51 protein-coding genes (2 of these 51 cut by a window edge) are annotated in these 56,991 nt (G+C 62.6%); 22 read left to right on the top strand and 29 right to left on the bottom strand.

Features of this window, described 5'->3' with window-relative positions; translation table 11 throughout:
* Window positions 1–132: the 5' end (the start) of a 30S ribosomal protein S2 gene (rpsB, locus tag PSH78_RS05890; RefSeq protein WP_003198231.1), read on the bottom strand. The gene continues 606 nt to the left of window position 1, outside the view; 132 of the gene's 738 nt are visible here — the first part of the coding sequence; it begins with the start codon at window positions 130–132; its stop codon lies off the left edge, out of view.
* A 373-nt stretch (window positions 133–505) separates the two neighbouring features.
* Between rpsB and map the strand changes: the two genes are divergently transcribed.
* The 3 genes from map (at window position 506) to dapC (ending at window position 5,382) form a co-directional block, all read left to right on the top strand.
* On the top strand, window positions 506–1,288 hold the full coding sequence (gene map / locus PSH78_RS05885) for a type I methionyl aminopeptidase (RefSeq protein WP_030139491.1): 783 nt from the start codon (window positions 506–508) through the stop codon (window positions 1,286–1,288).
* Window positions 1,289–1,342: 54 nt separating this feature from the next.
* Entirely contained in the window at window positions 1,343–4,045 is a 2,703-nt protein-coding gene (locus PSH78_RS05880; RefSeq protein WP_305499088.1) for a [protein-PII] uridylyltransferase, read from the top strand.
* A 137-nt stretch (window positions 4,046–4,182) separates the two neighbouring features.
* Window positions 4,183–5,382: a succinyldiaminopimelate transaminase gene (gene dapC / locus PSH78_RS05875; protein WP_305499087.1), complete on the top strand. Its 1,200-nt coding sequence runs from the start codon at window positions 4,183–4,185 to the stop codon at window positions 5,380–5,382.
* 229 nt (window positions 5,383–5,611) lie between these two features.
* Here the strand turns inward: dapC and PSH78_RS05870 are convergent, their stop codons facing one another.
* A complete protein-coding gene (locus tag PSH78_RS05870) occupies window positions 5,612–7,255 on the bottom strand; it encodes a Na+/H+ antiporter (protein ID WP_305499086.1) in 1,644 nt (547 codons plus the stop codon).
* Between the two features lie 267 nt (window positions 7,256–7,522).
* Between PSH78_RS05870 and PSH78_RS05865 the strand changes: the two genes are divergently transcribed.
* From PSH78_RS05865 to PSH78_RS05850, 4 genes are all read left to right on the top strand, one after another.
* Complete coding sequence (locus PSH78_RS05865; RefSeq protein ID WP_235195312.1) at window positions 7,523–7,831, top strand: arsenate reductase; 309 nt, start codon at window positions 7,523–7,525, stop codon at window positions 7,829–7,831.
* A 33-nt stretch (window positions 7,832–7,864) separates the two neighbouring features.
* Complete coding sequence (gene dapD, locus PSH78_RS05860; RefSeq protein WP_305499085.1) at window positions 7,865–8,899, top strand: 2,3,4,5-tetrahydropyridine-2,6-dicarboxylate N-succinyltransferase; 1,035 nt, start codon at window positions 7,865–7,867, stop codon at window positions 8,897–8,899.
* Window positions 8,900–8,974: 75 nt separating this feature from the next.
* On the top strand, window positions 8,975–10,180 hold the full coding sequence (locus PSH78_RS05855; RefSeq protein WP_305499084.1) for an aminotransferase class V-fold PLP-dependent enzyme: 1,206 nt from the start codon (window positions 8,975–8,977) through the stop codon (window positions 10,178–10,180).
* Window positions 10,177–10,581 carry a SufE family protein gene (locus tag PSH78_RS05850; RefSeq protein WP_305499083.1) on the top strand — a complete coding sequence of 135 codons (405 nt, stop codon included), beginning with the start codon at window positions 10,177–10,179 and terminating at the stop codon, window positions 10,579–10,581. The genes PSH78_RS05855 and PSH78_RS05850 overlap by 4 nt, the downstream gene beginning before the upstream one ends.
* Before the next feature lie 121 nt (window positions 10,582–10,702).
* On the opposite strand, the gene tcdA is transcribed toward PSH78_RS05850, so the two are convergent.
* The gene (gene tcdA / locus PSH78_RS05845) at window positions 10,703–11,515 is read right to left on the bottom strand and encodes a tRNA cyclic N6-threonylcarbamoyladenosine(37) synthase TcdA (protein ID WP_370871066.1); all 813 of its coding nucleotides are present in this window, start codon (window positions 11,513–11,515) and stop codon (window positions 10,703–10,705) included.
* A gap of 302 nt (window positions 11,516–11,817) precedes the next feature.
* Between tcdA and dapE the strand changes: the two genes are divergently transcribed.
* From dapE to PSH78_RS05830, 3 genes are all read left to right on the top strand, one after another.
* The gene (gene dapE, locus PSH78_RS05840) at window positions 11,818–12,969 is read left to right on the top strand and encodes a succinyl-diaminopimelate desuccinylase (protein ID WP_305499081.1); all 1,152 of its coding nucleotides are present in this window, start codon (window positions 11,818–11,820) and stop codon (window positions 12,967–12,969) included.
* Entirely contained in the window at window positions 12,969–13,778 is an 810-nt protein-coding gene (locus tag PSH78_RS05835) for a putative RNA methyltransferase (protein ID WP_305499080.1), read from the top strand. The genes dapE and PSH78_RS05835 overlap by 1 nt, the downstream gene beginning before the upstream one ends.
* An 83-nt stretch (window positions 13,779–13,861) precedes the next feature.
* Window positions 13,862–14,239, top strand: coding sequence for a hypothetical protein (locus tag PSH78_RS05830; RefSeq protein ID WP_305499079.1), 378 nt, complete (start codon window positions 13,862–13,864; stop codon window positions 14,237–14,239).
* Window positions 14,240–14,418: 179 nt separating this feature from the next.
* On the opposite strand, the gene PSH78_RS05825 is transcribed toward PSH78_RS05830, so the two are convergent.
* Window positions 14,419–14,628, bottom strand: a complete 210-nt coding sequence (locus tag PSH78_RS05825; RefSeq protein ID WP_186611178.1) for a cold shock domain-containing protein — start codon at window positions 14,626–14,628, stop codon at window positions 14,419–14,421.
* 223 nt (window positions 14,629–14,851) lie between these two features.
* Here PSH78_RS05825 and plsB point away from each other — a divergent pair, with 223 nt between their 5' ends.
* A complete protein-coding gene (gene plsB, locus PSH78_RS05820) occupies window positions 14,852–17,353 on the top strand; it encodes a glycerol-3-phosphate 1-O-acyltransferase PlsB (protein ID WP_305499078.1) in 2,502 nt (833 codons plus the stop codon).
* Between the two features lie 96 nt (window positions 17,354–17,449).
* Window positions 17,450–18,139, top strand: coding sequence for a DUF4197 domain-containing protein (locus PSH78_RS05815; RefSeq protein WP_305499077.1), 690 nt, complete (start codon window positions 17,450–17,452; stop codon window positions 18,137–18,139).
* Between the two features lie 140 nt (window positions 18,140–18,279).
* On the opposite strand, the gene PSH78_RS05810 is transcribed toward PSH78_RS05815, so the two are convergent.
* Entirely contained in the window at window positions 18,280–21,345 is a 3,066-nt protein-coding gene (locus PSH78_RS05810; protein WP_305499076.1) for an efflux RND transporter permease subunit, read from the bottom strand.
* A 6-nt stretch (window positions 21,346–21,351) separates the two neighbouring features.
* Window positions 21,352–22,452: an efflux RND transporter periplasmic adaptor subunit gene (locus PSH78_RS05805; protein WP_305499075.1), complete on the bottom strand. Its 1,101-nt coding sequence runs from the start codon at window positions 22,450–22,452 to the stop codon at window positions 21,352–21,354.
* Window positions 22,453–22,546: 94 nt separating this feature from the next.
* On the opposite strand from PSH78_RS05805, the gene PSH78_RS05800 reads away from it, so the two are divergent.
* Window positions 22,547–23,182 carry a TetR/AcrR family transcriptional regulator gene (locus tag PSH78_RS05800; RefSeq protein ID WP_305499073.1) on the top strand — a complete coding sequence of 212 codons (636 nt, stop codon included), beginning with the start codon at window positions 22,547–22,549 and terminating at the stop codon, window positions 23,180–23,182.
* Window positions 23,183–23,350: 168 nt separating this feature from the next.
* Here the strand turns inward: PSH78_RS05800 and PSH78_RS05795 are convergent, their stop codons facing one another.
* Window positions 23,351–24,133 (bottom strand): class I SAM-dependent methyltransferase, encoded by a 783-nt coding sequence (locus PSH78_RS05795; RefSeq protein ID WP_370871065.1) that lies wholly within the window; start codon window positions 24,131–24,133, stop codon window positions 23,351–23,353.
* 91 nt (window positions 24,134–24,224) lie between these two features.
* Between PSH78_RS05795 and PSH78_RS05790 the strand changes: the two genes are divergently transcribed.
* Entirely contained in the window at window positions 24,225–24,845 is a 621-nt protein-coding gene (locus PSH78_RS05790) for an energy transducer TonB (RefSeq protein ID WP_305499072.1), read from the top strand.
* Window positions 24,846–24,849: 4 nt separating this feature from the next.
* Here the strand turns inward: PSH78_RS05790 and PSH78_RS05785 are convergent, their stop codons facing one another.
* The 7 genes from PSH78_RS05785 to ppc all read right to left on the bottom strand — a co-directional run bounded on the left by PSH78_RS05785 (window position 24,850) and on the right by ppc (window position 32,187).
* Window positions 24,850–25,527: an extensin family protein gene (locus PSH78_RS05785; RefSeq protein ID WP_370871111.1), complete on the bottom strand. Its 678-nt coding sequence runs from the start codon at window positions 25,525–25,527 to the stop codon at window positions 24,850–24,852.
* A 37-nt stretch (window positions 25,528–25,564) separates the two neighbouring features.
* On the bottom strand, window positions 25,565–26,386 hold the full coding sequence (locus PSH78_RS05780) for an oxaloacetate decarboxylase (RefSeq protein WP_305499069.1): 822 nt from the start codon (window positions 26,384–26,386) through the stop codon (window positions 25,565–25,567).
* Window positions 26,387–26,421: 35 nt separating this feature from the next.
* A complete protein-coding gene (locus tag PSH78_RS05775) occupies window positions 26,422–27,282 on the bottom strand; it encodes a DUF72 domain-containing protein (protein ID WP_305499068.1) in 861 nt (286 codons plus the stop codon).
* The gene (locus tag PSH78_RS05770) at window positions 27,282–27,590 is read right to left on the bottom strand and encodes a hypothetical protein (RefSeq protein WP_305499067.1); all 309 of its coding nucleotides are present in this window, start codon (window positions 27,588–27,590) and stop codon (window positions 27,282–27,284) included. The genes PSH78_RS05775 and PSH78_RS05770 overlap by 1 nt, the downstream gene beginning before the upstream one ends.
* Window positions 27,591–27,847: 257 nt before the next feature.
* Entirely contained in the window at window positions 27,848–28,525 is a 678-nt protein-coding gene (gene tsaB / locus PSH78_RS05765; protein WP_305499066.1) for a tRNA (adenosine(37)-N6)-threonylcarbamoyltransferase complex dimerization subunit type 1 TsaB, read from the bottom strand.
* 92 nt (window positions 28,526–28,617) lie between these two features.
* Complete coding sequence (gene adk, locus PSH78_RS05760) at window positions 28,618–29,265, bottom strand: adenylate kinase (RefSeq protein ID WP_305499065.1); 648 nt, start codon at window positions 29,263–29,265, stop codon at window positions 28,618–28,620.
* 291 nt (window positions 29,266–29,556) lie between these two features.
* Window positions 29,557–32,187 (bottom strand): phosphoenolpyruvate carboxylase, encoded by a 2,631-nt coding sequence (gene ppc / locus PSH78_RS05755; protein WP_305499064.1) that lies wholly within the window; start codon window positions 32,185–32,187, stop codon window positions 29,557–29,559.
* Window positions 32,188–32,367: 180 nt separating this feature from the next.
* Here ppc and PSH78_RS05750 point away from each other — a divergent pair, with 180 nt between their 5' ends.
* The 3 genes from PSH78_RS05750 to PSH78_RS05740 all read left to right on the top strand — a co-directional run bounded on the left by PSH78_RS05750 (window position 32,368) and on the right by PSH78_RS05740 (window position 34,250).
* Window positions 32,368–32,712 (top strand): pilin assembly protein, encoded by a 345-nt coding sequence (locus PSH78_RS05750; protein WP_305499062.1) that lies wholly within the window; start codon window positions 32,368–32,370, stop codon window positions 32,710–32,712.
* Window positions 32,713–32,995: 283 nt separating this feature from the next.
* Complete coding sequence (locus PSH78_RS05745; RefSeq protein WP_014336761.1) at window positions 32,996–33,409, top strand: DUF4398 domain-containing protein; 414 nt, start codon at window positions 32,996–32,998, stop codon at window positions 33,407–33,409.
* A 49-nt stretch (window positions 33,410–33,458) separates the two neighbouring features.
* Window positions 33,459–34,250, top strand: coding sequence for an OmpA family protein (locus PSH78_RS05740; RefSeq protein WP_305499061.1), 792 nt, complete (start codon window positions 33,459–33,461; stop codon window positions 34,248–34,250).
* Window positions 34,251–34,452: 202 nt separating this feature from the next.
* Here the strand turns inward: PSH78_RS05740 and PSH78_RS05735 are convergent, their stop codons facing one another.
* The 15 genes from PSH78_RS05735 to PSH78_RS05665 all read right to left on the bottom strand — a co-directional run bounded on the left by PSH78_RS05735 (window position 34,453) and on the right by PSH78_RS05665 (window position 51,057).
* On the bottom strand, window positions 34,453–34,782 hold the full coding sequence (locus tag PSH78_RS05735) for a hypothetical protein (protein ID WP_305499060.1): 330 nt from the start codon (window positions 34,780–34,782) through the stop codon (window positions 34,453–34,455).
* On the bottom strand, window positions 34,779–35,684 hold the full coding sequence (locus PSH78_RS05730; protein ID WP_305499059.1) for an alpha/beta hydrolase: 906 nt from the start codon (window positions 35,682–35,684) through the stop codon (window positions 34,779–34,781). The genes PSH78_RS05735 and PSH78_RS05730 overlap by 4 nt, the downstream gene beginning before the upstream one ends.
* A gap of 145 nt (window positions 35,685–35,829) precedes the next feature.
* The gene (locus PSH78_RS05725; RefSeq protein ID WP_014336757.1) at window positions 35,830–37,107 is read right to left on the bottom strand and encodes a flavohemoglobin expression-modulating QEGLA motif protein; all 1,278 of its coding nucleotides are present in this window, start codon (window positions 37,105–37,107) and stop codon (window positions 35,830–35,832) included.
* A gap of 36 nt (window positions 37,108–37,143) precedes the next feature.
* Window positions 37,144–37,698, bottom strand: a complete 555-nt coding sequence (locus PSH78_RS05720) for a hypothetical protein (RefSeq protein ID WP_305499058.1) — start codon at window positions 37,696–37,698, stop codon at window positions 37,144–37,146.
* Between the two features lie 190 nt (window positions 37,699–37,888).
* On the bottom strand, window positions 37,889–38,605 hold the full coding sequence (locus tag PSH78_RS05715; protein ID WP_305499057.1) for a TetR/AcrR family transcriptional regulator: 717 nt from the start codon (window positions 38,603–38,605) through the stop codon (window positions 37,889–37,891).
* 101 nt (window positions 38,606–38,706) lie between these two features.
* The gene (gene lysS / locus PSH78_RS05710; RefSeq protein WP_305499056.1) at window positions 38,707–40,209 is read right to left on the bottom strand and encodes a lysine--tRNA ligase; all 1,503 of its coding nucleotides are present in this window, start codon (window positions 40,207–40,209) and stop codon (window positions 38,707–38,709) included.
* Window positions 40,210–40,313: 104 nt separating this feature from the next.
* Window positions 40,314–41,409 (bottom strand): peptide chain release factor 2 gene (gene prfB, locus PSH78_RS05705; RefSeq protein WP_095963568.1). Its coding sequence is split into 2 segments (ribosomal slippage): window positions 40,314–41,336 and window positions 41,338–41,409, totalling 1,095 coding nucleotides; the frame shifts between segments, so codons are not numbered across the junction.
* Between the two features lie 268 nt (window positions 41,410–41,677).
* Window positions 41,678–42,679 (bottom strand): diguanylate cyclase domain-containing protein, encoded by a 1,002-nt coding sequence (locus tag PSH78_RS05700; RefSeq protein ID WP_305499055.1) that lies wholly within the window; start codon window positions 42,677–42,679, stop codon window positions 41,678–41,680.
* 37 nt (window positions 42,680–42,716) lie between these two features.
* The gene (locus PSH78_RS05695) at window positions 42,717–43,727 is read right to left on the bottom strand and encodes a chemotaxis response regulator protein-glutamate methylesterase (protein WP_305499054.1); all 1,011 of its coding nucleotides are present in this window, start codon (window positions 43,725–43,727) and stop codon (window positions 42,717–42,719) included.
* Window positions 43,724–45,994: a hybrid sensor histidine kinase/response regulator gene (locus PSH78_RS05690; protein ID WP_305499053.1), complete on the bottom strand. Its 2,271-nt coding sequence runs from the start codon at window positions 45,992–45,994 to the stop codon at window positions 43,724–43,726. Before PSH78_RS05690 ends, PSH78_RS05695 begins: the two co-directional genes overlap by 4 nt.
* Window positions 45,991–46,662 (bottom strand): chemotaxis protein CheW, encoded by a 672-nt coding sequence (locus PSH78_RS05685; RefSeq protein WP_305499052.1) that lies wholly within the window; start codon window positions 46,660–46,662, stop codon window positions 45,991–45,993. The genes PSH78_RS05690 and PSH78_RS05685 overlap by 4 nt, the downstream gene beginning before the upstream one ends.
* Window positions 46,659–47,924, bottom strand: a complete 1,266-nt coding sequence (locus PSH78_RS05680; protein WP_305499051.1) for a protein-glutamate O-methyltransferase CheR — start codon at window positions 47,922–47,924, stop codon at window positions 46,659–46,661. Before PSH78_RS05680 ends, PSH78_RS05685 begins: the two co-directional genes overlap by 4 nt.
* Window positions 47,921–48,457, bottom strand: coding sequence for a chemotaxis protein CheW (locus PSH78_RS05675; protein ID WP_305499050.1), 537 nt, complete (start codon window positions 48,455–48,457; stop codon window positions 47,921–47,923). Before PSH78_RS05675 ends, PSH78_RS05680 begins: the two co-directional genes overlap by 4 nt.
* The gene (locus PSH78_RS05670) at window positions 48,457–50,079 is read right to left on the bottom strand and encodes a methyl-accepting chemotaxis protein (protein ID WP_305499049.1); all 1,623 of its coding nucleotides are present in this window, start codon (window positions 50,077–50,079) and stop codon (window positions 48,457–48,459) included. The genes PSH78_RS05675 and PSH78_RS05670 overlap by 1 nt, the downstream gene beginning before the upstream one ends.
* A gap of 267 nt (window positions 50,080–50,346) precedes the next feature.
* A complete protein-coding gene (locus PSH78_RS05665; RefSeq protein ID WP_305499048.1) occupies window positions 50,347–51,057 on the bottom strand; it encodes a tellurite resistance TerB family protein in 711 nt (236 codons plus the stop codon).
* A 196-nt stretch (window positions 51,058–51,253) separates the two neighbouring features.
* Between PSH78_RS05665 and PSH78_RS05660 the strand changes: the two genes are divergently transcribed.
* The 5 genes from PSH78_RS05660 to PSH78_RS05640 form a co-directional block, all read left to right on the top strand.
* Complete coding sequence (locus tag PSH78_RS05660) at window positions 51,254–52,165, top strand: LysR family transcriptional regulator (protein WP_305499047.1); 912 nt, start codon at window positions 51,254–51,256, stop codon at window positions 52,163–52,165.
* 210 nt (window positions 52,166–52,375) lie between these two features.
* Window positions 52,376–53,833, top strand: a complete 1,458-nt coding sequence (locus PSH78_RS05655) for a gamma-aminobutyraldehyde dehydrogenase (protein ID WP_305499046.1) — start codon at window positions 52,376–52,378, stop codon at window positions 53,831–53,833.
* 90 nt (window positions 53,834–53,923) lie between these two features.
* A complete protein-coding gene (gene ydcS, locus PSH78_RS05650) occupies window positions 53,924–55,075 on the top strand; it encodes a putative ABC transporter substrate-binding protein YdcS (RefSeq protein ID WP_305499045.1) in 1,152 nt (383 codons plus the stop codon).
* A gap of 213 nt (window positions 55,076–55,288) precedes the next feature.
* The gene (locus PSH78_RS05645) at window positions 55,289–56,326 is read left to right on the top strand and encodes an ABC transporter ATP-binding protein (protein WP_305499044.1); all 1,038 of its coding nucleotides are present in this window, start codon (window positions 55,289–55,291) and stop codon (window positions 56,324–56,326) included.
* Between the two features lies 1 nt (window position 56,327).
* Window positions 56,328–56,991: the 5' portion of an ABC transporter permease gene (locus PSH78_RS05640; protein WP_305499043.1), read on the top strand. Its footprint extends 284 nt past the window's final position; only the first 664 of its 948 coding nucleotides appear in the window; its start codon is at window positions 56,328–56,330; its stop codon lies beyond the right edge, outside the window.

Here is a 56,991-nt window from a genome sequence, read left to right as displayed (position 1 = left end):
TTCAAGGTTGATGATGTGGATCTTGTTGCGCGCGCCGAAAATGTACTTGCCCATTTTCGGGTTCCAGTAACGGGTCTGGTGGCCGAAGTGCACACCGGCCTTCAGCATATCGCGCATATTGACTTGGGACATGATAGTTCCTTGGTAAGTCGGGTTTGGCCTCCACGTATCCCAATGACCAACCAGCGACTGTAAAAGCCGAAGGCACCCAGGTCATCGTGTCGACACGTGTGTGGATTTAAGCTTACGGGGTCATCCCCGGAAAGCGGCGCATTTTATACCACAGCAAGGATGAAAACGAAACCCGGATTCTGAAAACCTGGCGAAGCGCTTGCACGCCGCCCGCTCACTGCCTGGAAATAGGCACCCTTATAGAGAGAAGCGATGCACGCAGGCGCGGATTTGCGCTGATCGTCTGGTAGAATCGCCTTTTTCAGGGCCGCGACGACATCATCCGCCGCCCATTCCGTTTTGAACAGCGCCGTCGGGCGCAGAGAGAGCCTGTATGACCGTCACCCTCAAGACTCCCGAGGACATCGCCAAAATGCGTGTCGCCGGCAAACTTGCCGCCGAAGTGCTGGAAATGATTGCCGACTACGTCAAGCCGGGCGTCACCACCGAAGAGCTGGACCGCATCTGCCACGATTACATCGTCAACGAGCAGAAGGCCATCCCGGCTCCGCTCAACTATAAAGGCTTCCCGAAGTCGATCTGCACCTCGATCAACCACGTGGTCTGCCACGGCATCCCCAACGAGAAACCGTTGAAGGATGGCGACACCCTGAACATCGACGTCACCGTCATCAAGGACGGCTACCACGGCGATACCAGCCGCATGTTCCACGTCGGCAACGTACCGGAGTGGGCCGAGCGCCTGTCCAAGGTCACCCAGGAATGCATGTACATGGCCATCGAACTGGTGAAGCCGGGCTGCCGCCTGGGTGACATCGGCGAAGTGATCCAGAAGCACGCGCAGAAGAACGGTTTTTCGGTGGTGCGGGAGTTCTGCGGCCACGGCATCGGCAAGGTGTTCCACGAAGAACCGCAGATCCTCCACTACGGCCGCGCCGGTACCGGCATGGAACTGCAGGCGGGCATGACCTTCACCATCGAGCCGATGATCAACCAGGGCCGCGCCGACACCAAGGTATTGGGCGACGGCTGGACCGCCATCACCAAGGACCGCAAGCTGTCGGCGCAGTGGGAGCACACGCTGCTGGTCACCGAGACTGGCTACGAGATCTTCACCCTGCGCAGCGATGACACCATTCCCCGTGTTTCCGCCTGATCAGAACCCAGCCTGACCGATCCGATAGATATAGATAGAAAGGAAAGCCATTCAATGCCGCAGGTGGATCCCGAACTCTTCGACCGCGGCCAGTTCCAGGCTGAACTGGCCCTGAAGGCAAGCCCCATCTCGGCATTCAAGAAGGCGATCCGCCAGGCCCACGAAGTGCTCGACCAGCGCTTTCGCAGTGGCCGCGATATTCGCCGGCTGATCGAGGACCGCGCCTGGTTCGTCGACAACATCCTGCAAAAGGCCTGGGAGCAGTTCAACTGGAGCGAAGACGCCGACATCGCCCTGGTCGCCGTGGGCGGCTACGGGCGGGGCGAACTGCACCCCTACTCCGATATCGATCTGCTGATCCTGCTGGAGAGCGCCGACCACGAGATTTTTCGTGATTCCATCGAGCGGTTCCTCACGCTGCTGTGGGACATCGGCCTGGAAGTCGGCCAGAGCGTGCGCTCGGTGCAGGAATGCGCCGACGAGGCCCGCGCCGACCTCACGGTGATCACCAACCTGATGGAAAGCCGCACCATTGCCGGCCCCGAGCGCTTGCGCCAGCGCATGCTCGACGTTACCAGCACGGCGCACATGTGGCCGAGCAAGGACTTCTTCCTCGCCAAGCGCGCCGAGCAGAAGGCTCGCCATCACAAGTACAACGATACCGAGTACAACCTGGAACCCAACGTCAAAGGCTCGCCGGGCGGGCTGCGGGACATCCAGACCATCCTGTGGGTCGCCCGTCGCCAGTACGGCACGCTGAACCTGCGCGCCCTGGCCGGCGAAGGTTTCCTGGTGGAAAGCGAGAACGCCCTGCTGGCCTCCTCCCAGGAATTCCTCTGGAAGGTCCGCTACGCGTTGCACATGCTCGCCGGGCGCTCCGAGGACCGCCTGCTGTTCGATCACCAGCGCTCCATCGCCGGCCTGCTGGGTTTCGAAGGCCAGGACGCCAAGCAGTCCATTGAAAACTTCATGCAGCAGTACTACCGCGTGGTGATGAGCATCGCCCAGCTCAGCGAACTGATCATCCAGCACTTCGAGGAAGTCATCCTCGCGCCGGAAGACGAGGCGCCGCCGCAGCCGATCAACTCCCGGTTCCAGTTGCACGACGGCTACATCGAGGCGCGCCACGCCAACGTGTTTCGCCGCACGCCGTTTGCCATGCTCGAGATTTTCGTGCTCATGGCCCAGCAGCCGGAAATCAAGGGCGTGCGCGCCGACACGATCCGCCTGCTGCGGGAAAACCGTCACCTGATCGATGACGACTTTCGCCACGATATCCGCAACACCAGCCTGTTCATCGAGCTGTTCAAGTGCAAGATCGGCGTGCACCGCAACCTGCGGCGCATGAACCGCTACGGCATCCTCGGGCGGTATCTGCCGGAGTTCGGCTACATCGTCGGGCAAATGCAGCACGACCTGTTCCACATCTATACGGTCGATGCGCACACGCTGAACCTGATCAAACACCTGCGCAAGTTGCAGTACACCCAGGTGTCGGAGAAATTCCCGCTGGCCAGCAAGCTCATGGCCAAGCTGCCCAAGCCCGAGCTGATCTACATGGCGGGGCTGTATCACGACATCGGCAAGGGCCGCCAAGGCGACCATTCGGAGATTGGCGCGGTGGATGCCGAGGCGTTCTGCCAGCGGCACCAGTTGCCGGTGTGGGACAGCCGGCTGATCGTCTGGCTGGTGCAAAACCACCTGGTGATGTCGACCACCGCCCAGCGCAAGGACTTGTCCGACCCGCAGGTGATCCACGATTTCGCCCAGGCGGTTGGCGATGAAACCCGCCTGGATTATCTCTACGTGCTGACCGTGGCCGACATCAACGCCACCAACCCGACCCTTTGGAATTCCTGGCGCGCGAGCCTGTTGCGCCAGTTGTACACCGAGACCAAGCGGGCCCTGCGCCGTGGCCTGGAAAACCCGGTGGACCGCGAAGAACAGATCCGCCGCACCCAGAGCGCGGCCCTGGACATCCTGGTACGCGGCGGCACCGATCCGGATGATGTCGAGCAACTCTGGTCGCAACTGGGCGATGACTACTTCCTGCGCCATACCGCCGGCGATGTGGCCTGGCACACCGATGCGATTCTCCAGCAGCCGGCCGATGGCGGGCCGCTGGTATTGATCAAGGAAACCACCCAGCGCGAATTCGAGGGCGGTACGCAGATCTTCATCTACGCCCCGGACCAGCACGATTTCTTTGCCGTGACCGTGGCGGCGATGGACCAGCTCAACCTCAACATCCATGACGCCCGGGTCATCACGTCCAGCAGCCAGTTCACCCTCGACACCTACATCGTGCTCGACACTGACGGCGACTCGATCGGCGACAACCCGGCGCGGGTCAAGCAGATTCGCGATGGACTCACCGAAGCCCTGCGCAACCCGGCGGACTACCCGACCATCATCCAGCGCCGGGTGCCGCGCCAGCTCAAGCATTTTGCCTTTGCGCCGCAAGTGACGATCCACAACGACGCACAGCGCCAGGTTACCGTGCTGGAACTCAGCGCACCGGACCGCCCGGGCCTGCTGGCGCGGGTCGGCCATATTTTCCTGGAATTCGACCTGTCGCTGCAGAACGCCAAGATCGCCACCCTCGGCGAGCGGGTGGAAGACGTATTCTTCATCACCGACGCCCATAACCAGCCGCTGTCCGACCCGCAGCTGTGCAGCCGCTTGCAGGAAGCGATCGTGCGGCACCTGAGCGTCAACCAGGAACCCGACATCAACCTGACGCGCATCAGCATCTGAACGAACATATTCCCCCTGTGGGAGCGAGCCTGCTCGCGAAAGCGGCGGGTCAGTCATGGTTTTGTCGACTGACACAGCGTATTCGCGAGCAGGCTCGCTCCCACAAGGGGCAGTGCCCACATTGAACGAGGCCCCCGATGAACAACGCCCTGTCCCAGCTCCAGCCCTACCCGTTCGAGAAGCTTCGCGCCTTGCTCGGCAGCGTCACGCCCAATCCGGACAAGCGCCCGATCGCGTTGTCCATCGGCGAACCCAAGCATCGCTCGCCCGCTTTTGTGGCTGAAGCCCTGGCCGGCAATCTGGAAAAAATGGCCGTGTACCCAACCACCCTCGGCATCCCCGAGCTGCGCGAAGCCATCACCGGTTGGTGCGAGCGCCGCTTCAACGTGCCGGACGGCTGGCTCGACCCAGCGCGCCATGTGCTGCCGGTCAACGGCACCCGAGAAGCCTTGTTCGCCTTTACCCAGACCGTGGTCAACCGTGGCGATGACGCCCTGGTCGTCAGCCCGAACCCCTTCTATCAGATCTACGAAGGCGCAGCGTTCCTGGCCGGGGCCAAGCCGCACTACCTGCCGTGCCTGGACGAGAACGGCTTCAACCCGGATTTCGATGCCGTCTCGTCGGACATCTGGAAACGCTGCCAGATCCTGTTCCTCTGCTCCCCGGGCAACCCGACCGGCGCCTTGATCCCGGTGGACGTGCTGAAGAAGCTCATCGCCCTGGCTGACGAGCACGACTTCGTCATCGCCGCGGACGAGTGCTACAGCGAGCTCTACTTCGACGAACAGACCCCGCCGCCAGGCCTGCTCAGCGCCTGCGTCGAACTGGGTCGCAAGGACTTCAAGCGCTGCGTGGTGTTCCACAGCCTGTCCAAGCGCTCCAACCTGCCCGGCCTGCGCTCCGGTTTCGTTGCTGGCGACGCCGACATCCTCAAGGGCTTTTTGCTCTACCGCACCTATCACGGTTGCGCGATGCCGGTTCAGACCCAACTGGCGAGCATTGCCGCATGGAACGACGAAGTGCACGTCCGGGCCAACCGCGCGCTGTACCGGGAAAAATTCGACGCGGTGCTGGAAATCCTCAGCCCGGTGCTCGACGTGCAACGCCCCGATGGCAGCTTCTACCTGTGGCCGAACGTGGCCGGCGACGACGCGGCATTCTGCCGTGACCTGTTCGAACAGGAACACGTGACGGTCGTCCCAGGCTCGTATCTGTCGCGCGATGTGGACGGCGTCAACCCCGGCTCCGGTCGCGTGCGCATGGCCCTGGTCGCGCCATTGGCCGAATGCGTGGAAGCGGCGGAACGAATCCGCGCATTCATCCAGCGCCGGGGTTGATGGCTATCAAGCCGAAACGGACCGCTGTCGTGGCGAGGGAGCTTGCTCCCTAGCCACAGAGCCGTCGCTTCGACGGGACATTGTGTTCGGCTGATTTATCGCGAGCAAGCTCCCACAGTGGATGGGTGTTGTTCACAAACCTGTGCTTAAACTAATCTCCTGTGGGAGCGAGCTTGCTCGCGATGAGGCCGGCCCTCACGGCATCAAATCCAAGGCTCCGGCCCACTACTTATTTGCCCAAGCGCAAATTGGCCTCCGCCAAATCCAACTCCGCCAGCACCTCACGCAACACATCATCGCCAATCTGGTGCTCACGACTGAGCCGATACAACTCCAACCGCTGCGCTCGGTACGCCTTCAAACGCAATCGGCGCTCCAGCAAGTCCATCTCGAACGCCAGCGCCTGGGCTTCGGCCGAGTCGTTGAACACCTCAAGCTGATGACGATACTCGGACATCAGCCGCGCCTTGACCTCCGTCGCCAGAGCCGCCGTGGCCGCGTCAGGCGCGGCTGTCTCGGCGGGCTCCTCCACTTCCAAGGCATGAATCGCCGCTTCAGCGGTTTTACGCCAAGCCTCACGGACTTCGTTGCGGCGCTTGTCGTCCGGCCCCTTCTCGACGCCGCGCAACAGCAGGGGCAAAGCGATGCAAGCGGCGACCAGTGACAGCAGAATCACCCCCGCAGCGATGAAGATCAGCAAGTCGCGCTCGGGAAACGCCTCACCCGCCCCCAACAGCAACGGCACTGACATCACGCCCGCCAGCGTTACCGCCCCGCGCACGCCGCCAAACGTCAGCAACCAGCAAGAGCGCGCGGTCGGCACCAGGGTCAACTCGCCCTTGCCGCGCCAACGGCGCAACAGCCCGGACAAGCGCCAGATGCTTTGCACCCAGACAAAACGCAACACCAGCAGCACCAGGAAAATCGCCACCACATCCAGGCAGCGATAGAACAACATCGGCCACAACGTGGTCTCGTGGCTGGTCACGGCCTTGATGATGTCTGGCAACTGCAAGCCCAGCAGCAAGAAAATCAAGCCATTGAAGGCAAATTCCAACAGCGCCCAGACGCTGCGATTGAGCAACCGCGTGCCGGTCTGGCGCGGCAGCAAGTCAAGCCAGCTCTGCATCATCCCCGCCGCCACCGCCGAGAGAATGCCCGAGGCGCCCAGGCGTTCAGCCAGCACATAAGCGGCAAACGGCAGCAACAGCATGAACACCACATGGGTAGCGGGGTCGTCCCAGCCCCGGGCGATCATCCAAGCCCGCAGACGGCCCACCAGCCAACTCAGGGCCACGCCTACCAGCAGGCCACCGACAGCGACCAAGACAAAAGTCAGGCTGGCACTGGCCAGGGAAAACACCCCGGTGATGGCCGCCGCCACAGCGAACTTGAAAGTCACCAGGCCCGACGCATCGTTCATCAGCGCCTCGCCCTGGAGCATGTGCATCAACGGCGCGGGCAAGCGGTCCCGGGCAATTGCCGACACGGCCACCGCGTCGGTCGGCGACAGCACCGCTGCCAGGGCGAAGGCCACCGGCAACGGAATGCTCGGCAACAACCAATGGATGAAATAACCCGCCCCGACCACCGTGAACAACACCAGCCCGACCGCCAGCGTCAGGACCGGCCCGCGCAGGCGCCACAGTTCCCGCTTGGGCATGCGCCAGCCGTCAGAGAACAGCAACGGCGGGAGGAACAGAAACAGGAACAACTCGGGATCAAGGGCCACGTGCAGCCCCAGCGACGGCCAGGCCAGCACGGCGCCAGCAGCGATCTGCACCAGGGGCAACGGCAGCGGGATCAATCGTCCGACCAGGCGCGAGACGCCCACCAGCATCAACAGGATCAGGACGGTATAGGCGCTTTGCATAACAGCTTTCCAGTGACAGCCACACACATCCGGCAACAGCTTGCCGTTGAAGTGCCATATTAACCGCTTAGCATTGGCCTGGCCGTTACACCTATGTCGCAATCCACCTCCCACAGGTTTTTGCAGCGCATCAACCTGGGCCGCCGCGAAACCGTCCGGTCATGGCATAATCCTTCACCTTTTATTTCCAGCACCTGCAAAGGGGGCAGTTCCTTGACCGATTCAAGCAAAACGTTGCACCTTTTCGGCATCAAAGCCTGCGACACGATGAAAAAAGCCCGCACCTGGCTCGATGAACACGCGGTGCACTATGACTTTCACGATTACAAGACTGCCGGCATCGACCGTGAGCACCTGACCCAATGGTGCAACGAGCATGGCTGGCAAGTGGTGTTGAACCGTGCCGGTACGACCTTTCGCAAACTCGACGACGAACGCAAAGCCGATCTCGACCAGACGAAAGCCATCGAACTGATGCTCGCCCAACCCTCGATGATCAAGCGCCCGGTGCTCGATCTCGGTGACCGAACCCTGATTGGCTTCAAGCCAGATATCTATGCGGCAGAGATCAAGTAAGCCTGCCCAGTCCATTTTGTTGAGGTAATTTTCATGTCCACTACCCTGTTCAGCCTGGCCTTTGGTGTCGGCACTCAAAACCGTGAAGGCGCCTGGCTGGAAGTCTTCTACGCCCAACCGCTGCTCAACCCGTCGGTCGAGATCGTTGCCGCCATCGCGCCGATCCTTGGCTACAGCGAAGGCAACCAGGCCATCACGTTCACCACGGCCCAGGCCTCGCAACTGGCTGAAGCGCTGCGCAACGTCGACGCCGCGCAAGCCAAGCTGCTGACCCGCCTGGCTGAAAGCCACAAGCCGCTGGTCGCCACGCTGCTGGCCGAAGATGCCCAACTGGCATCCACGCCTGAGGCGTACCTCAAGCTGCACCTGTTGTCCCATCGCCTGGTCAAGCCTCACGGCCTGAACCTGGCCGGCATCTTCCCACTGCTGCCGAACGTGGCCTGGACCAGCCAGGGCGCGATCGACCTGGCCGAACTGGCCGAGCACCAGCTCGAAGCCCGTCTGCGTGGCGAGTTACTGGAAGTGTTCTCGGTGGACAAATTCCCGAAGATGACCGACTACGTGGTTCCGGCCGGCGTGCGTATCGCCGACGCCGCGCGCCTGCGCCTGGGCGCCTATGTGGGCGAAGGCACCACGGTGATGCACGAAGGTTTCGTCAACTTCAACGCCGGTACCGAAGGGCCGGGGATGATCGAAGGCCGGGTCTCGGCGGGTGTGTTCGTCGGCAAGGGCTCGGACCTGGGCGGCGGTTGCTCGACCATGGGCACCCTGTCGGGTGGTGGCAACATCGTGATCAAGGTTGGCGAAGGCTGCCTGATCGGCGCCAACGCCGGCATCGGCATTCCGTTGGGCGATCGCAACACCGTGGAGTCGGGCCTGTACGTGACCGCCGGCACCAAGGTCGCGCTGCTGGATGAGAACAACCAACTGGTCAAAGTGGTCAAGGCTCGCGACCTGGCCGGCCAGCCGGATCTGCTGTTCCGGCGCAACTCCGAGACCGGCGCAGTGGAATGCAAGACCCACAAGTCGGCCATCGAGCTGAACGAAGCACTGCACGCGCATAACTGAACCGCTTCACACCTCACCTGTGGGAGCAACCTTGCTCCCACAGGGTCCGGCGTAACTCCAGCAGGGCCCGAAAGCATGTTGATTCAATCCTCCTGGCGTGCCGATTTTCCGGCCCTCGCCGCCCTGCAACGGCAAGGCCAGACCTATCTGGACAACGCCGCCACCACACAGAAACCCCAAGCCCTGCTCGACGCCCTGGCGCATTACTACGCCAACGGCGCGGCCAACGTGCACCGGGCGCAACATCTGCCCGGTGCACTGGCCACCCAGGCGTTCGAGGACAGCCGGCTCAAGGTTTCCCAGTGGCTCAATGCGGGAAATTGCGGACAGATCGTTTTTACCCACGGCGCCACGTCGGCGCTGAACCTGCTGGCCTATGGGCTGGAACACCTGTTCAACCCGGGCGATGAGATTGTCATCAGCGCCCTCGAACATCACGCCAACCTGCTGCCCTGGCAGCAACTGGCCGAGCGCCGCTCGCTGGCGCTGGTGGTGCTGCCCCTGGATGCCGACGGGGTGATCGATACGGAGGCCGCCGCCAGGCTGATCGGTCCGCGCACCCGCCTGCTGGCGGTGAGCCAGTTGTCCAACGTGCTTGGCACCTGGCAACCGGTGCCGGCGCTGCTGGCGATGGCCAAGGCGCAAGGTGCGCTGACGGTGGTCGATGGCGCCCAGGGCGTGGTCCACGGTCGCCATGATGTGGAAGCGCTGGGCTGCGATTTCTATGTATTTTCCAGCCACAAGCTTTACGGTCCCGAAGGCCTGGGCGTGCTGTTCGGACGTACCGAAGCCCTCGCTCAATTGCGTCATTGGCAGTTCGGCGGCGAAATGGTGCAAACGGCTGATTACCACAGCGCCACGTTCCGCCCGGCGCCGTTGGGTTTCGAAGCCGGCACGCCGCCCACCGCCAGCGTGATCGGCCTGGGAGCGACGCTCGACTACCTGTCCGATCTCGACGGGCAGGCGGTTATCGATCACGAAACCGCACTGCACGATTATCTGCTTCACGGCCTGCTGGCGCGCAACGGCGTGCGGCTGGTGGGCAACCCACAACTGGCGCTGGTCAGCTTCGGCGTCGAAGGCGTTCATAACGCCGATCTGGCGCATCTGTTGACCGAGCAAGGCATCGCCGTGCGCGCCGGGCATCACTGTGCGATGCCGCTGTTCAAGCAATTGAAGCTTTCCGGGGCGATTCGTGTATCGCTGGCGCTGTACAACGACTCCGCCGATATCGAGCGGTTCTTCGAGGCGCTGGATCAGGCCCTGGAGATGCTGCGATGAGCCTGCCGGCCGATGCCGCTGCGGCGCTGCGGATTTTTCAGGACGCCTCCGGCTGGGAGCAACGCGCCCGGCTGCTGATGCAGTGGGGCGATCGCTTGCCACCGCTGAGCGATGCAGACAAGTGCGAGGCCAACCTCGTCAACGGCTGTGAAAGCCAGGTGTGGCTGGTGGGTCGGCTGCATGATGGGCACTGGCAGTTTTCCGCCAGCAGCGATGCGCGCTTGATACGCGGGTTGGTGGCGTTGTTGCTGGCGCGGGTCAACGGGTTGTCGGCTGAGGATTTGCGCCAGGTCGACTTGCCGGACTGGTTCAATCAGTTGGGGTTGTCACGGCAGCTGTCGCCTTCGCGCAGCAATGGCTTGAATGCGGTGTTGAAGCGGATGCGCGAGCTGGCTGGATAACCGCCAGAAGCATCGCGAGCAAGCTCGCTCCCACAGGGGATCAGGATATACGCAAATACCGCATTCAGCCCGATCCAATGTGGGAGCGAGCTTGCTCGCGATGAGGCCATCAGCCCCACCTTCAAACCTCGGGCTTAAGCCGGTCCGCCGGCCGCCGCACACCCGCGACGATCTTGTCCACAGCCTTGGTCGCCGCGACCATGCCGAACGTCGCGGTGACCATCATCACCGCGCCAAACCCGCCAGCGCAGTCGAGCTTGACGCCGTCGCCGACAAAACTCTTCTGCAGGCAGATGCTGCCGTCCGGTTTCGGATAGCGCAATTGCTCGGTGGAAAACACGCAGGGCACGCTGTAATGACGGGTCACCGTGCGCGAGAAACCGTAGTCGCGGCGCAAGGTGGAGCGCACCTTGGAGGCCAGCGGATCGTTGAACGTACGGTTGAGGTCGCAGACCTGGATCAGCGTCGGGTCGATCTGCCCGCCCGCGCCGCCGGTGGTGATGATCTGGATCTTGCGGCGCTTGCACCAGGCGATCAACGCAGCCTTGGCGTTGACGCTGTCGATGCAGTCGATCACGCAGTCGATGTTCGGCGTGATGTACTCGGCCATGGTGTCGCGGGTGACAAAGTCGGCCACCGCGTGCACGGTGCAATCGGGGTTGATCCCCCGCAGCCGCTCGGCCATCACCTCGACCTTGGGCTTGCCGACAGTGCTGTCCAGGGCGTGCAGCTGACGGTTGGCGTTGCTGACGCAGACGTCATCCAGGTCGAACAGCGAAATCTCGCCCACGCCACAACGGGCAATGGCTTCCGCCGCCCAGGAACCAACGCCGCCGACGCCGACAATCGCCACATGGGCCGCCCGCAGGCGCTCCAGGCCTTCGATGCCATACAAACGGGCGATGCCGGCGAACCGTGGATCTTCTGTACTCATGACCATTACCCCAAAAACCGGCGCGCATTATAGGGCTTTGCCGCAGCAATTCGAGCCGTTCGCAAAATGAAACTCCATCCTTCTTGTGGGAGCGAGCTTGCTCGCGATGGCGTCTGTCCACTCAATAGAGTATCGACTGATCCACCGCCATCGCGAGCAAGCTCGCTCCCACAGGATTTGTATTCCTCCTGTCCCGCACCAGGGGCCCATGGCGGTCGTTTTGCTATAAGATAACCGCCATTTTGCGCGAACCAGCCCGCGCCAGTAAAAGCCTTGCGTCCACACTATTTTCCGGAGTTTCCATGACGGCCCACGCCGACCTCTCGCCGACCCTGCAACTCGCCTGCGACCTGATCCGCCGTCCGTCCGTGACGCCGGTGGATGCCGATTGCCAGAAACTGATGATGCAGCGCCTGGGCGACGCCGGTTTTAAGCTCGAACCCATGCGTATCGAGGATGTGGATAACTTCTGGGCCAGCCATGGCAAGCATGACGGTCCGGTATTGTGCTTCGCCGGTCACACCGATGTGGTCCCGACCGGCCCGGTGCAGGCCTGGCAGCTCGACCCGTTCGATGCGATCATCGACGAACAGGGCATGCTCTGCGGCCGTGGCGCCGCGGACATGAAAGGCAGCCTGGCGGCGATGGTCGTGGCGGCCGAACGGTTCGTCGCCGACTACCCGGATCACCAGGGCTCGATCACCTTCCTGATCACCAGCGACGAAGAGGGCCCGGCCCACCATGGCACCAAAGCCGTGGTCGAGCGCCTCAAGGCCCGCCAGGAACGCCTGGACTGGTGCATCGTTGGCGAGCCGTCGAGCACCACGCTGGTGGGTGATGTGGTGAAGAATGGCCGTCGCGGTTCCCTCGGCGCAAAACTGACGGTGCGCGGCAAGCAGGGCCACGTGGCTTATCCACACTTGGCGAAGAACCCGATCCACCTGGCCGCGCCCGCCCTGGCCGAATTGGCCGCCGAGCACTGGGATCACGGCAACGATTTCTTCCCGCCGACCAGTTTCCAGATCTCCAACCTCAACTCCGGCACCGGCGCGACCAACGTGATCCCCGGTGACCTGGAAGCCGTGTTCAATTTCCGCTTCTCCACCGAATCCACCGTCGAAGGCCTGCAGCAGCGGGTCGCCGACATCCTCGACAAGCATCAACTGGACTGGAACATCGACTGGGCGTTGTCCGGCCTGCCGTTCCTCACCGAACCGGGCGCGCTGCTCGACGCCGTGTCGTCGAGCATCAAGGACGTCACCGGCCGCGAGACCAAGGCCTCCACCAGCGGCGGCACCTCCGACGGTCGCTTCATCGCGACCATGGGCACTCAAGTGGTTGAGCTGGGGCCGGTCAACGCGACGATCCACCAGGTCAACGAACGCGTGCTGGCCGCCGATCTCGACGTGCTGACCGAGATCTACTACAAGACGCTCATCAAGTTGCTCGCCTGATGCTCGCCTGCCCGATCTGCAATGAACCCTTGAATGCGGTGGACAACGGCGTGGCATGCCCCGCCGGGCATCGTTTCGACCGCGCGCGGCAGGGTTACCTGAACCTGCTGCCGGTGCAGCACAAGAACAGCCGCGACCCTGGCGACAATCAGGCGATGGTCGAGGCCCGCCGCGATTTCCTCAACGCTGGCCATTACGCCCCGGTCGCCCGGCGCCTGGCTGAACTGGCCGCCGAACGCGGGCCCGGACGCTGGCTGGACATTGGCTGTGGCGAAGGTTACTACACCGCGCAACTCGCCGATGCCCTGCCCGGCGCCGATGGCTACGCCCTGGATATTTCCCGCGAAGCCGTCAAGCGCGCCTGCAAACGCAACCCCCAGCTGACCTGGTTGATCGCCAGCATGGCGCGGGTGCCGCTGGCCGACGGCTGCTGCCAGTTCCTCGCCAGCGTGTTCAGCCCGTTGGACTGGCAGGAGGCCAAGCGCCTGCTCAGCCCCGGCGGCGGCTTGATGAAAGTCGGGCCTACCCGCGGCCACCTGATGGAGCTGCGCGAGCGGCTGTATGACGAGGTTCGCGAATACACCGATGACAAACACCTGGCCCTGGTGCCGTCGGGGATGGCGCTGGATCACAGTGAAACCCTTGAGTTCAAGCTCACGCTCGACAACGGCCAGGATCGCGCCAACCTGCTGGCGATGACGCCCCACGGCTGGCGCGCCAGCGCCGAACGCCGCGCCAGCGTGATCGAGCAGGCCGAGCCGTTCGAGGTCAGCGTGTCGATGCGCTACGATTATTTCGTTCTTCAGTAAATTTTTTATTCCGGGCCTCGGACAACTGTCCGGGGCCAGTTAAATCCGCGAATGGATTTTTCGAGACCGCAGTGAGGACATCCATGCGCCAACCCGATATCGAGATTTACCTCAAGGACGCCGACGTCGACCACAAGGCGATCGCCGCCTGGCTCGGCCAGGCCCTCGGCCCGTGCAGCGACTGGGTGCAGAAAGGTCAGACGTACAAGTGCAAGGCCGGCGACATCCCGGTGACCTGGTTGCCCAAGGCTGTAGGCAAATGGAACAGCCTGTACCTGGAAAGTGACCAGACCCCGTGGGAAGACGACATCGCCTGCGCCCGCGCCGCCTTCGCCGCGCTGAACGTCGAAGTGCGCTGCGCGCCGGGATCATGGGTGGAAGAAGAAGGCGAGGATTCGGCGGATCGCTGGATTCGCATCAGCGCCGATGGGGAAGAAGAGATTACCTGGAAGACGGCGTAAGGCTTGGAGGCATGCCACAATCGCCATGCCTATGAAAGATCCAATGTGAACAATGACCCTATGTGGGAGCGAGCTTGCTCGCGATAGCGGTGTGACAGTTGATGAAGTATTGGCTGATACACCGCTATCGCGAGCAAGCTCGCTCCCACAATGGGTTTTGTGTAGCCAGTGAATGCGGGTTACAACCCCACCACATCCTCAGCCTGCAAGCCCTTCTGCCCTTCCACCACCGCGTATTCGACCTGCTGGCCTTCGGTCAGTGAACGGTGGCCGTCGCCACGGATCGCGCGGTAGTGGACGAACACATCCGCCCCGCCTTCGCGCTGGATGAAGCCATAACCCTTGGCGTCGTTGAACCACTTCACACTGCCAGTTTCGCGTGCTGCCATGATGCTCACTCCCGTTCTTGTTTTCTGAGCCGGCTTTTCGAGGGAAAGCCGTACGCGCTTCAGCCGCCGTCCCACCGTCCGTCGGGAGGCCGGGGCAGTCACTGGCCGAGTATATGACACCCGGAAAAACTCTCAACTGACTTTACTTCGCCGCTTTTTTGCCGATTTTCGGTGAATCCGGCACACTAGTACCGCTTGCTCTATCCACTCACGCAGAAGCCGTATGACCCGCTCCCCGTTCCGCCGTCTTGTGTTTGGCACCCTGCGCCGACTGTTGTACCTCTGGGTTCGCTCCGAGACCATCAACCAGTCGTCCTTCACCCTCAACCTCGACCGCAGTCGTCCGGTGTTCTACGTCCTGCAAGATCCTTCGCTCACCGATCTGGCGGTGCTCGACACCGAGTGCACCAAGGCCGGCCTGCCACGTCCGGTGCTGCCCGTCTCGGTGGGCGGCCTGCTGGAGCCGGCGGCGTTTTTCTACCTGACGCCGGCGCCGGACTGGCTAGGGCGCCAGGACAAACGCGGTGCGCCGCCGACCCTGACGCGGCTGGTCGACGAACTGACCCACAACGCCGCCGAAGACGCCCAGATCATTCCGGTCAGCGTCTTCTGGGGCCAGTCGCCCGACAGCGAATCCAGCCCCTGGAAGCTGCTGTTCGCCGACAGCTGGGCGGTCACCGGGCGCCTGCGCCGCTTGCTGAGCATCATGATTCTCGGGCGCAAGACGCGGGTGCAGTTCTCCGCGCCAATTCATCTGCGCGAACTGATCGAGCACGACAAAGGCCATGAACGCACCGTGCGCATGGCCCAGCGGATCCTGCGGGTGCACTTCCGCAATCTGAAAGCAGCGGTGATCGGCCCGGACATTTCCCACCGGCGCAACCTGGTCAAGGGGCTGCTGAACCAGCCGCTGGTCAAGCAGGCCATTCTCGAAGAGGCCGAGCGGGAAAAGATCCCGGCCGAAAAAGCCAAGGCGCAGGCCCTGCGTTATGGCAATGAGATTGCCTCGGACTACACCTACACCGCGATCCGCTTCCTGGAAGTGGTGCTGAGCTGGTTCTGGAACAAGATCTACGATGGCATCAAGGTCAACCACATCGAAGGCGTGCAGAACGTTGCCCAAGGCCACGAAGTTATCTACGTACCCTGCCATCGCAGCCATATCGACTACCTGCTGCTGTCATACCTGCTGTTTCGCAATGGCCTGACCCCACCGCACATTGCCGCCGGCATCAACCTCAACATGCCGGTGATCGGCGGCCTGCTGCGCCGTGGCGGCGCGTTTTTCATGCGTCGCACATTCAAGGGCAACCCGCTTTACACCGCCGTGTTCAACGAATACCTGCACACGCTGTTCACCAAGGGTTTCCCGGTGGAGTACTTCGTCGAAGGCGGCCGTTCGCGGACAGGACGCATGCTGCAGCCGAAGACCGGCATGCTCGCCATTACCCTGCGTAGCTTTTTGCGCTCCTCGCGCATGCCGATCGTCTTCGTGCCGGTGTACATCGGTTATGAGCGCGTGCTGGAAGGCCGCACCTACCTCGGTGAACTGCGGGGTGCGAGCAAGAAGAAGGAGTCGATCTTCGACATCTTCAAGGTCATCGGCGCCCTCAAGCAACGCTTTGGCCAGGTCGCGGTGAACTTCGGCGAGCCAATCAAGCTGGCGGAGTTCCTCGACGGCGAACAACCCGGCTGGCGCCAGCAGGAACTCGGACCGCAATTCAAACCCGACTGGCTCAACGCGACCACCAACCGCCTCGGCGAACGTGTCGCCCGCCACCTGAACGAAGCCGCGGCCATCAACCCGGTCAACCTGGTCGCGCTCGCGCTGCTGTCCACCAGCCGTCTGGCCCTGGACGATCACGCCATGGCCCGCGTGCTGGACCTGTACCTCGCGTTGCTGCGCAAAGTGCCGTACTCGCCGCACACCACCTTGCCCGAAGGCGACGGCCAGGCGCTGATCGAGCACGTCAAAGGCATGGACCTGCTGTCGGAACAGAAGGATGCCCTGGGCAAGATTCTGTATCTGGATGAGCAGAACGCAGTGCTGATGACCTACTACCGCAACAATGTCCTGCACATCTTCGCCCTGCCGGCGCTGCTCGCCAGTTTCTTCCAGAGCAGCTCGCGCATGAGTCGCGAACAGATCCTTCGCTACACCCGGGCCTTGTACCCCTACCTGCAATCGGAGCTGTTCATCCGCTGGTCGCTGGAAGAACTGGACGCGGTGGTCGACCAGTGGCTCGACGCGTTCGTCGAGCAGGGCCTGCTGCGTTTCGAAAAAGATCTCTACCTGCGCCCGGCGCCGAGTTCGCGGCATTTCGTGCTGTTGACGCTGCTGTCGAAAAGCATCGCCCAGACCTTGCAACGCTTCTACATGACCGTCTCGCTGCTGCTCAACAGCGGGCAGAACAGCATCAGCGCCGAAGAACTGGAAGACCTCTGCACCGTCATGGCCCAGCGCCTGTCGATCCTGCATGGGCTGAACGCACCGGAGTTCTTCGACAAGAGCCTGTTCCGCCACTTCATCCAGACGATGCTCGACCTCGATGTCCTGCGGCGCGACGAAGCAGGCAAGCTGAGCTATCACGAACTGCTCGGCGAGCTGGCCGAAGGCGCGGCCAAGCGGGTGCTGCCGGCGGAAATTCGCCTGTCGATCCGCCAGGTGGCGTTGCACCGCAGCGAAGATGCGGCGGATCAGGGCGTTCCGACGGCTGCGGAGTGAACCCTGGGCGCCTGGTTGCATTCGGGCGCCCTGAATATGAAGATCCCTGGCAATGCCGTACGCTGATTCCCTTTCAAACGTTCAAGGAAAGTGCCCATGCTCCGCCCTACCCTCCGTTTCACCGGCCTCTGCGCCGGCCTGTTGATCTGCGCCAACGCCATGGCCCTGTCGCTCGGTGATCTCTCGCAGAAGGACGCCACGGGCGGCCTGAAGGATGCGCTCACCCAAGGCGCCCAGATCGCGGTCAAGCAACTGGGTAAGCCCGGCGGTTTCAGCAACAACCCCGAGGTGAAGATCGAGCTGCCGGGCAAGCTCGGTAAAGTCGCCAGCAAGATGAAGGCCTTCGGCATGGGCGCTCAGGTCGATCAATTGGAAACCAGCATGAACCAGGCTGCCGAAGCCGCCGTGGTGCAGGCCCAGCCGATCCTGGTGGATGCGGTGAAGAACATGAGCGTGACGGATGCCAAGGGCATTCTGAGCGGCGGCAACGACTCGGCCACGCAATACCTGAACAAGAGCAGCCGCGGGCAGATTCGCGCGAAGTTCCTGCCGATCGTCAAGCAAGCCACCGACAAGGTCGGCCTAGTCCAGAAATACAACGCCTTCGCCGGCCAGGCTGCGACACTCGGCGTGGTGGACACCAAGAGCGCCAACGTCGAGAACTACGTGACCGAGCAGGCGCTGGACGGTCTGTTCGAGATGATCGCCAAGCAGGAAGCAACGATCCGCCAGAACCCGGCGGCCGCGGCGACCAGTTTGGCCAAGAAAGTGTTTGGCACGCTCTAAGCCCTATCCGACAAATACAATACCTGTGGCGAGGGAGCTTGCTCCCGCTGGGGCGCGTAGCGCCCCCAGGTCTTTTGCGGTCGCTGCGCAACCGAGCGGGAGCAAGCTCCCTCGCCACAGGTCCGATGTGCGCCTGTGGGTCAGTTTTTCCTGACCCTGAACCACGCCGCATACAACGCCGGCAGGAACAATAGCGTCAACGCCGTCGCCACGATCAAGCCGCCCATGATAGCCACCGCCATCGGCCCGAAGAACAGGCTGCGCGACAGTGGGATCATCGCCAGGACCGCCGCCAGTGCAGTCAGTACAATCGGCCGGAAACGGCGCACGGTCGCCTCGATGATCGCCTGCCAGGGGGCGAGCCCCGCCTTGATGTCCTGTTCGATCTGGTCCACCAGGATCACCGAATTGCGCATGATCATCCCGGACAACGCGATGGTGCCGAGCATGGCGACGAAACCGAACGGCTGGCGGAACACCAGCAGGAACAGCGTGACGCCGATCAGTCCCAGCGGCGCGGTAAGAAACACCATCGCCGTGCGCGAGAAGCTGCGCAACTGCAGCATCAGCAACGTCAGCACCACCACGATGAACAGCGGCACGCCCGCATTCACCGATTTCTGTCCGCGGGTTGAATCCTCCACCGTGCCCCCGACTTCCAGCAGGTAGCCGTCCGGCAACTCTGCGCGAATCGGGTCCAGGGTAGGGAAAATCTGTTGCACCAGCGTCGCCGGTTGCTCCTTGCCATAGATGTCGGCACGTACGGTCACACTGGGCAGACGGTTGCGGTGCCAGATCACCCCTTCTTCAAAGCCGTATTCCAGCGTCGCGATCTGCGACAGCGCAACGCTCGTGCCGTTGTCGGTAGGCACCGCCAGGCTCGGCAACAGTGACAGCTCGGTGCGCTCATGCACGGTGCCGCGCAGCAGGATCTCGATCAACTCGTTGTCTTCGCGGTATTGGCTGACACTGGAGCCGGTGAGGGAGCTTTGCAGGAAGCTCGACAGGTTGGCTGTGGTGACGCCCAACGCGCGGGCGCGATCCTGATCGATGTTGAGGTACACCACCTTGCTCGGCTCTTCCCAGTCCAGGTGGACATTGGCGACGTAGGGGTTTTCGCGAACCTTTGTCGCGACTTTCCGGGCAAGCGCGCGAACTTCTTCGATGTGCTCGCCCGTCACCCGGAACTGCACCGGATACCCTACTGGCGGGCCGTTTTCCAGGCGTGTGACCCGCGAGCGCAGGGTCGGGAACTGCTCGTTCAGTGTGCTGATCAGCCAACTGCGCAGGGGCTCGCGGTCTTCGATGGTCTTGGCCAGCACGACGAATTGGGCAAAGCTCGGCGCCGGCAGTTGTTGATCCAGCGGCAAGTAGAAGCGTGGTGAGCCGGTGCCGACGTAGGCCACGTAATTGTCGATACCGGCGTGGTCCTTGAGCAGCGCTTCAAGGCGCTTGACCTGCTCCGCTGTGTTGACCAGCGAAGCGCCTTCGGCCAGTTTCAGGTCGACCATCAGCTCCAGTCGTCCCGACGCCGGGAAAAACTGCTGCGGGACAAAACGGAACAGCACCACCGAGCCAACGAACAACAACACGGTCAAGGTGATCACCGTCTTGCGTCGACGCACGCACCATTCCACCGTTCGCCGGACTCGCTGATAGAACGGCGTGCCGTAGGGGTCCGGCTGGCCGTCAGCGGTGCCATGCCTGGCTGCGTGAATCTTCGCCAGGTCCGGCAGGAGTTTTTCCCCGAGATACGGCACGAATACCACCGCGGCCACCCACGAAGCGAGCAGTGCGAGGGTCACCACCTGGAAAATCGAACGGGTGTACTCACCGGTGCCCGATTGCGCGGTGGCGATCGGCAAGAACCCCGCCGCTGTGATCAGGGTACCGGTGAGCATCGGGAACGCCGTGCTGGTCCAGGCAAAGCTGGCCGCCTTGATCCGGTCGTAGCCCTGCTCCATCTTGATGGCCATCATCTCCACCGCGATGATCGCATCGTCCACCAACAGCCCCAGCGCCAACACCAACGCGCCAAGGGAAATCTTGTGCAAACCGATGCCCAGGTAATACATCGCGGCGAAGGTCATCGCCAAGACCAGCGGAATCGCCAGCGCCACCACCATTCCGGTGCGCAGGCCCAGGGAAAAGAAGCTCACCAGCAACACGATCGTCAGTGCTTCCACCAGTACCTGGACAAACTCGCCGACGCCGGTCTTCACCGCAGCCGGCTGGTCGGAAACCTTGCGCAGTTGCATGCCCGCCGGCAGGGTGTTCTGGATGCGGGCAAACTCGGCTTCGAGGGCCTTGCCGAGGATCAGGATGTCGCCGCCCTCCTTCATCGCCACGGCCAGACCGATGGCGTCCTCCGCCATGAAGCGCATGCGCGGCGCCGGTGGATCATTGAAGCCGCGACGAACATCGGCCACGTCACCGATGCGGAAGGTCCGGTCGGCCACGCGGATCGGAAAGTCACGGATCTCTTCCACGGTCTGGAAATTCCCCGAGACCCGGAGCTGCAATCGCTCGCTGCCGGTCTCGAAGAAGCCGGCGGTCGATACCGCGTTCTGCGCCTGCAGAGCCTGCTGGACAGCCGCCAGGGGCAAGCCGAGGGTCGCCAGCTTCACGTTCGACAGCTCGACCCAGATTTTCTCGTCCTGCAGGCCGACCAACTCGACCTTGCCCACGTCCTTGACCCGCTGCAGCTGGATCTGGATACGGTCGGCGTAATCCTTGAGCACGCCATAATCGAAGCCGTCGCCGGTGAGCGCGTAGATATTGCCGAAGGTAGTGCCGAACTCATCGTTGAAGAACGGTCCCTGGATACCGGGCGGCAAGGTCTGCCGGATATCGCCGATCTTCTTGCGGATCTGGTACCACAGCTCGGGAATCTGCCTGGAATGCATGGAGTCGCGAGCCGCAAAAGTCACCTGGGATTCTCCCGGGCGGGAAAACGAGACGATCTTTTCGTAGTCGCCGGTTTCCATGAGCTTCTTTTCGATACGCTCGGTGACCTGGCGCGACACTTCCTCGGCCGTGGCCCCTGGCCAGACGGTTCGGATGACCATGGCCTTGAAGGTGAATGGCGGATCTTCGCTCTGACCCAGCTTGGTGTAGGAAAGCGCGCCGACGATCGCCAGCAAAAGCATCAGGAACAGTACGATCTGGCGGTTACGCAACGCCCATTCGGAGAGATTGAAGCCCATCGGGGATTACTCCTTGGCCGCCAGGTTGACCACGCGATTGGAGCGATCCACCGGCCGTACCTGCTGGCCGTCCAGAAGCACATGCACGCCAGCAGCCACCACCCAGTCATTGGCGCTCAGGCCTTCGAGCACCGGCACGGTCTTTTCACCGAAGGCGCCAACGCGCACCGGGACTTTCCTGAGCGTGTTGTCGGGCTTGACCACCCAGACGAAGGTGGCGCCGTTCTCGGCGGTGAGGGCCGACAATGGCACCGACAGCGGCGCCTTTTCAGCGGTCTGGATAAACACCCGGGCGCTCTGGCCCAGTTCCGCCGGGACGCTGCCCGCGGTGAAGGCGACGCGAGCGGCGAAGGTACGGGATTTCGGATCGGCGGCCGGCGAGAGTTCGCGGATGCGTCCGCTGAAGCGCTGATCGGGCTGGCTCCACAACTCCACCGACACTGGCTGGCCGATCTTGAACCGACCAAATCCCTGCTCCGGCAGGCTGATCAACACTTCACGCTCGCCATCGGTGGCCAAGGTGAAGACGGTCTGTCCAGCCGACACCACCTGACCGACTTCCACCGCCCGCCGGGCCACCACGCCGTCCTGGGGTGCACGCAACACCGAATAGCTGGCCTGGTTGCTGGCAACGTCGAATTCGGCCTTGATCTGCTTGAGCCGCGCGGCACCGGAGCGATAGAGATTCTCGGCGTTGTCGTATTGTGAGCGGCTGACCATCTGCCGTTCCATCAAGGTCTTGTAGCGGTCACGCTCGGCTTTCACCAGGCTCAGGTTGGCCTCGGCCGCGGCGACCTGGGCCCGGCTCGCTTCCAGTTGCAGGCGCACATCCTCGGGGTCGAGTTCGGCCAGCGCCTGGTTGGCCTTGACCCGCTGGCCCTCTTCCACCAGCCGGCGGCTTACTTTGCCGCCAATGCGAAACGCCAGGTCCGGCTCGAACCGCGCCCGTACTTCGCCGGGATAACTGTCCATCGCCTGGGCCGAAGGCTCCGGCTTGACGACCATCGCTGGGCGCACGGCGACCGGCGTCGGCTCCTCATGACCGCACGCAGACAATAAAAAAGCCAGGCTGACTGGCACGGCGAGGGGCAGGACATAGCGGAACATGGTGGATGACCTTTCGCTAATGATGCTTGGAATAATTATACTGGCGAGTATGTTATTAATAGCAAACTCACCAGTCCAGTATTAAAAGCGAATAATGTCGAACAATCCTCCCTCCTCCAGCGGCCCTGGTCGTCCCAAGGATCTGGCCAAGCGCCAGGCCGTTCTCGAGGCCGCGAAACGCCTGTTCCTGAGCCTGGGCTACGCCAGCACCAGCATGGACGCCGTGGCCACCGAGGCCGGCGTCTCGAAGCTGACCGTCTACAGCCATTTCAATGACAAGGAAACGCTGTTTTCCGCCGCCGTGATTGCCAAGTGCGAGGAACAGGTGCCGCCGCTTTTCTTCGAATGGGCCGACGGTGTTCCGATTGAACACGTGCTGCTGAACATCGCCCGCGGCTTCAACCAACTGATCAACAGCGACGAATCGGTGAACCTGCATCGGCTGATGGTGGCGCTGGGTAGCCAGGATCCGAAACTCTCGACCATTTTCTACCAGGCCGGCCCGCAGCGAATGCTTTCAGAGATGGAAAGGTTGCTGACCAAGATCGACCAGAGCGGCGCCCTGAGCATCGACAAACCGCGCAACGCCGCCGAACATTTCTTCTGCCTGATCAAGGGCGCGGCGAACTTCAGGTTGCTGTACGGCTGCGACGGGCCGCAGGACGCCGAAGCGGCCGAAGCGCATGTGCAGGAAGTGGTGGGGTTGTTTGTGCGGGCTTATCGGCCTTAGTTCGACCGGTCACTTTCGCTGGCTGGGAGGGCCTCTTCGCGAGCAGGCTCGCTCCCACAGGAGGACGGTGGTGAATATGGATTCTGTGAACAGCTCCCTACCACAGGGTTGAGAGTGCCAAAGTCCAATGTGGGAGCGAGCCTGCTCGCGAATGAAGTCACCCCGGTCTCAAGCCTTGAGCGCTTTCTTCGGATAGATATCGTACCGACTGGACTTGCCTTCCAGCCCATGGCTCGGCTTCGGCCCTTCAATGCAGGGTGCCTTGCGCGGGCGCTTGACCACCACCCGGTGGGTCGCCAACGCCAGCGCGGCGGCAAGCAGCGCCGGGGCGTCGGTATCATCGCCCACCAGCGGGCGGAACAGGCGCATCTCTTTTTTCACCAGGGCGGTTTTCTCCCGATGGGGAAACATCGGGTCCAGGTAGATCACCTGGGGCGGCTCGCCTTGCCAGTTGCGCATCACTTCGATGGAATTGCCCTTGAGCAAGCGCATCCGCGCCACAATTGGCGCCACATCGAAATCTTCCGCACCGCGAGCCAGGCCATCCTCCAGCAAAGCACCGATCAAGGGTTGGCGCTCGATCAGGCTCATCTCGCAACCGAGACTCGCCAGCACGAACGCATCCTTGCCCAACCCCGCCGTGGCATCCAGCACTCGCGGACGGACACCCTGGGCGACACCGACTGCCTTGGCGATCATCTGGCCACTGCCGCCCCCGTACAGGCGACGATGGGCTGCGCCGCCCTCGACGAAATCCACGCGCACCGGTCCCGGCGCATCGGGACCCAGCTGCTGCAATTGCAACCCGTGCTCGCCGACCTGCAAGGCGAACTCGCCGTCATCCATCTGCAACGGCAGGCCGAGCTGTTCGGCCCACTGCTCGGCGCGGGGCTGGAACGCCGGGGCCAGAGCCTCGACGTGGATGCGGCAAGCCGCGGGTTGCTCAATCATGAAAACATGCTCAAAAAATTAAGGATCGGCAAAAACGGCCGATAACAACGGTGAACGGCATTTTGCCAGAGCTGAGCGTCGACCGAGAAAAATGTCAGACATTCAATCCACATCGATAGGCGTTATCTCCCCTTACGGCGATTACAGCCTGCGCAACACCCAAGCGCTGAGCGGCGTCAGTCACCTGTGGCAGGATTTTTTTGCCCGGGCCCTGGCCGACCAGTTAGGTGAAAACGCACCGGCGCCCGGCAGCTACCAGCCAGTCGCCCTCGATGAAGCGGTTGAACCGACCCTGGGCGCCGAGCTGCTGGAGCATATCGTCAGCCAGCGCACCTGCGACGTGACGGAAACCCAGGTCAAGCCACCCGAGCCGTTGTTCCTGCCGATCGCCGAGTTCGAACTCGATTTGCTCGACAAGCCGTTCCCGCCCTTCCCGCCAGAAGAAATCGTCGCACAGCAAAAGCAGCAGACCTTCGAGAGCAACTGGGTTCGCCCGATTGTCCTCGCCGCCGGTCAACCGTTGCCAGAACCGGGCCCGGCGCCACAGCCGCGTCGACTGCCCCTGCCGATTGCCGAATTCGAGCTCGACCTGTTGGACAAGCCATTCCCTCCATTCCCGGAAGAGGAACTGGTGGCACAGCAGAAACAACTGGACTTCGACACTCGCTGGGCGCGTCCGATCGTATTGCAGAACCTGCGCATCGCTGCCTGAGTCCTCAACGACAAATCCACCAGGGCCCCACATCCAGATGAAAATGGTTGCGGTGCGCCGCGTTGTAATCCGGACTCAAGACCACACTGAACATGTCGCAGGCGCCATCGCGCACCTGCCGTAGAAACTGCGCATCGGTGTTGTCCTTCGGCCAATCCCTGAGCACGCTGACGGTTCGTCCATCGGCCAGGCGAAACCCGGCGATGTCCAACGCGCTGGCAGTGGCGTGCTGGCTGCGCGCGCCGCTTTCACGACCGTACATGTTGCGACAGGCAAAACTGCCCAGGTGATCGACCCGCGTGACTTGCTTGCCATAGGCGGCCATTGCCGCCGGCTGCAATGCATGGCGCTCGAACAGCGCGAAGGCCACCGCCAGTGGGCAACTGGCGAGGAAGCTGCTGCTCAACCCTACCTCACCGCCCTGCACCCGCAGCACATTGGTCAGCGGGCACGAGGTATTGGCGCCGCTGTCAGCCTGGCGAGCGGTGCGCAGCCCCGACGTGGCGAGCGCCTGGTCACACAGTTGCGGATCGTTGCGCAGCGCCATGAGTTTGTAGCGGGTCAGCAGATTTGGCGGCGCTTTCACGTCCAGCGGCGCCCAGGGGTTCCATTGCGGCGGTACGGCCAGCCAACCGCGCCATACCGCCACCACCGCGACGCCAGCGATCAGCGTCAATACCATCAGTCCTTTCAAAAACCGCACGACAACGCCCCGGGCTTCAACCCTTGAATAATTGATTGGCCTGGTTGAAAGGCATTGAGCGACGGGTGAAAGTGAAGGTCCCCTGCCGCTGGATTTCTTCGGCGGCGCGGAAAAACTCGCCATACGCCGCCAGCGCGAGGGCCGATCCGACACTGATGCGCTTGACGCCCAGTTCACTCAATTGGGCCACCGTCAGGTCCAGCGCGCCGGACATCAGTACGTTAACGGGCTTGGGCGCCACGGCCCGGACCACCGCCAGCACTTGCTCGGCGCTGCTCAGCCCCGGCGCGTACAGCACATCGGCGCCGGCGTCGGCGAAGGCCTTCAGGCGCCGGATCGTGTCGTCCAGATCCGGCCTGCCATGCAGGAAATTTTCCGCCCGCGCGGTCAGCAGGAAAGGGAAAGGCAGACTGCGCACCGCCTCGGCGGCGGCCTTGACCCGCGCCACGGCGTGCTCGAAATCGTAGATCGGGCTGTCTTCGCGGCCCGTGGCATCTTCAATGGAGCCCCCTACCGCGCCGGCTTGCGCCGCGCTGAGCAAGCTGCGGGCGCAGTCTTCGGGCGCATCGGCAAAGCCGTTTTCCAGGTCGACGGCCACTGGCAGGTCCGTGGCCGCAACAATCGCTCGCACATTCGCCAGCGTGTCATCAAGGCCCAGGGCGCCGTCAGGTCGTGCCAGGGAAAAAGCGTGACCGGCACTGGTCGTCGCCAATGCTTCAAAGCCGAGGCTGGCGAGCATCTTTGCCGAACCGGCATCCCATGGATTGGGAATGACAAACGCCCCATCGCGTTCGTGCAAGGCCTTGAACGCCTGGGCTCGGCGGGTTTGTGCATCCATGAAAGTCGCTCCTGGGCAATTTTGCGGAGTTCGCCTCAGAGCAGACCGAGTTGCTCGGCGGCGGGTTCTCTATATAGCTCAGGCAGCGCCGGCAAGCCAGGCAAACGCTTCATCAGGCGGCTGTGAAAATGCATCGCGAGTTTCGCCGCCAGCAGATTGTCGGCGGTGTGCAGGAACATATACGGCGTGCGCCCCTCTTCGATCCACACGGCGATTTTTTCTACCCATGGCGTCAGGAACGGCTCGTTGGCCTCGACTACCGGATGACCGACGAAGCGCACTTGCGGGTATTGAGTGAACGCCGCCGGCCGCGTCGGCACCCGGGGCTTCTTGTATTGCGCATGAATGACTTCAGGGGCGGTCGACGCGCAGCTGAACAAGCCGCGGGGATCGAGACAGATGCGTTCGACACCGCGATCGAGCAGCAAGCGGTTGAGCTGTCGTTCGGCGTCGCCTTTGGCAAAAAACTCAGCGTGACGCACCTCTACGGCCAACGGCCGTGGGAACGCCTCGATGAATGCCGCCAGCTCCGGCAATCGATTGGGCGTGAACGCCTTGGACAGTTGCAGCCAGAACGGCGAGACGCGCTTGCCCAACGGGCTCAGCAACTGGACAAAGGTTTCGGTGGCGGTCAGGTGTTCGCGCAGGTCGCCGCCGTGGCTGATGTCACCGGGGATCTTGGCGGTGAAGCGAAAGTGCTCGGGCATGATCTCGGCCCAGCGCTGAACGGTGGACGCGGCCGGGCTCGCGTAGAAGGTCGTGTTGCCTTCCACGGCATTGAATACTTGAGAGTAGAGACTGAGGAAATCGGAGCTTTTGGCGTCCTGGGGATAAAGATAATCGCGCCAGGCGTTTTCGCTCCAGGACGGGCAACCCAGATAGTAGGGCAACCGCATCAGATGTAGAGGTCGAGGCCCAGCACTTCCATATCCCAATCAACAAAACCGGCGGTGCTCAGGTAGCTGGCCAGCGCCGTGGCGACACTGCGGCTCATGGCGCGGTGATACAGCATGTCCTGCTGACGGGCGGGAAGATTGCTCAGGCGTTGCGCAGAGGCTTTGGCGGCGCGGGCGGCCAGTTGCTCTTCGGACGGAAATTCCAGCTCACCATCGATGTCATCGAAGTTTTCCGGCTCAGCGGCTTTACCCGCACGAGGCCGACGCTTGATGGGGTAGGACTGGGATGAAACGCCGTCTATACGCATAACAGAATGCTCGGTATCAATGATGGCAATTTAGCGGCACATTCGTATCCGCGCAAATGCGCAAGTGATAACTAGAACACATAAAGGCAAAAAGGTTTAAAAACCGGCGAAAAAAGTGACGACTGGCAATTTTGCGTGTGACTTTTGGCTCTTAGGATGACTTTGGCGGGTTTTGAGCCGGAGCAACGCCTTTGTGGCGAGGGAGCAAGCTCCCTCGCCACAATTGTGCTCGCTCGAGAGTGTGGTCAAGTTTGGGTTTACCGTTCGGACTTGGGCGTCGCTACCTTGTCCCGCAGGTAGACCGGCTGCGCATCGTCGGCCGGGATGGCTTCGCCGCGCTCCCAGGCAAAGCGTGCCAGGGCCAGCAGGTCTTCGGCATGGGGCAACATCGAGGCATCCTGGCCGACAAGGCTGACGCCGATTCGCTCGCCGTAGCCCCAACCGGTACCGGCGCCGAACCAGTCACCGCGGGTGTCAGTCGGCAACGCCGCCGCTTCGGGTGGCAACACCGCCTCGGCACCGACCAGGCGCATCTCGCCAGCGGTTTCGCGATAGCAGCCCCAGTACACCTCGTCCATGCGCGCATCGATGGCGGCCGCAACCTGATGCGCGCCGTGCTCGCGCAAGGCGCGCTGGGCCAGTACGGCCAGGTTCGAGACCGGCAATACCGGGCGTTCCAAGGCGAAGGCCAGGCCCTGCACGACGCCAATGGCGATGCGCACGCCGGTAAACGCACCCGGGCCGCGACCAAAGGCGATCGCATCCACGGCTTGCAAGGTGATCCCGGCGTTGCTGAGCAATTGCTGGATCATCGGCAGCAATTTTTGCGCATGCAGGCGCGGGATCACCTCGTAGTGGCTCGTGACCTTGCCGTCATGCAGCAAGGCAACGGAGCAAGCTTCAGTCGCGGTGTCCAGGGCCAGCAAGGTGCTCATCGATATGTCCGTAAATCAGGTGGGAAAAAGTGCGCCAGTATAAACAACTACGGCCCGCAAGCGGGCCGTAGTTGAGGCTGCGATCAGCGTTTTCAGCTCAGTGCTTCAAGCACCTTGCCGGTGATCGCGTCGACCGAGCCGACGCCCGGGATATGGCTGTACTTCGGCTTGCCATGAGCAGCAGACAACTTCTGGTAGAAGTCCACCAGCGGCTTGGTCTGCGAATGGTAGACCGACAGGCGATGACGCACGGTTTCTTCCGTATCGTCCTTGCGCTGCACCAGTTCTTCGCCAGTAATGTCGTCTTTGCCAGCAGTCTTCGGCGGATTGTAGACCGTGTGATAGACACGCCCCGACGCTTCGTGAACGCGGCGCCCGGCAATACGCTGGACGATTTCCTCGTCATCGACCGCGATCTCGACCACATGGTCGAGCTCCACGCCAGCGCTCACCAGGGCTTCAGCCTGAGGGATCGTGCGTGGGAAGCCATCGAACAGGAAGCCGTTGGCGCAGTCGGATTGAGCGATGCGATCCTTGACCAGCGCGATGATCAGGTCATCCGACACCAGGCCGCCGGCATCCATGATGCTCTTGGCCTGAACACCCAGTGGGGTGCCAGCCTTGACCGCGGCGCGAAGCATGTCGCCAGTGGAGATTTGCGGGATACCGAATTTTTCGGTGATGAACTTTGCCTGAGTACCTTTACCGGCCCCGGGAGCTCCCAGCAGAATGACGCGCATCGATGTGCTCCTCAATTTTTTTATGTAAAACGCTCGGATTCGCCTCGTGGGGCCAATCTTCGAAAAACTTGATCGTGACCGCCCAAACGGCCAAAGGCTGATCAAGATACACAGCGGGCCCGACCCACACAAGCCGCCGAAAGTCGGAGTAACCCGCGCCGCACGCGACCTTCGTAGGGGGTAGTGGGAGTCGCAACCGGGCAACAAACTGTCGCCTGGTCGACCTCCCTGCCCCTGCAAACAGCTACGCCCGGACAGGCCGGGCGTGCTGTTTTTCAACTTTCCGGAAGGTTAGCCGGTGTTGCGCAAACCGGCGGCAATCCCTGCCACAGACACCAGCAACGCCTGTTCCACAGGGCTGCCCTGGGCCACGTCCTGCTGCCGCGAACGTGCCAGCAGCTCGGCCTGCAACAGGTGCAGCGGGTCGAGGTAGGTATTGCGCAGGCGGATGAATTCCAGCGTGTCTGGGCTATGTGCCAGTAGCTGCGACTGGCCGGTCAGGCCCAGGACCACCGAACAGGCCTGCGACAATAGGTCGCGTAAATGCTCGCCCAAAGGCAGCAACGCTGGTTCCACCAGACGCTCGTCATAGGACTGGGCAATATCGGCGTCGGCCTTGGCCAGGACCATCTCCAGCATGTCGATGCGGGTGCGGAAGAACGGCCATTGCTCACGCATCTGACCGAGCAGTTCGCCCTCGCCGCGCTCCAGCGCCTTGCCCAGGGCGGTTTCCCAACCGAGCCAGGCCGGCAGCATCAGCCGGGTCTGGGTCCAGCCGAAAATCCACGGGATCGCCCGCAGGCTTTCGATACCGCCAGCCCGACGTTTGGCCGGACGGCTGCCCAAGGGCAGGCGGCCCAGTTCCTGTTCCGGCGTGGACTGGCGGAAATACTCGACGAATTGCGGATTTTCCCGCACGACGGCCCGGTAGGCATTGACCCCGTCGGCAGCCAACTCATCCATCAGATGCCGCCATTGCGGGGTTGGTGGCGGTGGTGGCAACAAGGTCGCTTCGAGCACTGCGGCGAGGTAAAGATTGAGGTTCTGTTCGGCGATGTCCGGCAGGCCGAATTTGAAACGAATCATTTCGCCCTGTTCGGTGGTGCGGAAACGTCCGGCCACCGAGCCCGGCGGCTGGGACAGGATCGCCGCGTGCGCCGGGCCGCCACCACGGCCGACGGTGCCACCGCGGCCATGGAACAACAGCAATTCGACTTGCTGCTCGCGGCAGATGTCCACCAACCGCTCCTGGGCGCGGTATTGCGCCCAGGCCGCCGCCGTGGTCCCGGCGTCCTTGGCCGAGTCGGAATAGCCGATCATCACTTCCTGGGGACCTTGCAGGCGCGAGCGATAACCCGGCAGCAACAGCAGGCGTTCGATCACCGGCCCGGCGTTATCCAGGTCGGCGAGGGTTTCGAACAGCGGCACTACGCGCATCGGCCGCAATACACCGGCCTCCTTGAGCAGCAACTGCACCGCCAGCACATCGGAAGCCGCGCCGGCCATGGAAATCACATAAGAGCCCAGGGACGCTGCCGGTGCCGCCGCAACCTCGCGGCACGTGGCCAGGACTTCCGCCGTATCGGCCGACGGCTTGAAGTAAGGCGGCAACAAGGGCCGACGATTATTCAGCTCGCCGAGGAGGAAACCGATGCGCTGCTCTTCGTCCCATTCCTCGTAACGCCCCAGCCCGAGGTAATCGGTGATCTCGGTCATCGCCGCCGTGTGCCGCGTCGAGTCCTGGCGCACGTCGAGGCGCACCAGGAACAGGCCGAAAGTCACCGCTCGGCGCAGGCAATCGAGCAACGGCCCGTCGGCAATCACGCCCATGCCGCACTCATGCAGGGACTGGTAGCACAACTCCAACGGATCGAGCAGTTCACGGTTGTCCTGCAACACCTCGGCGGTCGCCGGCGTCGTGCCCTTCAAGGAGGCTTGGGCCCAGTTGCGCGTGGCTCGCAGGCGTTCGCGCAATTGCTTGAGCACCGCGCGATAGGGCTCGGCGCTGTCACCGGCCTGGGCGCGCAAGGCCTCGTTGGCTTTCTGCATGGACAAGTCGGCGGCCAGATGATCGACGTCGCGCAAATACAGGTCAGCCGCCATCCAGCGCGCCAGCAGCAACACCTCGCGAGTGACCGCGGCGGTGACGTTCGGGTTGCCGTCCCGGTCGCCGCCCATCCACGAGGCAAAGCGGATCGGCGCGGCTTCCAGCGGCAGGCGCAACCCCGTGGCGGCATGCAGGGCCTGGTCAGCCTTGCGCAGGTAATTGGGGATGGCGTGCCACAGCGAATGCTCGATCACCGCGAAGCCCCACTTGGCCTCGTCCACCGGAGTCGGACGGGTCCGGCGTATCTCTTCGGTGTGCCAGGCTTCGGCGATCAGCCGCTGCAAGCGTTCGTGGATCTGCGCGCGCTCGGCACTGGTGAGGTCTCGATGGTCCTGGGCGGCCAGTTGCGCGGCGATCGCGTCGTATTTCTGGATCAACGTACGCCGAGCGACTTCCGTGGGATGCGCAGTGAGCACCAGTTCGATTTCCAGCCGGCCCAACTGCCGGGCCAATGACTCGGCGCCATGGCCTTCGGCTCGCAGGCGCGCCAGCAGCTCGGGCAGCACGCGTGCTTCGAACGGTGCCGGCCTGGACTCTTCGCGGCGGTGGATCAGCTGGTATTGCTCGGCGATATTGGCCAGGTTGAGGAACTGGTTGAACGCCCGCGCTACCGGCAGCAGTTCGTCCTCGCTCAACTGGTTGAGGCTGGCGCTCAGTTCCGCATCCATCGATCCGCGTCGGTCAGCCTTCGCGCCTTTGCGAATCTGCTCGATCTTGTCGAGAAAGGCGTCTCCGTACTGGTCGCGAATGGTATTGCCCAGCAGCTCGCCGAGCAGGTGGACGTCCTCGCGCAAGCGGGCATCAATATCGGTCATCAGCAGGTCTCCAGCAAAAAGGTCCGGACAGCTTTGTAGGAGAGAGTGCCGATGCCGGTCGCTTATGACAAGCGACGAAGGGACTTTAAACCTTGTCAGCCAAAGCTAGTCTCATGGGTAAGCCACACAACGGCTTGTCACTGTCGCGCCCGCCACGAGCGGGTCCATTGAGGCGCCATCATGAAAATCCGTGAACTTGCTCAGCACTGGGAAGAAAACGCCAAGGGTCACCTGACCCAGACCGGTTATACGATTCATCTGGATGTGGAAGCCGCCGCACGCCTGGCGGCGATCTGCGACATGTACCCCAAGCGCCAGCCCGAAGAACTGCTCGGTGAATTGATCGGCGCGGCGCTGGAGGAGCTGGAAGCCAGCTTTCCCTACATCAAGGGCTCGCAGGTCGTGGCCACCGATGAAGAAGGCGACCCGCTGTACGAAGACGTCGGTCCGACCCCGCGATTTCTCGCCTTGTCCCGTCGTCATCTGCGCCAACTCTCCTCGCAAAACGACAAGTCCAAGCACTGATTCCCCCTCCCCGCGTCGCGTTATCCCGGCACCGCTAGCGAGTTTGTGGTGCCGGGATACCGCTGCCCGCCTTGAAAGTTCAGCTTTTTGGCAACTGACCGATCAGTCAGCATTTCTTTTGGCGATTGGCCATCCTTCCCTGAACTTTTGAAAAACGCCTCGGGTCACACCGAGTAACCATACTGGAACGGTCGTTTAAATAAACGCGCCCTGGCGCCAGCGCCAAAACAGACGTCACGGCTTCGGTCCCAGCATGGATTAGTGTTTTTTCAGGAGTTTTCCAATGGAGTTGAAGCCTATGAATACCTGCACTGCCAAACCCTCATCCACTGGCTTGCGCGGCCTGAAGTTGGCTGCCCTGGCTATCGGTAGCAGCTTCATCCTGGCCGGTTGCGCCGGCAACCCACCTTCGGAGCAATACGCGGTCACGCAATCGGCGGTCAACAGCGCCGTCAGCGCGGGCGGCACCGAGTTCGCCGCGGTGGAAATGAAATCGGCCCAGGACAAACTCAAGCAGGCCGAGATCGCCATGCACGACGAGAACTACGAAGAGGCCAAGCGTCTGGCCGAACAGGCCGAATGGGATGCCCGCGTTGCCGAACGCAAGGCCCAGGCAGCCAAGGCCGAACAGGCCCTCAAGGATTCCCAGAAAGGGGTTCAGGAACTGCGTCAGGAAGGCATGAACAAGGTTCAGTAACCCTGTTCGAGCCACGACGTACTTCTCATTGATAAAAGGACGACAGACTATGACGCACAAACATTTCATGATGCCCGCCCTGCTTGCCGCCTGCGTAGCCCTGGCCGCTTGCTCCCACGACCCGAACGCGAACCTGGAACAGGCCCGTACCAACTACAACGGCCTGCAGGCCGACCCGGCGGCCACCAAGGTCGCGGCCCTGGAAACCAAGGAGGCCTCCGACTTCCTGGCCAAGGCCGACAAGGCCTACCTGGACAACGAAGACGAAGCCAAGGTTGACCAACTGGCCTACCTGACCAACCAGCGCGTCGAAGTGGCCAAGCAGACCATCGCCTTGCGCAACGCTGAAGCCGAGCTGAAAAACGCCGGTGACGAACGCGCCCGCGCACTGCTCGACGCCCGCAACGCGCAGATCAAGCAGTTGCAGGACAGCCTCAACGCCAAGCAGACCGAGCGCGGTACGCTGGTGACCTTCGGTGACGTGCTGTTCGCCACCAACAAATCCGACCTGCGCGCCAGCGGCATGACCAATGTGAGCAAACTGGCGCAGTTCCTTCAGGAAAACCCGGATCGCAAGGTGATCATCGAAGGTTATACCGATAGCACCGGTTCGGATTCCTACAACCAGTCGCTGTCCGAACGCCGCGCCAGCTCGGTGCGCACCGCTCTGGTGAAAATGGGCGTCGACCCGGCCCGCATCGTGACCCAGGGTTACGGCAAGGAATTTCCGGTCGCCGACAACACCAGCGTCTCGGGCCGTGCCATGAACCGTCGCGTGGAAGTGACCATTTCCAACGACAACCAGCCAGTCGCCCCGCGCTCGACCATGAGCGCCAACTGATCGGCTGACGCAACGCAAAAGCCCCGCCTGACTTCAATCAGGCGGGGCTTTTTATTGGCCGAATATGTTGGCAGTACCCCTTCCCTGTGGGAGCGAGCTTGCTCGCGATGGCGGAGTGTCAGCCACTGACAATGTTGCTGAACCACCGCTATCGCGAGCAAGCTCGCTCCCACATGGGAAAATGTGGTGTCCTTGGATTGGCTTACGGTTGCAGCTTCTGCGGCGTCTCCTGCCCCATACACCGCACCGCGCGCTTCTTCTCGTTGATCAGCACACCGGTCAGGCCTTTCTGCTCGGTATCGAACAGCACCAGTACGCCATCGATGCATTGGGCGACCTGGGGCGCCGGCTCCAGGGCGACTTTATAGTCTTCGCCCGGCACGGTCTTGAGCATGGTGAACTGGTTGAGCAGCAACGCATCCTCGGGCTTGGCGAAATGCAGGTAGCCGTAGTACCAGAGCGCCGCGACGGTGCCGAGAATGCTGCAGATACCGGTGATGATCAGGGGGATGGCGTTGCGTTCTTCGCTCATTGCGGGTTCTCGGATGATTCAACGGATGATTTCGGGTAGTTCGGCACCTCGCCCAGGCGGCGCAAGCCATCGAAGTGCTGGGGATCGTCGAGGTAGCGCAACATCACGGTTCGCCAGGTCGGGTCGGCGAAAGTCTGCACATGACCACCCCGGGTCAGTTGCAGGACGCGGGGCGGCGGCGCAGCTTGATACAAGCGGATGCCGTTGGAAAGAGGCACGATGGGGTCGTCAAGGCTGTGGTAGATCAGTTTCGGCACGCCGTTCAGTTGAGCGATCGAACCGATGGCACTGTCGCCGTCCGGCACCAGCCACGACAGCGGCACCTGCAACGCCCAGGTCAGCCATGACGTGCTCAGCGCAAAACGTCCGACGTCGCGATAGCTGGCGGGCACGCCATCAAGCACCAGCGCCTTGAGCTGCCGTTGACGCTGAGGATGCTCCACCAGGTAATGCACCGCCAGCGCGCCACCCAGGCTTTGGCCGAGCAGCATCAGCGGCTTGCCTTGGACCTCGGGCGATTGGTCGAGCCATTTGAACGCAGCGTCGATGTCCCGGTAGATCGCCGGCAGGCTCGGCTCGCCCTCGGACACCCCATAACCCCGGTAATCGACCATCAGCACTTGATAACCCTGCTCCGGCAACCACCAGCTCCCGCCGAGGTGCCAGGACAGATTGCCGCCGTTGCCGTGCAAATGCAGCACCGTGCCCTTGACCTCGACACCCGGTTTCACCGGCAGCCACCAGCCACGTAGCTTCAGGCCGTCGGCCGTGGTCAGGGTGACGTCGCGGTATTCGAGCTTGGCCCGCTGCGGCGTGAATGGCAGGCCGCGTTCGGGATAGAACAGCAGGGAGCTGCAGCCACTCAGGGCCAGCAGCAGGCAAATGATGCCGAGGGTTCGCATCCGGTGAAGCCTCGCAAGTTAGAAGTAAACGCAGTTCCCTGTGGGAGCGAGCTTGCTCGCGATAGCGGAGGGTCAGTCACAGCCGTGCTGACTGTTCTGACGCTATCGCGAGCAAGCTCGCTCCCACAGGGGCTGGGTGTTGTGGTTACAGAATGTTCGAATAATCCGCTTCGATCCGGTCCAGGCTCAGGTGGTTCAAGAAGTTGGAAAAACACATCCACGCCGACAAGGCGTTCATGTCGCGGAACTGCTCGGGCAGGTATTTGGGCGGCACGACCAGGCCCTCATCCACCAGCTGGCGCAGGGTGCGCATATCCTCCAGGGTGGTCTTGCCACAGAACAGCAGCGGCACCTGCTCCAGCTTGCCTTTGCGCACGGCCAGCTGAATGTAGTTGTAAACCATGATGAAGCCCTTGAGGTAGGACAAGTCTTTGGTAAATGGCAGACCGGTCGGCACCGAGCCACGGAAAACGCGGCTGGCGTTGCCGTAGCTTTCGGCCATTTCGAAGCCCTGCTCGCGGAAGAACTCGAAGACCTGCAGGAAGTCGGCCCCCTCCTCCACCATATGGATGGCGCGGGTGCGGTTGGTGAGTTTGCGCAGGCGACTCGGGTAGGAGGCGAAGGTGATGATTTCCATCAGGATCGCCAGGCCTTCCTGAGTCACCGTCGACGAGGGCGGGCCCTTGGACAGGAAGGTGCAGATCGGCTGGTTCAAACCATTGAGGGTGGTGCCAACGTGCACCAGCCCCTCATGGACCTCCAGCGCCCGTACGTCGCGCTCGTTGAACATCGCGTCGGTGCGGATCTTGATGTAGTCGGCGCCCGCCGCCGCGTCGGCGACGATACCGTCGGACTCGAATACGCGAATGGTTTCCTCGGCCTCGCCAAACACCCGGTTGAGGCGATGCTGCAGCAGGCTGACGGCCTCCTTGGCACTGAGCACCTTGGGCTCGTCCTTGAGGTCGCCACGGCCATCGATGTTGTTCAGGTAATCGGAGAGCATCAGGCCCAGGTCGGCCAGGGTCGGGTCACCGGCGTGGAAGGCATCGGAAGCGGCGCCGTACAGCTCCTGGGAAATCAGCCCGAAGTCCTCGGTGCCGCGCGCTTCGAGCATGCGCACCACCATGCGGTATTCCTTGCACATGCGCCGCATGATCTGGCCCACCGGGTTGAACTGCCCAAGCTGACGGGTGATGTCGCGCTCGATGTTCTGGAACTCCAGCTTCACCTTGCTGGAATCAAAGGAGAGTGGCCGGTTGAGGTAATAATCACGATCCACCGCGGGCATTTCCTTGCCCTTGGCCTTGAGGAACCCCTTGCGGATGCTCTCGTCCCACTTCACCGCGTCGAGAATGCGAATCGGCGTTTGCGCCAGCACAATGCGATCGGACAAGGTGCGTATCGTCTGCTGGTAATCGTCCACCCGAAACTCCTGTGAAAAAACGTCCGCTTGTAGCCGTTATTGGGATTTGCTCAGTCGCTGGTAGCGCACGGCTTCCGAGAACACATCGGAATTGGCCGGGTCGTCGAGGTAGCTGAAAACCTTGTTCATGTCGCTGTCCACCAGCACGCCATCACCCTCCTCGCTCTGGTTTGGCTGGCCGCTGAGGAGCTTCTGGCCGATGGCCTGGTTGATCTGTTCCATGTCCAGGTTGTAGACCACCAGTTCCTGCTTATCGGTCAGTTCGAAACCGGCGATGACGAAATGGCCGCCGAAGCGCGCCGGCACCTTGGCCGACAAATACCAGCGACTGCCGTGACGGGAGACGGTCAGGGGAATGGCTTCGCGCTCCTGGGGCCTGGCCCGGAAATAACTGACGGCCTGGTAGCGATGCTTGCCGACTTCCGTCAGTTCCAGGTTCACCGGCTCACCCCAGGCGTTGGTGCTGGTCCAGTGGCCGAGCAGGCCCTTGGGCGCGGCTTCGCTGTCGGGCAACGGCGCCTTGAACGACACCAGGCAGCCACTGAGCAGCAGCAACGACACGGCCAGTGCAACGGCACGCCAGGCTTTCATTGGAACTCCCTATGGTCTGTGGCGAGGGGATTTATCCCCGCTGGGCTGCGGAGCAGCCCCCCTTGCAGTCAGCTCAGTTAGCCAGATGTACCGAGTTGGCTGGTTTTGGGGCTGCTTCGCAGCCCAGCGGGGCGGTGCGACGTTTCGCTAAATCCCCTCGCCACAGGGGGCTGTGGTGAACCCATTTGGGTCACACCGACGCCAGTACCAAGTGCATGTAACGGGTCAGGATGCCGAGCATGTCTTCGTCAGCTACCGGCTCGGCGCCATTGAGCAAGCCCTGATATTCCATCCGTCCGATAATCGCCGTCAACACTTTGGCATCCTGTTGTGGCTCGCGGGAGCCCAGGACCTGGAAAAACTGACAGGTGCCGTGCAGCAAAATCTGCTGGTGAGAACGCACCAACACCGCCAGGCGCGGGTTGAGCAGCGCTTCCTGGCGGAAGGCCTGTTCGGCCATCAGGTAGTCGCGACGACTGTGCAATTGATGCTGCACGTAGTCCGCCGTCATCCGCGCGATGTCGTCCGCCAGTTGCGAGCGCGACGCGGCGCTGCCATCCCCGTAGGCGACCATCTCGCGCAGCAGGCCTTCATTGTTGGTCCACAGCTTGGCCATGAACGCCGCGCTGCGTTCCACGTACTGGGCGAAGGTGTCGGTGAGCAGGTCGTCGATGTCCTTGAAATAATAAGTGGTGGCCGACAGCGGCACGCCCGCCTCGGCGGCCACCGCGCGGTGGCGCACCGCACGCACGCCATCGCGCACGACAATGCGCATGGCCGCGTCGAGAATCTCCTGGCGGCGCTGTTCACTGCCCTGTCGGCTGGCCTTGCGACCCTGGTACTGAACACTTTCAGCGACAGCAGTGGCGACGCCCGCTGCACCTTCTGGAGCCATTGCACGATTCACGACAGGTCTTTCCTCGCTATTTCAGAAGTAACCAATTGATACGTTTGTACCAGACAGGCATTAAAAAGCCGCCCATCGAGGCGGCTTTTTAATTGAAACACTTACGCTTGGGGCCGCATGTGCGGGAACAGGATGACATCCCGGATCGACGGTGAGTTGGTCAGCAACATCACCAGACGATCGATACCAATGCCTTCGCCAGCCGTCGGCGGCATGCCGTACTCCAGCGCGCGAACGAAGTCGGCGTCGTAGTGCATGGCTTCGTCGTCACCGGCGTCCTTGTCGGCCACCTGGGCCATGAAGCGCTCGGCCTGGTCTTCCGCGTCGTTGAGCTCGGAGTAGGCGTTGGCGATCTCACGGCCGCCGATGAACAGTTCGAAACGGTCGGTCACGCTCGGGTTCTCGTCGTTGCGACGGGCCAGCGGCGACACTTCGAACGGGTACTGGGTAATGAAGTGCGGCTGCTCCAGCTTGTGCTCGACCAGCTCTTCGAAAATCATCACCTGCAGCTTGCCCAGGCCTTCGAAGCCGAGCACCTTGGCGCCGGCCTTCTTGGCGATGGCACGCGCCTTGTCGATGTCCTGCAGGTCGGCCGCAGTAATTTCCGGGTTGTACTTGAGGATCGAATCGAACACCGACAGGCGCACGAACGGCTCGCCAAAGTGGAACACCTTGTCGCCGTACGGCACGTCGGTGCTGCCCAGGATCAACTGTGCCAGCTCGCGGAACAGTTCTTCGGTCAGGTCCATGTTGTCGTTGTAATCGGCGTAGGCCTGGTAGAACTCGAGCATGGTGAACTCGGGGTTGTGCCGGGTCGAAACACCTTCGTTACGGAAGTTGCGGTTGATCTCGAAGACCTTCTCGAAACCACCGACCACCAAGCGCTTGAGGTACAGCTCCGGCGCGATGCGCAGGAACATTTCCATGTCCAGGGCGTTGTGGTGGGTTTCGAACGGCTTGGCCGCCGCGCCACCCGGAATGGTCTGCAGCATCGGCGTCTCGACTTCCAGGAAGTCACGCTTCATCAGGAAGCTGCGGATGTGCGCGATGACCTGCGAGCGCACGCGGAACGTGTGGCGCACGTCTTCGTTGACGATCAGGTCGACGTAGCGCTGGCGGTAGCGCTGCTCGGTGTCGGTCAGGCCGTGGTGCTTGTCCGGCAGCGGGCGCAGGGACTTGGTCAGCAGGCGCACGCTGGTCATTTCGACGTACAGGTCGCCTTTGCCCGAACGGGCCAGGGTGCCTTCGGCGGCAATGATGTCGCCCAGGTCCCAGGTCTTGACGGCGGCCAGGGTTTCTTCCGGCAGGGTCTTGCGGTTGACGTAGACCTGGATGCGACCGGTCATGTCCTGGATCACCAGGAACGAACCACGGTCGAGCATGATGCGACCGGCAACCTTGACCGGAATCGCCGCTTCGGCCAGCTCTTCCTTGGTCTTGTCCGCGTACTTCTTCTGCAAGGCATCGCAGTATGAATCGCGGCGGAAGTCGTTGGGGAAGGCCTGGCCCTTGGCGCGCTCGGCAGCAAGCTTTTCCTTGCGCAGGGCGATCAGGGAGTTTTCTTCCTGTTGCAGGGCTTGCGGGTCGAGTTCTTGGTCGCTCATGTCTTTAAGGTTTCCATCACAGGTTCGTTGCCCCCGGCCCGGGCCGGAGTCTGCCGGCGAGCCGCGCTTTCGAAAGCGTGCCCGCCCGCCACGTGGGTGTCGCGTTACAGCCCTTGCTTGAGGCTGGCGATCAGATATTCATCGATGTCGCCGTCGAGCACCTTGTCGCAGTCGCTGCGTTCGATGCTGGTGCGCAGGTCCTTGATCCGCGAAGCGTCGAGGACGTACGAGCGGATCTGGTGACCCCAGCCAATGTCCGACTTGGTGTCTTCCAGGGCCTGGGACGCCGCGTTGCGCTTCTGCACTTCCTGCTCGTACAAACGCGCCCGCAGCATCTTCATCGCGGTGTCTTTGTTGGCGTGCTGGGACCGTTCGTTCTGGCAACTGACCACGGTGTTGGTCGGTACGTGGGTGATCCGTACGGCCGAGTCGGTGGTGTTGACGTGCTGACCACCGGCCCCGGAGGAACGGTAGGTGTCGATACGCAGGTCGGCCGGGTTGATCTCGATCTCGATGTTGTCATCGATTTCCGGCGAGACGAATACCGCCGAGAACGAGGTGTGGCGGCGGTTGCCGGAGTCGAACGGGCTCTTGCGCACCAGGCGGTGCACGCCGATCTCGGTGCGCAGCCAGCCAAAGGCGTACTCGCCCTTGATGTGCACGGTAGCGCCCTTGATCCCGGCGACTTCACCGGCGGACAGTTCCATGATGGTCGCGTCGAAACCGCGTTTGTCGGCCCAGCGCAGGTACATGCGCAGCAGGATGTTGGCCCAGTCCTGGGCCTCGGTGCCGCCGGAGCCGGCCTGGATGTCCAGGTAGGCGTTGTTCATGTCCATCTCGCCGCTGAACATGCGGCGGAACTCCAGCTTGGCCAGGTTCTCGTCCAGGCGCGTCAGCTCGGCGACCACATCGCCGACCGCGCCTTCGTCGTTTTCCTCGACGGCCATGTCCAGCAGGTCGCGGCAGTCGGCCAGGCCGCTGGACAACTCGTCCAGGGTCTCGACGATCTGCGCCAGCGCAGAACGCTCGCGGCCCAGCTCCTGGGCGTAGGAAGGGTTGTTCCAGACATTCGGATCTTCAAGCTCGCGATTGACTTCGGTCAGACGCTCATGCTTTTGATCGTAGTCAAAGATACCCCCGAATAGTTTCGGAGCGCTCGGACAGGTCCTTGATGGTGTTCAGGATCGGGTTGATTTCCATGGCGGGCAGCACTCGTTGGCGAACTTTTGAAAGCCGGCGAGTATAACGTAATCAAGCGTCGGCGGCAGCCCGCCTGGCGGCTTTAGGGGCAATGAGATTGAGCGTACGGCCCCTGTGGCGAGGGAGCTTGCTCCCGCTGGGTTGCGCAGCAGCCCCAAAACGACCTCCTCAATCGATCTGGCACACCGAGCCAAATGGTTTCAGGGCCGCTGCGCGCCCCAGCGGGAGCAAGCTCCCTCGCCACAAAAGCAATCTCGCCAGGCAGGGTTTATTCAACCCCCACCCGATTGCGCCCATTGTGCTTGGCCAGGTACAGCCCCTTGTCCGCCGCCGAGATCAGTTGGCGGCACTCGCCGCCCTGTTGCGGGGTGAAGGTCGCGACGCCGATGCTGATGGTCAGGTTTTCGCCGCCGTCGGGCGTGCTATGCGGGATTTTCAGGGCGACGATGCTCTGGCGCAGTTTTTCGGCCATCAGCCGTGCACCGCCAGGCGAGGTGCCGGGCAAGACCAGGGCGAACTCCTCGCCGCCATAACGGGCCGGCAGGTCGGACGGACGACTGCAGGCCTCGCGGATCGCCGTGGCAACCTTGCGCAGGGCTTCGTCGCCCTCAAGGTGACCGTAGTTGTCGTTGAACGATTTGAAATAATCCACATCGATCATCAACAACGACAGCTGGGACTGGTCCCGCAGCGCCCTTCGCCACTCCAGCTCCAGGTATTCATCGAAGTGCCGGCGATTGGACAGCCCGGTCAGGCCATCGGAGTTCATCAGCCGTTGCAGCACCAGGTTGGTGTCGAGCAACTGTTGCTGGCTGACCCGCAGCGCGCGGTAGGCCGCGTCGCGCTGCAACAGCATCATGTAGGAACGCGAGTGATAGCGGATCCGGGCTACCAGCTCGATGTCGTCCGGCAACTTGACCAGGTAATCGTTGGCGCCGGCGCCAAACGCCGCGCTCTTGATCAGCGGGTCCTCCTTGGTCGACAGGACGATGATCGGGATGTCGCGAGTGGCCGGATGGTTGCGGTATTCGCGCACCAGGCTCAAGCCGTCGAGACCGGGCATCACCAGATCCTGGAGAATCACCGTCGGCTTGATGCGCACGGCGTGGGCGATGGCCTGGTGAGGGTCGGAGCAGAAGTGGAAGTCGATGTTCTGCTCGTTCGACAACCCGCGTCGCACTGCCTCGCCGATCATCGCCTGGTCATCGACCAGCAAGACCATGGCGGCGTTCTCATCGCGCTTGAAGTCGTCGAGCTGTAAATCAGTCATGGGGCTCACCTGAGTACTGCTGGGGTGCAAAAGGGCATTATTGGCTGAAAATTTCCGCCAGGCGTGGCGCTATCCGGTCCAGCGCGAGTATCTGCGTCGCCGCGTCGATAGCGGCGGCCGCCTTGGGCATGCCATAGACCGCGCTGCTCTGCTGGTCCTGGGCGATGGTCACGCAGCCCTGCTGGCGCATCAGTTTAAGCCCTTGCGCACCGTCGCGGCCCATGCCGGTGAGCAACACGCCTACCGCCTCACCACTCCAGAAATTGGCGACACTCTCGAAAAACACATCGATGGAGGGCCGATAGATTTCGTTGACGGGTTCGGCCGTGTACGCCAGCGTGCCATTTTTCAACAGCCGCAAATGATGATTGGTTCCGGCCAACAGCACCACCCCGCCTCGCGGTGTCTCGCCCTCGCGGGCCAGCCGGACCTCAAGGCCCGACACGCCACCAAGCCACTCGGCCATGCCGGCGGCAAACACTTCGTCCACATGCTGGACCAGCACGATGGCCGGGGCGAAATCGCGGGGTAGCGCCTTGAGCAGCACTTCCAACGCGGCGGGGCCGCCGGCCGACGAGCCGATCGCCACCAGGCTGTTGCGTGACACCGACGCCCGCTGCGCAGCCGGCGCGGCGCGCTCACGGTTGCCCCGCTCGCCGATCAGCCAGCCGATGTTGGCGATCTTGCGCAGCAAGGGGGCAGCGGCGTCCTCGGGCCTGCCGACGCCCAGCGCCGGAGTATCCACTACGTCCAGGGCGCCATGGCCCATGGCTTCGAACACCCGATGGACGTTCTGCTGGCTGTCGCCAGTGACAATCACGATGGCGCACGGCGTGTCGGCCATGATTCGCCGGGTCGCCTCGACACCGTCCATGATCGGCATGAACAGGTCCATCAGGATCAGGTCCGGCGTGTATTCATGGCAACGCTGCACCGCCTCGGCGCCGTTGGCCGCCACCCAGACCAACTGATACGCGGGCTCGAATGCCAGCGCGCGGCGCAGGGCCTCGACCGCCAGGGGCATGTCATTGACGATGGCGATCTTCAAGCGCGCGCTCCTCCGATCAATTCGACCACGGCGTCGAGCAAGGCGTCGTCATGAAAACTCGCCTTGGCTAGATAATAGTCGGCCCCGGCATCCAGGCCACGGCGGCGATCTTCCTCGCGATCCTTATAGGAAACCACCATCACCGGCAGCGATTGCAGGCGGTTGTCGCGGCGCAGCAGCGACACCAGTTCGATACCGTCCATGCGCGGCATGTCGATGTCCGTGATGAGCAAGTCGAAATCCTCCGAACGCAACGCGTTCCAGCCATCCATGCCGTCTACCGCCACTGCCACGTCATAGCCTCGATTGAGCAACAGCTTGCGCTCCAGTTCCCGCACGGTCAGCGAGTCGTCGACCACCAGGATCCGCTTGCGAGGGGCCTGGGCCTCGTTCTGCCGGGCGATGCGTTCCAGGCGCCCGGTGTCGAGCAACTTTTCTACCGAACGCAGCAGGTCTTCGACATCGACGATCAACACCACCGAGCCGTCATCGAGCAAGGCACCGGCGGAAATGTCCTGAACCTTGCCCAAGCGCTCATCCAGGGGCAGCACCACCAGGGTTCGCTCGCCGATGAAGCGTTCCACCGCCACGCCATAGATCACTTCGCGCTCGCGGATCACCACGACCTTGAGACTCTGGCCGTTGTTGGGCGCTACCGGGCGGTTGAGCAATTGCGTGGCGGCGACCAACCCCACATGGCGGCCTTCATGCCAGAAATGCTGGCGACCTTCGACCTGGACGATGTCCTCGGGCGACAGGTCGCACATGCGTTCGATATGGGCCAACGGAAACGCATAGGCCTCGCCGCCGACTTCCACCACCAGGCTGCGCACCACCGAAAGCGTCAGCGGCACCTCAAGGTGGAAGCGACTGCCCGTGCCCGCCGTCTGCTCCAGCACCACTGCGCCACGCAACTGCCGGACCATATGCTGGACAGCGTCCAGGCCGACACCGCGCCCGGACACCTCGGTGACCTTGTCCCGCAGGCTGAAGCCGGGCAGGAACAGGAAAGTCAGCAGTTCTTCTTCGCTCAGGCTGGCGGCGGCGTGTTCGGGAGAAAGACCACGCTCCACCACGCTGCGGCGCACCCGTTCCAGATCCACGCCGGCACCGTCGTCCGCCAACTCCAGCACCAGCAGGCCGGCCTGGTGCGAGGCACGCAAGCGGATCAGGCCTTCGGCGGGTTTGCCCGCCAACAGCCGTTGCTCCGGCGTCTCGATGCCGTGGTCGACGGCGTTGCGCAGCAGGTGAGTCAGGGGCGCTTCGAGTTTTTCCAGTACATCGCGATCGACCTGGGTTTTCTCGCCTTCGATTTCCAGGCGTACCTGTTTGCCCAGGCTGCGTCCCAGGTCACGAACCATCCGCGCCTGGCCCGCAAGCACATCGGCAAACGGGCGCATGCGGCAGGCCAGCGCCGTGTCGTATAACACTTGTGCGCGCTGGCCGGCCTGCCAGGCAAACTCATCCAGCTCAGCGGTTTTTTGCGCCAGGATCTGCTGGGTTTCCGCCAACAAGCGCCGGGCATCGTTGAGCGCCTCCTGGGCCTGCAAACTCAAGGCATGGTCCTTGAGATGCACATTCAGGTCTTCAAGAGCACGCAGCCCATTGCCTTGCTGGCGCTTGAGCCGCAGCAGGGTCGCCAGCCAAGGCTTGAGACGCTGGCTTTCGACCAGCGACTTGCTCGACAGGTCCAACAGGCTGTTGAGGCGCCCGGCAGTGACCCGCAAGACCCGTTCGCCCTCCTCGGTGACATGCTTTTTCCTGGCCGCCGGTTCTCCAGGCTCCATGGGCGCGGGCACAGGCTCAGGCATCTCGACCCGCATGGGCTCGAGGGGTATCTCGCTGGTCGGCGACCTGGTGGTTGAAGCCGCCGCAGCGGCAGGATCCAGCAGGCGCCCCAATAACGCGACATAGGCCTCGATGTCCTCGGCGCCGACGCTGTTGCCTGGGGTCGCGATGCGCGTCAGCAGGTCGGTGCCTTGCAGCAAGGCATCGATATGCTCGGCACGCAAGACCAGGCGGCGTTCCTGGGCACTGACCAGGCAATCTTCCATGACATGGGCCACGCTGACTCCGGCGGGGATCCCGACGATTCGCGCGGCGCCCTTGAGCGAGTGGGCCGCGCGCATGCATGACTCAAGGTGGTCAGCCTGGGTCGGGTCACGCTCCAGGGCCAGCAGGCCGGCGCTGAGCACCTGTGTCTGCGCCTCGGCTTCCAGGCTGAACAGTTCGAGCAACGAGGCGTCGCGCATCTGATCGGGGGTCATGACAGGCTCCGGGACACGGCGGACAACAACTGCTCTTCATCCAGCCAACGCAGGCTGCGGCCTTTGTACTGCAACACGCCACGGGTGTACTTGCCCGCCGATTGCGAAGCACCCGCCAGGATGCGTTCGTCAATTGCATGAATGCCGTCCACCTCATCCACCGGCACCAATACCGGTCCGCCCTGGGCGGCGATAATCAGCATGCGCGGCATGATTCGCCCGCCAGCAGGCGCGGCCGAGCCAGGCTCCAGCCCCAACAACTCGACTAGCGACAGGCAGGCCACCAGGGCGCCGCGCACATTCGCAACGCCGAGCAAGGCCCTCGAACGCTGGTGCGGCAGCGAATGGATCGGCTGCAACGGCGCCACTTCCACCAGGCTGCGAGTACTCAAGCCCAACCATTCTTCGCCCAGGCGGAACATCAACACCGAGCGCGTGACGATGTCATTGTCGACCGGCGCAAGAGCCAGTTCTCGATCATCCTGGCGCAGGGCATAACGGTCGAGCAAACGGGTGGCCGCCGCCGAGTACACCGAGCAGTTGCGGCAATGGATATGCTCGACCAGCAACGGGCAAGTCTTGTCGCCATGGACCCCGATGCGGTTCCAGCAGTCATCGATGGCCTGGGCATCGTCATGAGTCACGTTATAGGAAGCCGAACCACTCATCGTTTGCGCTCACTCTCAACCGGGCGCCCACCGCGGGCCGCACGTTCCTGCAATCGACGGGCACCGGCCACGTCGCCCTGGGATGCCAGCAGCGCCGCCAGATGCACCAGGGCCTCGGCGTGTTGCGGTTCAAGATACAACGCCTTGCGATAAAAACCCTGGGCCTCGAGCGCGTTGCCGGCCATGTCGCTGAGCAGGCCCAGCCAATAGAACACCTGCGCACTGGGCGCATGGCTGCGCAAATACTCTTCGCAAGCCGCACGGGCCTCAGCGCTTTTGCCGCCGTTGGCCAGGGCGGCGATATTGGCCAGCAAGGTCATCGCGTCGCTGCTCCTCGGTGGGGCGATCGGCGTCACGCTGGCTGCAAACGGTCGACGCTGAAGCGGCGGCGCAGCGGCTCGTGGTGGCGGCTGGCGAATCGGCAACGGACTTGGCAACAGTGTTGGCAGCGGTTGCGGCTCGGGCGCGCCCTGGCGGCTGAAGGCGAACGACTGGGGGATGCCGATCGAGCGCATGCCCAACCGCCCGAGCAAACTGCCCTCGGCGGGGCCGATGAACAACACGCCGTCCTGATGGGTCAGGCGCTTGAGCACCTCGAATACCTGTTGCTGGGTCGGTTGGTCGAAATAGATCAGCAGGTTGCGACAGAACACAAAATCATACGGCGCCTCATTCACCAGCAAGGCCGGATCCAAGAGGTTGCCCACTTGCAGGCGCACTTGTTCACGTATGCGCTCATCGAGGTAATAGCCGTCCTCCTCGGCACTGAAATATCGTTCACGAAACCCCAGGTCCGCGCCACGGAAGGAGTTCCTGCCGTAACGCGCTTGCCGGGCTTTATCAACCGACAGCGGGCTGACGTCCATTGCATCGACTTTGAACTGATGCGGCCCGAGGCCTGCGTCGAACAGGGCCATGGCGATCGAATACGGCTCTTCGCCGGTGGAGCACGGCAGGCTGAGGATGCGCAGCGCGCGCAGGTGCTTGATCGCAGCGAGGCGCTGGGAGGCCAGTCGCCCCAGCGTCGCGAAGGATTCGGGATAACGGAAGAACCAGGTCTCCGGGACGATCACCGCTTCGATCAGCGCCTGCTGCTCCTGGGCAGAATGCTGCAGGCTTTGCCAATAGTCATCGGTGGTCCGGCCGGGCACGGCAAGGACGCGCTGGCGCACGGCCCGCTCGATAATCGCGGTGCCGACGGACGTCACGTCCAGGCCGATGCGCTCCTTGAGGAAATCGAAAAAACGCTGGTCGTTGTTCATCGCCGATCCTCGAAACCATCAAGGTCCAGCGGCGGCGTGGGGAACAGCACCGCACGCACCGACTCATCGAGCAAATCGTTGACTCGTACCCATTGCAGCATTCCTTGGGCATCCTCGCGTACCGGGCCGAGGTAAGGCGCCTGGGGATTATCCAGGCCATAAGGCTTGAAGTCGGCCGGATCACAACGCAGGGTGTCGGTGGCCTGTTCCAGGATCAAACCCAGCACGTGCGCTGCTTGCTGCGCCTGGGGCCGGTAATTGACCAGCACCAGCCGGGTACTGGTGCGCGCCTCGGCGGCCTGGCCGAAGGTCAAGGCACACAGGTCGAGCACCGGCACCACCCGGCCCCGCCAGGCGAATACCCCGGCCACCCAGGACGGCGTCCGGGCAATCGGCTTGAGCGGCAGGCGCGGCAGCACCTCCACCACATCGATGGCTTGCAGGGCGTAGCGCTCGTTACCGATGCAAAACACCAGGAACAACGCCTGCCGGGCCGCCGGCCCGGTACCGCGTCGGGCGTCGAAATCGCTCATCAGACTTTGAAACGCGAGACGCCGCTGCGCAGGCCCACGGCCACCTGGCTGAGCTCGTCGATGGCGGAACTGGCCTGGCGCAGGGACTCCACGGTCTGGCTGCTGGCATCGCCCAGTTGCACCAGGGCGTGATTGATCTGCTCGGCACCGGTGGCCTGGGCCTGCATGCCTTCGTTGACCATCAACACCCGCGGCGCCAGCGCCTGGACCTGATGGATGATCTGCGACAATTGCTCGCCGATCTGCTGTACCTCGGCCATGCCACGGCGCACTTCTTCGGAAAATTTGTCCATGCCCATCACACCAGCCGAGACAGCGGACTGGATCTCGCGCACCATCTGCTCGATGTCGTAGGTGGCGACAGCGGTCTGATCGGCCAGGCGCCGCACCTCTGTGGCGACCACGGCGAAACCGCGCCCGTACTCACCGGCTTTCTCGGCCTCGATGGCGGCGTTGAGCGACAACAGGTTGGTCTGGTCGGCAACCTTGACGATGGTCACCACCACTTGGTTGATGTTGCCGGCCTTCTCGTTGAGGATCGCCAGCTTGGCGTTCACCAGGTCGGCGGCGCCCATCACCGAATGCATGGTCTCTTCCATGCGCGCCAGGCCTTGCTGACCTGAGCCGGCGGCGACCGAGGCCTGGTCGGCGGCGCTGGAGACTTCGGTCATGGTGCGCACCAGGTCGCGAGAGGTGGCGGCGATTTCACGGGACGTCGCACCGATCTCGGTGGTGGTGGCGGCGGTTTCGGTGGCCGTGGCCTGTTGCTGCCGTGAGGTCGCGGCGATCTCGGTCACCGAGGTGGTGACCTGCACCGAGGAACGCTGGGCCTGGGACACCAGCGACGTCAACTCGGCCATCATGTCGTTGAAGCCGGTCTCCACAGCGCCGAATTCGTCTTTGCGCGCCAGGTTCAGGCGTCCGCTCAAATCGCCGCTGCGCATGACATCGAGTATCTCGACGATGCGGCTCATCGGCGCCATGATCGCGCGCATCAGCAACAGGCCGCAAAGAACAGCCACCAGCACCGCGACGACAAAGGACAGGCCCATGGCGACCTCGGCGGCTGTCACCGCACGGCCGATGGTCAGGGCGGCCTGCTCAGCCAACTCACGATTGCGCTCGATGATCTGGTTCAAGTGCCCGCGACCCTCTAGCCACGCAGGCGTCAGGTCTTTCTCCACCGCCAGCCGGGCGCCTTGGTAATCCTTGCGCTGGTACAGGTCCAGTACCTTGGCCAGGGCTTTGTTGAAGTCCTGGTGATTGACTTCGAATTCATCGAAAGAGGCCTGGTCGGCCGGGTCCTGGATCAGCTTCTGGTATTGCTGCATTTCATCGCGCAGATGCTGCTCGTACCGCTGATAGAGCGCCTTGTCTTCGTCGGTGATTTCCCGCTGATCGGACAGTCCCACGAGCTGCTGGGTCTTGACGTAACTGTCGACCCAGCCCCCACGGATCATGGAACTGTAATACACCCCTGGAACGGCGTCGGTACGTACTTCCTGTTCACTGGCCTCGATCTTCAACAACCGCGAGTAAGTGACCACCACCATCAGCAACATGATGGCGATAATCACCGCAAAACTCGCCAGAATGCGTTGGCGCAACGTCCAGTTCTTCACAGGAAAACCTCGGGTACTTTGAATTGCCGGGAGTATAGCCGAGGGTGGTGGTGCGTCTGTATGGCGGTCTGGGGGAATTTGACGAAGCCGAGGATCGTGATTTTTCAGGTTGAGCGCTGCTCCTGCGGGAGCGAGCTTGCTCGCGATAGCGGTGGGTCAGTGAATACATATCGACTGGCCGGACGCCATCGCGAGCAAGCTCGCTCCCACAGGGAAAGGGGTGGGCAATTATTGTTCAAACACCAAAAAAATATCCTTGGGTAAGGATCAGGCAGCCGCCTGACGCACCTGCTTCTCCAGTTCCGCCTTCAGTCCAGGTTCCAGCTTGAGTTGTCGCGCCAGTTCGTCGAGGTAGGATTTCTCCATGAAGTTCTCCTCATCCACCAGCATCACGCTGGCGATGTACATTTCGGCGGCGATTTCCGGTGTGCTGGCCGCCCGGGCGACGTCGCCGGGATCCAGCGGTTTGTTGAGCTCGGCGTGCAGCCAGTGTTGCAGTTCCTGGTCGTTGTCGAGCTTGGTGAATTCGCCTTCGATCAGTTGACGCTCGCGTTCGTCCACATGGCCGTCGGCCTTGGCCGCCGCGACCAGGGCCTTGAGGATCGCCTGACTGTGCTGCTCGACCTGAGCCGGTGGGACGCGGTCGAGGGTCTGCGGTTCGGTTTTCGGCGCATTGCCCTGCTGGGCCTGCCAGTTGCCGTAAGCCTTGTAGGCAATCACACCCAATGCAGCCAGGCCGCCATACGTCAGGGCCTTGCCACCAAAGTTACGGGCTTTCTTGTTGCCCAGCAGCAACCCCATGGCGCTGGCCGCCAGCGCCCCGCCCCCTGCGCCGGAGAGCATTCCGCCGAGGTTGCCGGAGCCGCCGAGCAAACCACCCAGACCGCCGGACGACTTGCCCTGGGAGCCGCCGGCCTTGTTCTGCAACATTTCCTGACCGGACTTGAGTAACTGATCGAGCAATCCACGGGTGTTCATTTGCTGCCTCCACGCATTCGGGTTAACTGGATCATAAGGCCCCCAGCGTAGATCGAAAGTGCCCCACCGCCCTTGGCCAGATTGCTTCGAGATGTTGCCTACGGGCTCGACGCTGATTTGAAGGCAGCCGCAGTCATTCGATAAAAACGATATACACTCCAGGACATCGATAAATTCGTCTCCTGGGTATCCACCAATGATGACCCTGCGCCAGATCCGTCATTTCATCGCGGTAGCCGAAACCGGTTCGATTTCCGCCGCCGCGCAAACCGCGTTCATTTCCCAGTCCACCCTGACCCTGGCCATCCAGCAACTGGAAGAGGAAATCGGCGTCAGCCTGTTCAACCGTCACGCCAAGGGCATGACGCTCACCCACCAGGGGCATCAGTTCCTGCGTCAGGCGCACCTGATACTCGCCACCGTCGACAACGCCAAGCGCAGCCTGCAACAAAGCACCGATCAGGTGGCCGGCCAGGTCACCATCGGCGTGACCAGCCTGGTCGCCGGGTACTATCTGGCGGACCTTTTAACCCGTTTCCAGCGCGCTTACCCCAACGTGGCCATCCGCGTGATGGAAGACGAACGCCCCTATATCGAACATCTGCTGGTCAGCGGCGAGATCGACGTCGGCGTGCTGATCCTGTCCAACCTGGAAGACCGCCACGCCCTGCAGACCGAAGTGTTGACCCACTCGCCCCATCGTTTGTGGCTGCCGGCCCAGCATCCGTTGCTCGAACACGACAGCATCAACCTGGCGGATGTGGCTCGCGAGCCGTTGATCCAACTGAACGTCGACGAGATGGATCGCAACGCGCAACGCCTGTGGCGCGGTGCCGGCCTGCAACCGCAGATCACCCTGCGTACCGCCTCGACCGAAGCGGTGCGCAGCCTGGTGGCGGCCGGGCTGGGGGTATCAATCCAACCGGACATGACCTACCGCCCATGGTCGCTGGAAGGCGACATCATCGAGGCACGGCCCATCGCCGACCTCAACCAGACGCTGGATGTCGGACTCGCCTGGCGCCGGGGCACGGCACGCCCGGCCTCGGTCGACCCGTTCCTGGCCGTTGCCCGCGAACAGCCCCACGGACGCAAGCCATCTATTTAATCGAATGCTCCCTTGAGTATTTCGAATTTGTCGGCTTAGTGGCTGGGCACTAGTCTTGCTGCATCACCACAATCCAATTGGTGGGAGTCATTGTGGGAGCGAGCTTGCTCGCGATAGCGGTTTTTCAGTCAATTTAATGCTGCCTGTCATACCGCCTTCGCGAGCAGGCTCGCTCCCACAGGTTTTCGGTAAAACTGAGATCTATAAAAAATGGCCGGCACGCAAATCCCATTATGTACAGCGTTGCTGATCGACGGCGAAAGCGTACCCGGCGAGGGCGTTGTCGAGCCGATCCTCAACCCGGCCACCGGTGAAGTGCTCGCCCACATCGCCGAGGCCAGTACCGAACAGGTCGAAGCCGCTATCCTTGCGGCTCATCAAGCCTTTGACGGCTGGTCGCGCACCACGCCGCAACAACGCTCGAACCTGCTGTTGGACATCGCCGGCGCTGTCGAAAAAAACGCCGATTACCTGGCCCGTCTCGAATCCCTGAACTGTGGCAAGCCACTGCACCTGGCGCGTCAGGACGACCTGAGCGCCACGGTGGATGTGTTCCGTTTTTTTGCCGGCGCCGTACGCTGCCAGACCGGCCAGCTCAGCGGCGAATACTTGCCCGGCTACACCAGCATGGTGCGTCGCGACCCGATTGGCGTGGTGGCGTCCATTGCGCCCTGGAACTACCCGATCATGATGGCGGCCTGGAAAATCGCCCCGGCCCTGGCCGCCGGCAATACCCTGGTGTTCAAGCCTTCGGAACACACGCCGCTGTCGATCCTGGCCCTTGCGCCGATCCTGGCCGAAATCCTGCCGCGCGGCGTCATCAACATCATCTGTGGTGGCGGCGAAGGTGTCGGCAGCCATCTGGTCAGCCACCCCAAGGTGCGCATGGTCTCGTTGACGGGCGATATCGTCACTGGCCAGAAAATCCTCCAGGCCGCGGCAAAAACCCTCAAGCGCACGCACCTGGAACTGGGCGGCAAGGCCCCAGTGATCGTCTGTGACGACGCCGACCTGCAGGCAGTGGTCGAGGGCGTACGTACCTATGGTTATTACAACGCCGGCCAGGATTGCACCGCCGCGTGCCGGATCTACGCCCAGGCCGGGATTCACGATCAACTGGTGGCTGAACTCGGCGCGGCGGTCGGCAGCCTGCGTTTTGCCGGCAAGCGCGACGCCGACAACGAAATCGGTCCGCTGATCAGCACCCGCCAGCGCGACCGCGTCGCCAGTTTCGTCGAGCGTGCCCTCGGCCAGCCGCATATCGAGCGCATCACCGGCGCGGCGGTGCATTCCGGCGCCGGTTTCTATTACCAGCCCACGCTGTTGGCAGGCTGCAAGCAAAGCGACGAGATCGTCCAGCGCGAAGTATTCGGCCCAGTGGTCACCGTGACCCGTTTCGATGAACTCAGCCAGGCGGTGGACTGGGCCAACGATTCGGAATACGGCCTGGCCTCCTCGGTCTGGACCCAAAACCTTGACAAGGCGATGCAGGTGGCGGCGCGGCTGCAATACGGCTGCACCTGGATCAACAGTCATTTCATGCTGGTCAGCGAAATGCCCCACGGCGGCCTGAAACGCTCGGGCTATGGGAAAGACCTGTCCAGCGATTCGCTTCAGGACTACAGCGTGGTGCGCCACATCATGGCCCGCCACGGCCAGCATCTGTAGGGAACAGCACTACTCTAATAACAGGCCAGCCATGGCGCTTCACCCCGTTCGAAAACTGCCCCGACCATAATTAAAGCAAGAGGGATTTCCATGTACGCGCACAAGACCGCATTGCTCAGTGCACTCACCACGGCGCTGCTGGCCAGCGCCAGCCTCCAGGCCGCCGAACCGCTCAAGGCCATTGGCGCTGGCGAGGGCCAACTGGATATCGTCGCCTGGCCGGGCTACATCGAACGCGGCGAAAGCGATAAGGCCTACGACTGGGTCAGCGGTTTCGAGAAAGAAACCGGCTGCAAGGTCAACGTCAAGACCGCCGCCACTTCCGACGAAATGGTCAGCCTGATGACCAAGGGTGGCTACGACCTCGTTACCGCGTCGGGCGATGCCTCGCTGCGGCTGATTGCCGGCAAACGCGTGCAGCCGATCAACACCGCGTTGATCGCCAACTGGAAAAACCTCGACCCGCGCCTCAAGGACGCGCCGTGGTACGTGGTCAGCCAACAGACCTACGGGACGCCGTACCAGTGGGGGCCGAACGTACTGATGTACAACACCGAAGTATTCAAGCAGGCACCGACCAGTTGGAGCGTACTGTTCGAGGCGCAGAACCTGCCCGACGGCAAGCCGAACAAGGGCCGGGTGCAAGCCTACGATGGGCCGATCTACATCGCCGACGCGGCGCTCTACCTCAAGACCGCCAAGCCCGAGCTGGGCATCAAGGATCCGTATCAACTCGACGAAGCCCAGTACAAGGCCGTGCTCGAATTACTGCGTGCCCAGCAGCCGTTGATCCACCGCTACTGGCATGACACGACCGTGCAGATGAGCGATTTCAAGAACGAAGGCGTGGTCGCATCCGGCGCCTGGCCCTACCAGGTCAACGGCCTGATCAACGAAAAACAGCCGATCGCCTCGACCATCCCCAAGGAAGGCGCCACCGGCTGGGCTGACACGACGATGCTGCACGCCGAGGCCAAGCATCCCAACTGCGCCTATAAATGGATGGACTGGTCGCTGCAGCCGAAAGTCCAGGGCGACGTAGCCGCCTGGTTCGGCTCGTTGCCAGCCGTGCCGGAGGCGTGCAAGGCAAGCGAACTGCTCGGTGCCGAGGGCTGCAAGACCAACGGGTTCGACCAGTTCGACAAGATCGCCTTCTGGAAAACCCCACAGGCCGAAGGCGGCAAGTTCGTGCCGTACAGCCGCTGGACGCAGGATTACATTGCGATCATGGGTGGGCGCTAAACGCAGCCGAACACTGCTTTTGTGGCGAGGGGATTTATCCCCGCTGGGCTGCGAAGCAGCCCCAAAGCAGGCGACTCAATCTGCCTGATAGTCAGAGGCTTCAGCTTGGGGGCGCTTCGCGCCCCAGCGGGGATAAATCCCCTCGCCACAGTTTGGTGCCCGACCAACCCACCAACAATTCAACAGAAGTCGCGCTTTCTGGAGCACCGCACCATGACGCTTGCAGTCCAGTTCACTCACGTCTCCCGTCAGTTCGGCGAGGTGAAGGCCGTTGATCGGGTCTCCATCGACATCCAGGACGGCGAGTTCTTTTCCATGCTCGGCCCGTCCGGCTCGGGCAAGACCACTTGCCTGCGGCTGATTGCCGGGTTCGAGCAGCCCAGCGCCGGTTCGATTCGCATCCATGGAGAGGAAGCCGTCGGGCTCGCGCCGTATCAGCGGGACGTCAACACGGTGTTCCAGGACTACGCTCTGTTCCCGCACATGAACGTACGCGACAACGTCGCCTACGGCCTGAAAGTCAAAGGCGTCGCCAAGGCCGAGCGCATCAAGCGTGCCGATGAAGCGCTGGAGATGGTTGCCCTGGGCGGCTATGGCGAACGCAAGCCGGTGCAACTGTCCGGTGGCCAGCGCCAGCGTGTCGCCCTGGCCCGCGCGCTGGTCAATCGCCCGCGTGTGTTGCTGCTGGATGAGCCCTTGGGCGCGCTCGACCTGAAGCTGCGCGAACAGATGCAAAGCGAGTTGAAAAAACTGCAACGCCAGTTGGGTATCACCTTCATCTTCGTTACCCACGACCAGACCGAGGCACTGTCGATGTCCGATCGCGTGGCGGTGTTCAACAAGGGCCGGATCGAACAGGTCGATACCCCGCGCAACCTGTACATGAAGCCGGCCACCACCTTCGTCGCCGAATTCGTCGGCACTTCCAACGTGATTCGCGGAGAGTTGGCCAGGCAACTGAGCGGATATCCACAGCCGTTCTCGATCCGCCCGGAACATGTGCGCTTTGCCGAAGGTCCGCTGGCCGGCGATGAAATCGAAGTCAACGGTCTGCTCCACGACATCCAGTACCAGGGCAGCGCCACGCGCTACGAGTTGAAGCTGGAAAACGGCCAGACCTTGAGTCTCAGCCAGGCCAACAGCCAATGGAACGACAGCGGCGCCCAGCACCAGACCGGCCAGCACCTCGCCGTGCGCTGGGCCCGCGAGGCGATGGTCGCCCTGCACGATACCGCCGGCAGCGAGGCCTGAGATGAGCACCCTGGCCATGACTGAAACCGAGACGCACGGTTCGCCGTTGCGACGCTTTTCGAACCTGCTGTACCGACGACCCAACCTGTATTTGTCGCTGCTGCTGGTGCCACCGCTGATCTGGTTCGGCGCGATCTACCTGGGCTCGCTGCTGACCTTGCTGTGGCAAGGCTTCTATACCTTCGACGACTTCACCATGGCGGTCACGCCGGACCTGACCCTGGCCAATTTCTCGGCGCTGTTCCAACCGTCGAATTTCGACATCATTGCGCGCACCTTGACCATGGCGATCGCAGTGTCCATCGCCAGCGCCATAGTCGCCTTCCCGATCGCCTACTACATGGCGCGCTACACCAGCGGCAAGACCAAGGCGTTTTTCTACATCGCGGTGATGCTGCCGATGTGGGCCAGCTACATCGTCAAGGCCTACGCCTGGACACTGCTGCTGGCCAAGGGCGGCGTGGCGCAGTGGTTCATCCAGCACCTGGGACTGGGGCCGGTGTTGCAGTTCGTACTGGGCATTCCCGGCGTCGGTGGCAGCACGCTGTCTACCTCGCACCTGGGGCGCTTCCTGGTATTCGTCTACATCTGGCTGCCGTTCATGATCCTGCCGATCCAGGCCTCCCTGGAACGGCTGCCGCCATCGCTGTTGCAAGCTTCGGCGG

This window comes from Pseudomonas sp. FP198, from assembly GCF_030687895.1.
Lineage (GTDB): Bacteria > Pseudomonadota > Gammaproteobacteria > Pseudomonadales > Pseudomonadaceae > Aquipseudomonas.
This window is presented reverse-complemented; position numbering and strand designations above follow the sequence as displayed.

What these genes read in the sequence shown, in the direction of transcription:
- PSH78_RS05720 (WP_305499058.1), bottom strand. Translation starts at nt 37,698, where the DNA reads ATGAAAGCCTGGCGTGCCGTTGCACTGGCCGTGTCGTTGCTGCTGCTC.
- PSH78_RS05660 (WP_305499047.1), top strand. Translation starts at nt 51,254, where the DNA reads ATGATGACCCTGCGCCAGATCCGTCATTTCATCGCGGTAGCCGAAACC.
- PSH78_RS05835 (WP_305499080.1), top strand. Translation starts at nt 12,969, where the DNA reads ATGCTCGCCTGCCCGATCTGCAATGAACCCTTGAATGCGGTGGACAAC.
- dapE (WP_305499081.1), top strand. Translation starts at nt 11,818, where the DNA reads ATGACGGCCCACGCCGACCTCTCGCCGACCCTGCAACTCGCCTGCGAC.
- map (WP_030139491.1), top strand. Translation starts at nt 506, where the DNA reads ATGACCGTCACCCTCAAGACTCCCGAGGACATCGCCAAAATGCGTGTC.
- plsB (WP_305499078.1), top strand. Translation starts at nt 14,852, where the DNA reads ATGACCCGCTCCCCGTTCCGCCGTCTTGTGTTTGGCACCCTGCGCCGA.
- PSH78_RS05780 (WP_305499069.1), bottom strand. Translation starts at nt 26,386, where the DNA reads ATGGATGCACAAACCCGCCGAGCCCAGGCGTTCAAGGCCTTGCACGAA.
- PSH78_RS05770 (WP_305499067.1), bottom strand. Translation starts at nt 27,590, where the DNA reads ATGCGTATAGACGGCGTTTCATCCCAGTCCTACCCCATCAAGCGTCGG.
- PSH78_RS05790 (WP_305499072.1), top strand. Translation starts at nt 24,225, where the DNA reads ATGTCAGACATTCAATCCACATCGATAGGCGTTATCTCCCCTTACGGC.
- tcdA (WP_370871066.1), bottom strand. Translation starts at nt 11,515, where the DNA reads ATGAGTACAGAAGATCCACGGTTCGCCGGCATCGCCCGTTTGTATGGC.
- tsaB (WP_305499066.1), bottom strand. Translation starts at nt 28,525, where the DNA reads ATGAGCACCTTGCTGGCCCTGGACACCGCGACTGAAGCTTGCTCCGTT.
- PSH78_RS05795 (WP_370871065.1), bottom strand. Translation starts at nt 24,133, where the DNA reads ATGATTGAGCAACCCGCGGCTTGCCGCATCCACGTCGAGGCTCTGGCC.
- lysS (WP_305499056.1), bottom strand. Translation starts at nt 40,209, where the DNA reads ATGAGCGACCAAGAACTCGACCCGCAAGCCCTGCAACAGGAAGAAAAC.
- PSH78_RS05645 (WP_305499044.1), top strand. Translation starts at nt 55,289, where the DNA reads ATGACGCTTGCAGTCCAGTTCACTCACGTCTCCCGTCAGTTCGGCGAG.
- PSH78_RS05800 (WP_305499073.1), top strand. Translation starts at nt 22,547, where the DNA reads ATGTCGAACAATCCTCCCTCCTCCAGCGGCCCTGGTCGTCCCAAGGAT.
- ydcS (WP_305499045.1), top strand. Translation starts at nt 53,924, where the DNA reads ATGTACGCGCACAAGACCGCATTGCTCAGTGCACTCACCACGGCGCTG.
- dapC (WP_305499087.1), top strand. Translation starts at nt 4,183, where the DNA reads ATGAACAACGCCCTGTCCCAGCTCCAGCCCTACCCGTTCGAGAAGCTT.
- PSH78_RS05685 (WP_305499052.1), bottom strand. Translation starts at nt 46,662, where the DNA reads ATGAGTGGTTCGGCTTCCTATAACGTGACTCATGACGATGCCCAGGCC.
- PSH78_RS05735 (WP_305499060.1), bottom strand. Translation starts at nt 34,782, where the DNA reads ATGAGCGAAGAACGCAACGCCATCCCCCTGATCATCACCGGTATCTGC.
- PSH78_RS05730 (WP_305499059.1), bottom strand. Translation starts at nt 35,684, where the DNA reads ATGCGAACCCTCGGCATCATTTGCCTGCTGCTGGCCCTGAGTGGCTGC.
- PSH78_RS05825 (WP_186611178.1), bottom strand. Translation starts at nt 14,628, where the DNA reads ATGGCAGCACGCGAAACTGGCAGTGTGAAGTGGTTCAACGACGCCAAG.
- PSH78_RS05865 (WP_235195312.1), top strand. Translation starts at nt 7,523, where the DNA reads ATGAAAAAAGCCCGCACCTGGCTCGATGAACACGCGGTGCACTATGAC.
- PSH78_RS05815 (WP_305499077.1), top strand. Translation starts at nt 17,450, where the DNA reads ATGCTCCGCCCTACCCTCCGTTTCACCGGCCTCTGCGCCGGCCTGTTG.
- PSH78_RS05880 (WP_305499088.1), top strand. Translation starts at nt 1,343, where the DNA reads ATGCCGCAGGTGGATCCCGAACTCTTCGACCGCGGCCAGTTCCAGGCT.
- PSH78_RS05850 (WP_305499083.1), top strand. Translation starts at nt 10,177, where the DNA reads ATGAGCCTGCCGGCCGATGCCGCTGCGGCGCTGCGGATTTTTCAGGAC.
- PSH78_RS05655 (WP_305499046.1), top strand. Translation starts at nt 52,376, where the DNA reads ATGGCCGGCACGCAAATCCCATTATGTACAGCGTTGCTGATCGACGGC.
- dapD (WP_305499085.1), top strand. Translation starts at nt 7,865, where the DNA reads ATGTCCACTACCCTGTTCAGCCTGGCCTTTGGTGTCGGCACTCAAAAC.
- PSH78_RS05775 (WP_305499068.1), bottom strand. Translation starts at nt 27,282, where the DNA reads ATGCGGTTGCCCTACTATCTGGGTTGCCCGTCCTGGAGCGAAAACGCC.
- PSH78_RS05830 (WP_305499079.1), top strand. Translation starts at nt 13,862, where the DNA reads ATGCGCCAACCCGATATCGAGATTTACCTCAAGGACGCCGACGTCGAC.
- PSH78_RS05745 (WP_014336761.1), top strand. Translation starts at nt 32,996, where the DNA reads ATGGAGTTGAAGCCTATGAATACCTGCACTGCCAAACCCTCATCCACT.
- adk (WP_305499065.1), bottom strand. Translation starts at nt 29,265, where the DNA reads ATGCGCGTCATTCTGCTGGGAGCTCCCGGGGCCGGTAAAGGTACTCAG.
- PSH78_RS05805 (WP_305499075.1), bottom strand. Translation starts at nt 22,452, where the DNA reads ATGTTCCGCTATGTCCTGCCCCTCGCCGTGCCAGTCAGCCTGGCTTTT.
- PSH78_RS05700 (WP_305499055.1), bottom strand. Translation starts at nt 42,679, where the DNA reads ATGACTGATTTACAGCTCGACGACTTCAAGCGCGATGAGAACGCCGCC.
- PSH78_RS05665 (WP_305499048.1), bottom strand. Translation starts at nt 51,057, where the DNA reads ATGAACACCCGTGGATTGCTCGATCAGTTACTCAAGTCCGGTCAGGAA.
- PSH78_RS05870 (WP_305499086.1), bottom strand. Translation starts at nt 7,255, where the DNA reads ATGCAAAGCGCCTATACCGTCCTGATCCTGTTGATGCTGGTGGGCGTC.
- PSH78_RS05810 (WP_305499076.1), bottom strand. Translation starts at nt 21,345, where the DNA reads ATGGGCTTCAATCTCTCCGAATGGGCGTTGCGTAACCGCCAGATCGTA.
- PSH78_RS05680 (WP_305499051.1), bottom strand. Translation starts at nt 47,924, where the DNA reads ATGAACAACGACCAGCGTTTTTTCGATTTCCTCAAGGAGCGCATCGGC.
- PSH78_RS05690 (WP_305499053.1), bottom strand. Translation starts at nt 45,994, where the DNA reads ATGACCCCCGATCAGATGCGCGACGCCTCGTTGCTCGAACTGTTCAGC.
- PSH78_RS05675 (WP_305499050.1), bottom strand. Translation starts at nt 48,457, where the DNA reads ATGAGCGATTTCGACGCCCGACGCGGTACCGGGCCGGCGGCCCGGCAG.
- PSH78_RS05855 (WP_305499084.1), top strand. Translation starts at nt 8,975, where the DNA reads ATGTTGATTCAATCCTCCTGGCGTGCCGATTTTCCGGCCCTCGCCGCC.
- PSH78_RS05750 (WP_305499062.1), top strand. Translation starts at nt 32,368, where the DNA reads ATGAAAATCCGTGAACTTGCTCAGCACTGGGAAGAAAACGCCAAGGGT.
- ppc (WP_305499064.1), bottom strand. Translation starts at nt 32,187, where the DNA reads ATGACCGATATTGATGCCCGCTTGCGCGAGGACGTCCACCTGCTCGGC.
- PSH78_RS05740 (WP_305499061.1), top strand. Translation starts at nt 33,459, where the DNA reads ATGACGCACAAACATTTCATGATGCCCGCCCTGCTTGCCGCCTGCGTA.
- PSH78_RS05785 (WP_370871111.1), bottom strand. Translation starts at nt 25,527, where the DNA reads ATGGTATTGACGCTGATCGCTGGCGTCGCGGTGGTGGCGGTATGGCGC.